The organism is Leucothrix pacifica, from assembly GCF_003172875.1.
Classification (GTDB): Bacteria; Pseudomonadota; Gammaproteobacteria; order Thiotrichales; family Thiotrichaceae; genus Leucothrix; species Leucothrix pacifica.
This window is the reverse complement of record NZ_QGKM01000017.1, coordinates 1-57,671: the sequence shown is the minus strand read 5'-3', so window position 1 is coordinate 57,671 and position 57,671 is coordinate 1. Positions and strand designations below refer to the sequence as shown.

Genomic DNA, 57,671 nt, shown 5'->3' with positions numbered 1-57,671 from the left:
CAGAAGTGTTCGGTAGCGTTCACCCATCGCCAGCTTCGTGTGGGAACGGGCAACCTCATTCGCTTCTGCAAGGTTAATTGTGATGTGGCCAAAACTATGGCCGGTCAGTACTGGCTCCTTATCTTCCAAACGGCTGGCAAAGTGATCAGTTACGTCGCGGTCAGTAGTAAACGAAAAGCTCAAACCATTCTTCGGGTCTTCACTTAAGTTGCGTACGGGTAAACTAAATGCCTTGAGTGTGTATATCGCCCGACGTTTTGCTGTTTCCATTTTCTTCCATAACGGAATGTGCTCAACCACAGTCAGATCAGGGATAGTTTCGTTAAACTGACATCCCGCGCATAAAACTTCATCTCCTTCATCACCATCGTAAGTGTTGAGATTAACCATGCCATTACAGACTTGGTATTTGGCATTGTTATCGCACTTTTGAAAATGTACTTCTGGTTTGTCAGCCTTATAGTAGTGACCGGTTGTTTCATCTAAATCATACGGTTCAACCTTATCGAACCAATCATCCAGCCCCACCGTTCTGTTACATGCTACACAATGGTTGCTTTCAAAAAATAAGATTTGCTGATCTTCACAAGTACATTTAAACGTTTTCATAGGTTTCGATTGATGATTTGGTAAGTCGATTTGGCGATGACAACATCTTTGCTGCTCCCGACGTATGATTTTATCATGTTGCTAATTCACATAGCAGCTGCATTGTGAGCCTTTGAATCGCCAGTTGCACCTTATTTCATGTGCTGTTTCTTATTGGCTTTTTCAAGCCGCTCGTGTCTTGGTTAAGCTCATTAAGTTTCTCCCGGTTGAACGCCTTATTGTTTGTAATGGAGAAAGGTATATTATTAAGTAATTGTAGGTACACAAAAGACCTGAGTTCAAATCATATGCCGGATCAACTCACCACGACTGAAATTGAACAACGCACACCTGTTTGGTTTGCGCTCTCGAGGTTATGGGTGGGCAATCAGCTCAACGATAACGACTTGGAAAAAATTGCACAGATAATGGTGGATAGCGGTTACTCGCTTAATGAACTAAGAGTGATCTGTGATAGTGAGATTGCCCCAACGCTGATGCAAAAAGGTTTTGCCAGGCAATGGTCTGGTTTTGATGAGAGTTGGTTAGCACAGCAGATTGTGAATCAATTAAACAAGCCAAAACGCTGGCAAGACGCGTTGTTAGACCCACTACGCAGACCGTTTGTGGGATTAGCTGTGGAGTCGGAATGGCCGGCATTGATTATGAAGTATCAGCGGATACAAAGGATGAAAACGCGGATTGAGTTATGACCCGTACAGCTCACCGATATGAATACGCTTAGTTTGCCACTTCAGTACAGATACTTTGCTATATAATCGTCATAATGATGCGACTAGATAAAAGCATAACAAGTGCAAAGTGGATGGGAATTCGGAGCCGTTCATTCCTCGCGTTTGCTGTACTCACGTTATTTACTCTATTGGCAAGTCTTGTTGGCTGGGTATCTTATAATCGGATAGGCGACGAGCTTGACCGCGTGGTACAAGTGAATATGAACTCCCTGCAGTTGATGGCTAACCTCAAAGAATATGGTACTAGCATTACTGTGAGAGCGCCGACATTGCTAACGGCGAAAGATGAGATAACTCATCAACAAATACAGCGTGAGGTCAATCTCGATGTAGAAGCCATGTTGAATTTACTGTCCGAAGACACGAAACAACATCGTCTCGTTACACCAGCAACGACCCTGATTGCACAAATTAATACATTAAATGATGTTCTGGAAAAACTGAATAAGAATGTGGCCAGACAACTTCAGACTGAAGCTGAGAAAATGGCTTTTAGCCAAAAACTACGATGGCTTGCATCAACCTTTTTAAATGATATAGACAGTGTTACTCAAAGTTCTGAAAGACTTAGTGACAACGAACAACAAGCTTTTAACGGTGACTTGCGCGCACTTTATCGCATTAAAGCTGACGTTAATTTATTGACCAACTTAGTTGACCGTGTGCAACATCTGCCAGATTTAAGTTCGCTCATTGCAATCAACATTCACTCCAATGAGGTGGTGGAAAGTCTTGGTAATGACCTAAGTTTGTTGAGTACTTCTCAAGATTATTTGGCAATCAAGCAAGCGGTGTTAGATCTCACGCTATTGGCAAAAGGCCACAACAATATATTCTCGATTCGCCGACAAGAACGTAATCTGGTAGAAAAGAGTCAGGTGTTGCTTGAAGCGGTTCGTCATGAATTATCTGGTCTTAATCAATTATTAAGTAAACAAGCCAATAATGCTGAGCTAGCGGCTCAAGAGGCTGCGCAAAATGTACAGGCGACGATTAAGCAGGGGCGTATTTGGGCGATCTTTTTAGTCGGTGGCAGTTTGCTGTTTTTGGTACTGATTGTTTGGTTGTATATCGGGCACAATATTGTAGCGCGTATCACTAGCTTAAATGCTTCTATGCGCTCGATTGCCAGTGGTGATCTGGACACTGAAATACAGATTAATGGTCACGATGAAATCGGTGCAATGGCTCTATCGCTTCGTAGCTTCCGTGACCAGCTTAGTACCTTACAAGAGGAGTTAGTCCAGTCAGGCAGACTTGCCGCAGTAGGGCAGTTGTCTGCAGGCATTGCTCATGAGATAAACCAGCCATTGTCAGCGATTCGACACTATACCCGTAACAGCACACGTCTGATTCAGTTGGGAAGGATTAAAGAAGCAGAAGAGAACCTAACCCATATTAACCTGCTGACAAAGCGAATTATTACCACGATTAGTCAGCTCAAATCGATGGCTAAGGGCCAGCCAAGTAACTTGCAAATGGTTGATGTAAAGAAGGCTATTGACAATGCTATGTTGATGCTCAGTGGTGATAAAGTACTGGCTGACACGCATTTAGTGATTGATCTACCGGAGGGGGAAACACAGGTTTATGCAGACCCTAATCAGTTAGAGCAGGTTATTCGAAACCTGATTACCAATGCGCTGGATGCAGTATCTGACAATGTCCATAAAACGATTCGAGTGAATTGTCAGGGCGATGATGACCACGTCGAAATCAAAGTGTCTGATAATGGCCTGGGTATTCCCAAGGCGTTAAGAAAACAAATCTTAGACCCTTTCTTTACCACCAAAAAACGGGGCTTAAATCTCGGGTTAGGCTTATCCATTGCCTATAACTTAGTCAAAGGATTTGGTGGAAAATTGACGATTGATGAAGGCGTGGAAATTGGTGCTTCATTCTGTATTCAACTTCCCCGATACAAACAAGGAAAGCATGAACGACCAGAATAATAACCAGATTATCATTATTGATGATGAAGCGATTGTCCGTGATGCCATGCTGCAAACACTGGAGCTGGAAGGCTTTCAGGCGAGGGCTTTTGAAGATCCGAGAGAGGCGTTTGCACATTGTTCAATGTCGTGGCCTGGAGTAGTAATTTGTGACGTTCGCATGGAAATCATGGGTGGTTTGGATGTGTTGAAACACATTTTGGATATTGACCATGAAATCCCTGTGATCATGTTTAGTGCACATGCAGATATTGCCGTTGCGATTCAGGCGATACGTTTAGGCGCGTATGATTTTTTGGAAAAGACCAACGACCCCGAACATCAAATTAATACGATCAACCGTGCCAGCAAAAAACGCCAGTTAGTGTTGGAAAACCGTAGGCTACGCCAAGCCATCGATGGCCAACATATCATTGAAACGCGTTTAATCGGTCAAAGTGTTCTAACGCAACGCTTACGTGAATCAGTACTTCAGCTGGCTGAGGTCGATGTTGACCTGATTATTAATGGTGCGACAGGTACGGGAAAAGAAGTGGTGGCTAAGTGTCTGCATGACTTTAGTAGTCGGGCTGATAAGCCTTTTGTTGCACTTAACTGTGGTGCCTTGTCAGAGTCGATTATTGAGAGTGAATTATTTGGTCATGAGGCTGGCGCATTTACCGGAGCGCTAAAACGTCGTATTGGTAAGATTGAATACGCTAATGGTGGAACCTTGTTTTTGGATGAAATCGAGAGCATGCCTGCCTCCCTGCAAGTACAAATGTTACGAGTGCTTCAGGAGCGTACCTTGCAACGCTTGGGTGGCAATAGCGAAATCAATGTAGACATCAGGGTGTTGGCAGCCAGTAAGGTGAGTTTGCGGGAGGCTGCGGATGAAGGCGAGTTTAGAGAGGATCTTTACTACCGGCTCAATGTGGCCAGCATTGATATTCCTACTCTGGATCAGCGAAAAGAAGATATTCCTTTATTATTTAAGCACTTCGTGGATCAAGCTAGTCAGCGTGCCGGGCGAAAAGCGGCACTGATTCCAGGTACCCTGTTGTTTCAGTTAAGTCAGACAGCTTGGTCAGGCAATATACGTGAATTACGGAATGCTGCGGAGCGTTGGTTTATAGGCTTGCCGCTGAATATTGATCAGGCGTTTGCATCCATTTCTGAAACAGACAGCCTGGATGATAACGTGGCGAACTATGAACGTGCTGTCATTAGCGCCGCACTGAGTAAACACAAAGGTCATATTGAGAACACCGCTCAGGCACTATGCATTCCCCGAAAGAAGCTTTACCTACGCATGAAAAAGTATGGTCTGGAACGAGACGACTTTCTGTGTGACTGAGTTAATATTGACTCATTGGTAGGGCTCTTAATGAGTCAATATTGACATGCTTTATTTTCCCCGCGGTCACTTTACAGGCCTGTCGCTCCCTCGCGACGTGTTATTTAAGTCTCTTCAAAGTTGGCATAACTGTTGCTATAGCATTTATTGAGTAATGTTTTTTTGCACTACTCCAAACTTTGGACTTTGAGGAATAACATGAAATCTTTGACTCGTAATATCACGACCTTATGTATCTCAGCGTTAGCGGCCGTAACATTCACAGCAACCGCAGCAGACCGTTGGGATATGCCAACGCCTTATGGTGATGGTACGCACCATACACAGGTTGCACGTGCCTTTGCTGAAGAGGTAACGGCAAACTCGAAAGGTGAACTGACTATCAAGGTTCACTCAGGTGGTTCTTTAATCAAGCACCCTGAAATTCACCGTGCGGTCAAATCACGTCAGGTACAGTTGGGTGAGGTGTTTATTGGCCGTTTGGGTAATACAGACCCTATTTTTAAGTTGGATAATATCCCATTCTTAGCGACTGACTTTGATAGTGCTGAGAAACTCTATAAAGCGTCAAAAGAAGAGCTGCAGAAAGCGCTGGCAAAAGACAATCTGATGTTGCTTTATGCTGCGCCATGGCCTGCACAAGATCTTTACTCGAATAAGTCGGTGACTAGTCTTGCTGACCTAAAGGGCTTAAAAATGCGCTCCTACAGCCCGTCAACATCTCGTTTGGCTGACCTGATGGGGACTACGCCGGTGAATATCCCATTTAGTGATGTGGCGCAGGCCTTCACAACCAATGCTGTTGACGCGATGGTGACGTCTCCAAGCACCGGTGTAAATGGCCAAAGCTGGGATTACATCTCACACTTCACCACGATTCATGCGTGGATTCCTAAGAACATGACGTTCGTGAATAAAAAAGTATTTGACCGTCTGGACGAAGAAACACAAAAGGTGATTCTGGCGGCTGCGGAAACTGCTGAGAAAAAAGGCTGGGAGCTAGGCCGTAAACTGGCGGTTGAAGATACTGAAACACTGAAGAAAAATGGCATGACAGTTATTGAGCCAAGCGACACGCTGCAATCTGAAATGCGTGCTATTGGTGAGGTGATGCTTGCTGACTGGCTGGAAGAGTCGGGTGAGACTGGTAAGGCAATTATTGATGCTTACAAAGCTCAGTAAAGCGAACAAGTCACCACTGTAGCGGTTCGGGGCAGGGTTAATCCCATTGCTTCGGGTCGCTTTTCATCAGTTACCGGATAATGGCTATGCAGACATTCAAACACTATTTCTATAAAACCTCCCTGATACTCTCGGGAGGTTGTCTTGTTGTGATGACGTTGTTGATCCTGTCACAAATTGTGGCGAGATCTCTAGGTATCGTCATACCATCATCAGAAGATTTTGCAGGCTGGCTATTGTCAGCCACTGTCTTTTTCGGGCTCGCCTATACGTTTAACAATGGTGGGCATATTCGCGTGTCAATCTTGCTAATTCGTTTACCTGCCTCAGTGCGACGCTATTTTGAGTTGTTTAATTTATTCGTGGGCTTGTTGATCTGCACATACTTGGCCTACTACACCCTTTTTACGGTTTACGACTCGTTTAGCTATGAGGAAGTCACCGATACTTATTTAGCCGTGCCGCTGGGATTAGTGCAGTTGCCTATGGCGCTGGGGTCGTTGTTTTTGATGATCGCCGTGTTGGATAATTTTGTTACGGCAATTAAGGGTGGTACTCCCGAGTATCTGGCTCATGAAGACGAACTGGGGAGTATGGAGTAAATCATGGACTCAACACTAATTGGATTTATTTTATTCGCCAGTTTGATACTGATGCTGACTTCCGGAATCTGGGTGGCTTTAACACTAACGGGCGTATCGATTATTGGGCTGCTGTTAATTGAAAATAACAGTATCGGTTTATTACTTGGCACATCCTCCTGGAGCGCAATGACTAGCTGGTCATTAACTGCTTTGCCATTATTTATCTGGATGGGGGAGATTTTATTTAGAACGCGTTTGTCGCAGGATTTGTTTGAGGGTTTAGCACCTTGGCTATCAAAACTGCCGGGCAAGCTACTGCATGTCAATATCCTGAGTTGCGGTATTTTTGCAGCGGTTTCAGGCTCATCAGCGGCGACTGCAGCAACGATTGGTCGTATGACACTGCCAGAACTTGCTAAGCGTGGTTACAGCGAAAAAATGGCCATTGGGACGCTGGCAGGCTCTGGTACTTTGGGTTTATTAATCCCACCATCAATCATTCTGATTGTTTATGGTGTGTCAGCGGAAGTATCGATTGCACGCTTGTTTCTTGCGGGCGCGTTGCCGGGTCTAGTGCTGATTGTCTTGTTTATGCTCTATACCGTTGTGTGGACGATGCTCAATAAAGATGCTGACACGGTATCTGATGACATCAGCTACAGCTTTAAACAAAAGATTCAGGCACTAAAGAAGTTGATTCCGATTGTGTTACTGATCGGTGGTGTATTGGGGTCTATTTACAAAGGATTTGCAACACCTACCGAGGCTGCGGCGCTTGGTGTGGCCGGTGCATTGCTCTTGTCAGCGGTACTGGGGAGTTTCAGCTGGGCCAGTTTGGGTGACAGTATTGTCGGGGCGGTTAAAAACTCCTGCATGCTGGGCTTGATTTTGGTTGGTGCGCACTTCCTGACCTTGGCCATGGGTTTTATTGGAATCCCCAATGCCCTGGCGGAATGGATTGCATCATTAGGACTTTCGCCACTGGGTCTGATCTTTTACCTGACCATCTTTTTTGTGATTATGGGCTGCTTCCTTGATGGTATCTCGGTCATCGTGTTAACCACTTCAGTGGTGTTACCAATGGTGACTCAGGCGAATATTGACCTTATCTGGTTTGGTATTTTTCTGGTACTGGTGGTTGAAATGTCGCAGATTACGCCGCCTGTGGGCTTTAACCTATTTGTTATTCAAGCCTTAACCGGGAAAAACATACTCTACGTGGCGAAAGCTGCTTTGCCGTTTTTCTTTATCATCGCCAGTGCCATTATCATAATCACCATCTTTCCATCGCTGGTTCTCTATCTGCCAACATTGATGTCCTCATAGGGGCTGGTCTGTTTGTGAAAATCAGGATACTCTGAGTGTCAGTTTACTCGGAGTATCTTGTTTTTTGTCAGCAGTGATCAATAAATACATATGTGTTGTATCGTCTACTGTAAGCCTCCTGTTCTGCCTGCATAATCCGTCATGGGCGAATGATACTGTCATTATAAAGGCGGTTGGCACATGGGGATATTTTACAAATTACCAAAAGCACGAAGGGCCGTTTTGGAATAAGCGAATCGCTCAAGTCACTGATAAGCAAATTATTGGTGAGATAAAGCCGCAAACCGAACTGGATTTGCCCGGCTCCGAGATTATGCGCCTCGTAAAACAGGGTGTGTTTGATTTTGCCTTTGGCTTGCCCGGTTATGTGAACCGTGAAAGCGCTATCTTTGAAGGGGCAGATCTGTCCTCACTGACACAAAATCTGGCAGTACAAAAGCAGGTGTCAGAAGCCTACTTCCCGACCTTAGCGCAAGCATTCAAAGAAAAGTACAACGCCAAGTTAATGACGCTATACCCCTTTCCTAGCCAGATGATTTGGTGCAGTAGCTTGATTCGCGGTATTGATGATCTGAAAGGAAAGCGGATTCGTGTTTATTTAAGTACCTTGGGGGACTTTGTTGATGGGGTGGGTGCGATACCTGTTAATGCACCGTTTAAGGATGTGATAAAAGCATTGTCTGATGGCTCTTTGGACTGCGCCATTACGGGGACGATGTCAGCATATACCAGTCAATTGCACAAAGTTGCTCCTTATGGGTTTACCTTGCGGGTCGGTTGGGGCCTGGCATTTGGTGCCATGAATATGGAGAAGTGGAAGCTGTTAAGTAGTCCGCTACAAAAGACACTGAATGACGAAATGGCAAAGCTGACTGAGCAAATGTGGCGTGAGACTGCGACTGAAGATGCGATTGCATTGGCCTGTTTATCGACAGGGCCGTGCAGTATTGGCGAGGTTGGCAATATAACTTTGGTGGAACCTTCTGAAGCGGACCTGGCTATTCGTGATACCGTGGCGCGTGAGGTGATTTTGCCTCGCTGGGTTGAGCGTTGTGGGCCTGAGTGTACCGCTAACTGGAATCGAACAGTGGGTCGGGTGCTAGACTTGCGTGCTGATACTAATCCTGATTAGTGCTGGTAAGTTTGCGGCCATGGGGTTGGGTTTTATTATTTAGTAGGCTTGATAGGTCTTTAATGAGTGTTCGTAAACTAACCACTGCAATTCTACTTGTCAGAGGTAGAAAACAATAGTTCGACCGTTTTCATAGGGAGAAATAGCCGAACGCGCCCGTTGTGTTCACACAAAACTTCAAAGCCATATTTTGTATAAAAACTTTGTGCTGATTCTGTAAGGCAATCAACCACAATAGCGTATGCCCGCATATGCGCATTAACTTCCCATAGATACTTTAGAGCTCTACTAAGACTAACTTTACCCAAGCCACTACCGTGAAATTCCTTATGGACAGCAAGTTGAGCTAATAGAAAAACCGGAACAGGATAGCGTGGTAATTTTTTTGCCAGTTTAGGCGGTAGGCTCTCACGATCAATCGAGCTTGGTGCGATGCTGTAAAATGAACAGATAGGATACTTTTGATTAGGCAAAGGCTCTGTGCCAGGCAGTACCATCGTGCGACTTATTCCTGCCTGCATGTGTTTCGCTGCCTGAGTTTTGATAAACGTATTTAACTCGGTTTCTCCGCAGTCAAAAGAATCGCGGTCATGAGTGATTTTGTTCAGTTCTTCAAACGATTTTGCCCAGCTCATTTAAAGCCCTGCTCATCGCTGAAGGCGACAGCATCAAGTAATGCCTGATTTGGTGCTTTTGCTTTTTCACAAGCAGCCATGAACTCATCAAAAACATCATCTTTTAAGGTGATGGTTTCATGCTCCGATATTACTTGTGTGGAGTCTTCGTCCATTAAACGCACAACATACTCAGTTAGGCTCTTTAGGCCTAACAATGCGGATGCCTTCTCTGCTTTGGACTTGATTTCTTCATCAAGCCGAATATCTAAACGTGCGGTTGCCATGGTGTACCTCTAATTGTACGGAAATATTCCGGATATAGTGAACTATAGTTCTTTGAACTTAGAGTGGCAAGTTGTACGGATAGTTTCCGGTAAAATGATTATAAAAGCGCCCCAGTATGTCTACTGAGGCGCATTTGCGTCCAGCTCTGTTAAGTTCTTCGAAATTTATTCTTTCTCAGTACTCTCCGTAAGCTTTTCTTCTGCTGAATCAACAGCTGCTTCATCTCTGGCTTCCGGTTCTTTCGCCTCCACAGGTTTTCTTGCGGTTGCGGTATTAGCCGGAGTGTTTATTGTACTATCAGGCTTGTCTTCAACCGTCACTTCAGGCTCAACTACAGCTTCTGATTTCATCTCAGAATCAGCAGATTCCTCTTGCTCCGGCTCACTCACCCAAGCCTCACGTGAAACCCGCTCAACCAACGTCTTCCCTGTAAAGCTGGACAGCTCAAAATACTCCTCGCGGTCCGTCGCTTTCACCACATACTCTTCAGAGTCTTTTATTTTAGCCAGCTGATAGCCACGCTCACCATCTTTAAATGTCAGGCTAACAGTGACTTCAGGTTTATCCAGCTGATACTCCGGCTTGGCCTCTTTACCCAATACTTTACTGATGCGCAAGCTATCAAACGAAGATAAGGCCTGATTTATCGCTGACTGATCTAATTGCTGACCTTCAGCTAGAGAGTCTGCTTTCCAGAGCTTTGGTTTTGGTGACGTCGAAGTTGCTGATTCCTTTGCCGCTGCCACTGGAGTATCCGGCTTCTCTTCCATTAAACTCAGATTTAAATCACCGAGCTTTATACCAATCACATCGTCTTTAGCAACTTGCAGCAAAGTCTTATTCTGCCACTCATCCACCGCAATCGGTACGTCATAGCTACCAATTTCTGCCACGTAGACTGCTTCCTGATCGGCATTTCTCAGGTGACTTTTACGCACACCAGAGCCGGTTCCCAGAAACAATTCAGCGACCGTATTACCCGATTTTTTTAGTAACACACGACGTTCAAACGCATCGTCAGCAACTTTAAATCGCTTCAATGCAGCCTCAGAGGTAGCCACTGGCAGACCAAATTTCAGCCCTGCCAATTTCTCCAGTAGTGCGTCCATTTTTCCGGCCTCTAGCGGAAAGGCCTCAGCAGTTTGCCATTTGCCATCCTGTTTGCTGAGTTCGAGGGTGGTGTCATTACCATTAATGCTGACCTGATCGATCTGCGCTTTGTCAAAGTTCAGCAAGGTGGATGAGGCGGCCTGACCACTGAGTTGCGTTTTTCCGGAAAACGCCCACACTGCCAAACCAACTTGTAAGACCGCGACCACGGCCAGTATTGAGATCATTGTTTTCATGATTTATACCTCCGCTAATAGCGATTCATAATGTTTTTGCTTACTGGCTTTACGCGCACGTCGCCATACCCAAACCAAGCCCAGACCACCTAAAGCCAGTGCATAGTTGAGGTATTCCCAGAAGAAGCGCGATGACTGCTGCATAGGTTCTAGTGTGCGGGCAAATTGCGCACGGCTACGAATACTGAGCAGAGCCTGATCATCCAGCGACCAGTCAATGGCATTTTGGATGAACTCCAGCGGCTGCGTGTAGAACGTGCCTTGTGCCTGTGACGCAAGGTTTAGCACCTGATCACTGGCAAAGGTGTTACTACCGATGAGAATGATGCGTGCTGAATCCGAGGAGCGTGAAATAACACTGCTTACCACAGTTTTCTTTTCTTCCGCATCCTGAGTGGTAGCGGCTTCCGCTGGTGCACCATTATTAATCTCATCCGCCAGTGCCAGAGGTGATTCGGGTTTTTCCGGCGCTTCGATCAGTGGTGAGTCTTTACCCTTAAACCAGGACTCAAACTGACCATCGACACTCACCGCCAGCACTTCGGCACCACGCTCAGCAGGCACGGTAAAACCGGTCGATGGATATTGCTGATAGTCCGGCATCACATTCAGCGAATCAGCGACCCAACTATCATCGGAGGAGCGCATTAACTCAGTGACGGTGCGCTGCTTGTTTTTATCCGCATCCACGTCAATAGGCGAGGCCCAGTTCAGTGTCATTTGGCCCAAACCAGAGGTGGTTGGATTGTCACCATTCAGCGTATCACCGCGTAAATCAGGGAAGTGCGGGTAGGGCATCATCTTAATTTCATTAAGCGATAAACTGCCTAAACGACGACGTACTGGCACAGCCAATGAGGCATTTTTAGGATCAAGCACCATGGTTTTTTCCAGCGTCAGACCGTGATGTTGTAGCCATTCATCCATGCCCGAGCTGTGATTCTTAGCTTCCAGTGTATTGGTGATTGCCACATCATAAGGGGAGGTTGCTAGCATCACAGTGCCGCCTTGCATTAGGAATTGATCCACCGCAAATAGCTGCTTTTCATCCAGATTATCCGGCCCCAGCAAAACCAGCATATCGGCATTGGTTGGCACCTGACCGTCCTTTAGGTCGGTATTAATCATACGCACGTTTTCACCCAAGACTTGCTGCAAACCGTCGTAGCTTTTACCAGCAGGCGGCTGTGGCATATACGGATTCGCAGGTGCAGCAGGCTCAGGCGTGACTAAAGCAACCGTCTTCAAATAACCCGGTGCCATACGCTGTACGGCTGCGGTAATGGACTGCTTGAGCGTGCTTTTATCTAGATCTGCAGGCAGCGGAACCTGTACCAGCTCGCCATCACCTTGCAGCAACATATAGAACCAGAATGGTTTGGGATCAAAGATGTTGGCGATTTGTGGGCCAAAGCCGTAATCCTGCTGTAAGCGGTTAGCCAATTCACGATTAGCATCCGGGTCTTCAAAACTCACAGTGAGTTTATCGCCGGCCTCGGTTTTCAGATCCGTAATGATTTCATCCAGTGATTTGCGCAGCTCTGCCAAGGATTCCGGCAGTTTATTATCTGCTGAAATATAGGCCTGAAATGCCACTGGCTTTTGCAGGGAGGCAAAGATATTGCCGCCAGCCTGATAGGTATTAGCGATCTTTTTCACCGCGCGGGTAATGGCGTATTCCGGATTTTTTAACAGTACTTCCGGCTCACCATCGCCGCCACCTTTGACTTCAATCAAATCATTAAAGGACAAAGTTTCGTACTGATCACCATAAGCCACCACCAGATCAAAATAGGAGTTCACCACGCCCGCCTCATAGCGGCTGGCCATGCGGAAAGGTACCGGACGAATGCCGTATTTATCCGCAGCTTCTTCCTCCAGCGACTGATCGGTGTGTGGGTCAACAAACTCCACGCGTACCCGTTCGCCCCCAACGACTTGATACTCTTCCAGCAGGTCTTTGATTTGTGGAGTGAGAGGCTCCAGCAGCGGATGACTTTTTGATGAGAAGTAACCGCGAATCAGTAGTGGTTCCTGCAATTGCTGCAAATAACCTCGGGTGGATTCTGACAGTGAATAGATTTTGCCTTCGGTTAAGTCCACACGCGCTTTACCAATCGGACTCAGCCAGACATTCATTAAAATAAAATTCAGAATAGCCAGAGCAACAATCATACCCCACTGCTTATGACGAGATGACACCGGATTACCGGCCCAGCGGAAGCGTTCCAATGAGAAGATATTCAGCGTCAGGAAAATACCGACAATGGAGAGGTAATAGTACAAATCACGTACATCCAACACGCCGCGAGTGATTGAATCAAACCGCGAACCCGTGCCCAGTAGCGACATAAATCCGGCGATTTCGTGACCGACTAACCCGGTGAGTGTATTGGAACCTAGCAGATAGAAAAAACCGGCAACGGCGGTGGTCAGAATGAGTGCGACAACCGGATTATCCGTGCGCGCGCTCATATATAAACCAATGGCAATATAGGCCGCAGCTAGGAATAAGCTCGCCAGATAACCACCAATCACCGGTCCCCAATCCAGCGGCCCCATCATGGACACCGTGACTGGTAAAGGAAGGGTTAGTACCAGTGCGAGTGCTACCAAGGCAAGGCTGGCGAAGAACTTGCCGAAAACCAGACGCGTCGGAGATACCGGACTGGTGAGCAAACTTTCCAGCGTGCCGGAGCGTCGTTCCTCCGACCAACTGCGCATAGTTAGCGCGGCAACGAGGAAAATCAGCAGGATTGGCATCCAGCGAAACAGTGGTTTTAAATCAGCAATGTTGCGGGCAAAAAACGCTTCTGCCCAGAAGAAAATAAATAATGTGACCAGCAAAAATGCACCCATAAACAACCAGGCGGCAGGTGATGCAAAGAAGCTGTTAAATTCTTTTTTAAATACCTGAAACATGACTTCTCCCTTAGCCTTGTGCCTGCGCATTCACCTCGGCGAATACACTGTCCAGATTGCGTTTTTCGGCTTGCAAGTAATACAGTTTGTCACCCGCGGCATGCACGGCGGCAGCCACATCCGGCGCGGTATTAGCATCGGCTTCTAAGATGTAATTGACCGGTGCATCAGCGGATTGCTTTCCAGACTCTTTAGCTTCACTAGTGGTTTGTGCACTGCCGGCACCTTCAGCAAGATCACTATCAGCACGTTTTACGCCTGCTACACCTGATACTTTTTTCAGGTAATCCGAGGCTTTATCGTTATCCACGGCCAGCAATAAATGATGTCCGGTTTGCAACTCATCCAACCGCGAATCTACTGCTAGCTTCCCCGAGCGCATAATCAACACCCGCTCACACACCGCCTGTACTTCCTGCAAAATATGCGTGGAAATAATGACGGTAGCGCTTTGTGACAGCTCCGCGATAAGTTCGCGCATCTGGTGAATTTGGGTCGGGTCTAAACCATTGGTTGGCTCATCAAGAATAATAATGTCGGGGTCATGCAGTATGGCTTGTGCCACGCCAACCCGCTGGCGTAAACCGCGTGACAGGGTTTGAATGCTGTCGGTAGCTTTGTGCTGAAGTGCGGTACGGCGAATGGCTTTGGCGACTGCGGCGGATTGATTCGCTTTACTGACACCGTGTAAACTGGCCTGATACTCCAGATAGTCGATAACCGTCATCTCGGGCCATACCGGGCAGTTTTCCGGTAAGTAGCCGATGCGTTTTTGAATCGCTTGGGTGTGTTTTCCGACTTCCAGATCATCGACACGAATGCTGCCGGATGTGGGCTCTAAAAAGCCGGTTATCATTTTCATAATGGTGGTTTTACCTGCGCCATTATGGCCGAGTAGTCCTACCACCTCGCCGGGTTGAATCTCAAATGAGACATCATCAACGGCTTTGAAGTCGCCGTAGTGGCGACACAGTTGACTGACCTGAATCATTGACGTTCCTCAGATTTCTAATTGTTTGTTTTATTAGCTGATTTGCGGGTATGTCTGCTATTATGCAGCGCAAACCGGAAATATTTTATGAATTAGAAATGGAATTTCAAGGGGCTGAATAAGTCAGAAAATTACCATTTTTTAAGGTTTTATGTGGCATCACCCGTCGCGAGTTTTGCAGCTTGACTGACCCAGTTCTCACGAGCCATGCGGCCTTGTAAATTGAGTTGTTCATCCAGCTTCTGCGCTTGATCCGGCGAGAGGGCTGCCAGCTGTGCAAAGCTGGTAATGCCTGCGGCAATGAGTTTCTTTTGAATAACCGGGCCTATACCTTTTACCTGACTCAAGTCATCCGGTTTTGCCTTTGCAGTGCTTTTCTTCGTGCTTGCTGGCTTTTTAGTGACAGGCTTTTTGGCGGTTGTCTTCGGCGTTGTCTTTGGGGTAGTTTTTGCTGCCTTTTTTGGTGGTGCTGTATCCGTGGTTGAGGAGGGCGCTTTAGTGGTTTTTGCTTTTGAAAGCGGTTTTGCTTTCGCTTTGGACTTTGGCATTTTTTTCACACTTGCGGGTGTCGATATTTTCTTGGTTTTCGAGCCAGTGCCTGTACTACTTTTTTTAGAAGCTGCTTTGTCTTGCTTTGCTAATTCCGCTTCCAGCTCTTTTATCCGTGTCTTAAGTGTTTCATTCTCAAGAGTCAAAGCTTCCACCTGATTTACCAACTCTTCCTGAGCCTTTTTGGTCGGAATCCCAAATGAGTGCAATTGTGACTCCACCAAAGAATCAACCACATCTTTCCATGCAGTGAAATTATCAGCGAACTGATCCCGACCTTTACCCATTCCGAAAACTTGCTTCATCATGTCATCGGCTTGCTTAGGCATTTGTGGGCTGATTAATGACCAGAGGCGCTCAAGTCCTTCCGTCATATTTGGTGTTTCCGGAGGCGCAGAGCCTGAAATTTTGGCGTGTAACTCTGCCATATTTTTCCAGTATTGCTCCTGAGCTTGTTTAAGATTTTTGCTTATTTCTTCAGACCAATCATTGAAATTCATAGCTTGCCTCGACAAAGTATTGTTTTAAAAACAATACCATGCAGCCTTGGGTGCCGCAAATGATGTATCGAAGCTGTTATTTCCCGGCATGAGGTGCAATTTGGAGTACATGGTGTTGTACCAGAAGAGGGCTGATTTTAGCGCCCGGTCATATAGTCCTCCAGATCTGCATAAACCCTACTTGGGCTGATCGGAAATCCTTTATAAACCTTCTCTTTATGGCCTGTTGGGTTTATTAAAAAGACCGTGTTTAGGTGAGCATTTGGGTCGCTTTCAATGGTTTTCCCAGCGTTAAACGTCTGGAGTAAGCGATCTAGCGATCTACGGTTGGTAATGCCAAGACGCCAGTTATCAGCATCTATGCCGTAGCGCGTAGCGAAGCTTTTCAAAAGCGCAGGGGTATCTGTTTCGGGGGCAACGGAGATTGATAAGAACACAATGCCTTTATCTTTGCTGTTTAATTCATGATCCAGAAACACGCGACGTAAACCAACGGTTTGCACCGGACTACAGCCGTTAAACATAAAGCTCAGCACCACCGTCTTACCCAGAAATGACTTCAGGTTTAGTGTTTGATTATCGTGATCGGTTAGCTTGATTTCACCAATTTCTGCTTCCTTAAATGATGGTTGAATGGGTGCATCAATGTCATCCGTTTGCAGATTAGCCACCCATGCAAACAAGGCTCCACATACAAAGGCAATCAGTACAACTGTGATCAAAGTCTTCATTAGCGCTGGTATTCTGTCATTAGGAAATCATACCTCCTAAAGTAGGGTGCCGAGGACGATCTGCCTATACTTAGTGGTATAAGCAACCACTAGTAGGTTACCAGTGGTCGCATTAGTGCTTAGCTGATGTGTACGCGAGTCTGTTAGACGGATGCTTAGTGGCTCTTTGTAGCCCAGTAGCAGGTGATTGCTATCAATACTTCATATCTTTCTTATCATAAACCAGACCTTTTTTAGCGGATTGCTCGCTAATGGCATCGAAGATCTGAGCATCCAATGAGTCCTTCTCCATGCCTGACTCTGCAACTTTTTGTTTGAGGAAAGCATCTCGTTTAGCTGCCAATTGTTTGATCGACACCTGAAGCTCCCGTCGCTTAGCCGCCTTCTGTTTGATATAACCCAGCTGCGCCGATGGCTTCATGGCTTTCATTTCTTCCGGTAATTGTTCGGTCGCAATCGCTGATAGCTCGACATCACCACGCACGACTTCCTCCACTAACTCCTTCTCACCCAGAAAATTGCTTTTACCACTGGCGGAGGTATTAAACGCGGCACGGCGTGCCTGAGATTGTTTGCTGGATTCACGGTGCAGTTTGCTACTGGCCGCGATCTTTGCTTCCTGCTTGCGTTTTTCTTGTACGGTGCCGTAATAAACGCGGGTTTTGTCGAGGTCTTTGGAGAGTTGGGCTAGCTCATCATCATACGGCGTCGCGATGGCAATGGCATTACCCGACTGGCCGACCTGAAAGTAATCTCCCTGGCCAAGCTTGGCGATTCGCTGCCAGTTGCGGGTGGTTTGGCGGTGATGACCACTTTGAATCGCATTAATAATGATGCCTTTGTCTTGCGCAATGCGAATGGTTTCGGGGTATTGAACCTCATCCTGATAATCCATATGCGCTGGTGCATCGCCGACTAAAAATACTACCTTATAAGTCGATTGATCCTGATTCCATGACATTTTGTGAACAGCATCATACAAGGCTTGATTGACACTTTCGGGGGTGTCACCACCACCTTGCGCCTGAAAATCCATCAATGTGGAATACATGGAATCCAGATCTTCCGATAAATCGATTGTCTTAGTGACATAAGCATCGCCACGGTCGCGATAGCCCACCAGACCCATCTTGATTTCCGGTGCAGTTTGCGCCTGAGCCATTGTACTAGCGATTGACCAGATTTTTTCTTTAGCCGCTTTAATCAAACCGCTCATGCTGCCGGTGGTGTCCAGTACAAACACGACTTCAATTTTTGGTTGTTGGTTAGCGATCCTGTTAATCCGGGACATATCTGTCGTATTGCTAAGCAGCGGATCAGTGCTGATTGTTGTCGTGGTTGTCGATTTAATCACAGTTTCTGCTAATGTAGTTTGCGTGAGCAAAGAACTCGTTGAACTAAGGATGGCGGCGATACTAAGGGCTAATAGTTGCTTGTTCATAATGGCTTCCTGTTTTGCATGATCTAAGTCATTTCGTTTTGAAGGCTTAGCGTTACAGCGTGTGGTTCAGTGCTGTGCAGTGTTGAGCTGCGCAAGGCTAAGCAGTGATAATGAAGCCAGTGTAGGCAGACACCGATTGTTGGAATAGACACATCTATGTAAAACATTGGGCAGCGTGTTTTACAAAAAAGTTACAATACTGATGAGCCGCCTTGTTAGGCTATGATAAGAAAATGAATAGGTGAATGACATGTCTCAAACCCACAAAATTCTGATTGTCGAAGATGAGCCAGCCATCCGTATGGGCTTGATTGATGTGTTTGTTTATCACGGTTATGAAGTTGATTTTGCTGACAATGGCAATGACGGTTTGGCGAAAGGCTTGAGTGGTGAGTTTGATTTAATTCTGCTGGATGTCATGTTGCCGGGGATGGATGGCTTTGAGATTTGTAACCGGATTCGTGAACAAAGTCGTGATCAGGCGATTATTATGCTGACCGCCAAAAGTAACGATGAGGATATCATTCAGGGCTTATCACTCGGTGCTGATGATTATGTGTCGAAGCCGTTTTCAGTGGCTCAGTTAGTGTTGCGGGTGCAGGCAGTATTGCGTCGGGTGGTTGGCAGTAACGAAGCCGTGACATGCATTGAGTTATCTGAGGATACTATGATTGATTGCCAGAACTTATCGGGAAAGGCGGGTGATAAAGTCTTGTCATTTACGCGACGTGAAATTGATTTACTACAGTATTTACAGGCGAATTCAGAGCGTCCGGTATCGCGTGATGAGCTGCTGCATAAGGTTTGGGGTTATGCGGATGACCTGGAGTTAGAAACCCGCACGGTCGATATTCATATCGCCAAATTACGCCGCAAAATAGAGGCTGATTCTGCTTCGCCAGTATTCCTGACCACGGTACGTGGCGCGGGTTATAAGCTTGAAATACAGCCGCCTTCACCCCTTAAATAATGATAAAAAATAGCTTAAAAACACTGGATAAACAAAAGCTGCGCCGTTGGTTGGGCGTATTCTTTATCACTTTGTTTATTCCTGGTGCTTTGCTGGTTCAGCAGTCTTACACACGCTTAAAGTGGGAGACGTTTCACCAGCATCAACGCATGGCTGAGGAGTTATCGGAGCGGATTGATTCCAGCTTGGGTGACTTATTAGAAAAGGAAAATCAGCGCCCTTTTACCGATTATGCCTTTTTAAACATTGCCGGTGATGCCAGCGCGGGCTTTTTACAGCGCTCACCCTTATCAAATTTTCCTCCGGAGTCAGAGATTCCCGGTTTGTTGGGTTACTTTCAGGTGGATGCCAGTGGTGTGTTAAATACGCCGCTGGTGCCGGATGACCAATCTTTATCACAGTCAGAAAGCTACGGCATTAATGCCAAAGAGCTGGATCAGCGCTTGAGCCTGCAAAATCAAATACAGGGTATTTTGGCTGCCCAAAATAATCGTATCCGAGCACCAGATGTAGCGTTAAATGATATGGAAGTGCTGGCGGAGGCTGTTGAAGAGCGCTTAGTGAGTGACGCTCTGGAATCAGCACCTGTGGCACAGTCGGCGGCTAGAAAAAAGGTGAGTCTGGGCAAGGTTGAAGATTTACAACTCCAGCAGACCTATCAAAAAAAAGAGTCTATTGTCGCCAAGCTCAAGTCCACAGAGCCTGAGCTTGTGAGTAGACAAAGTAAAGTTCAGATAAGTAAAAGTGCGCCTGCTCCGCGTTTTGAACAGAATGTCTTACCTGAGGCTAGTCGGGACTTTTATTCCTCATCACTGCAAAATGATTCTGCGGCGGATGCACCCGTTGAGCGTGACAAGCTGCGTGTGAAAACCTTTGAAAGTGAGATTGATCCGTTTGAGCTGCAGCTACTGGAAAGCGGGCACTTCATGTTGTTTCGCAAAGTCTGGCTCAACGAGCAGCGTTATATTCAGGGCATGTTGATCAAACAAAATGAATTTCTCGATGCCTCGGTGAAACAAGCTTTTAGTAGCACCGGCTTGTCTGATATGAGTAATTTGCTGGTTGCCTATAAGTCCGATGTATTAGCAGCATTCTCCGGTCGCTCCAACTCCGGCTATCTGACGGATCGCCGTGAGTTAATGGGTGAGCAGTTGTATCAGATGCGTTTGTCAGATCCTTTAAGCGACCTACAATTGATCTACAGTATTATCCAGCTTCCTATGGGGGCAGGTGGCCAAGTCATTGTGTGGTTGGGAATCGTGCTGGCGTCAGTCTTGCTCGGAGGCGTTTACCTAATGTATCGGCTGGGTGTACGGCAAATTGATCTGGTGAATCAGCAGCAGAACTTTGTATCGGCCGTCAGTCATGAATTGAAAACACCACTGACATCGATTCGTATGTATGGAGAAATGCTGCGCGAAGGCTGGGCGAGTGAGGATAAAAAGCGTAGCTATTACGACTTTATTTTTGATGAAAGTGAGCGCTTATCCCGCCTGATAAATAATGTGCTGCAATTGGCAAGAATGACGAGAAACGAGCAACAGGCTGAACTATCCGAGTGTGAAGTGGCCAGCTTGCTCCGCGACATTCAGTCCAAAATTACGGTGCAGCTGGAGCGGGCTGATTACACGCTGGATCTGTTTTGTGATGAGTCGACCAAAGCCGCGACAATTGAGGTAGATACTGACTGGCTAACTCAGATCATGATTAATTTGGTGGATAATGCCATCAAGTTTTCTGCTGACTCTGAGATGAAAAAAGTAGAGTTGAGCTGTCAGGGTATGGCGAATCATCAAGTGAGTTTCACGATTCGTGACTTTGGTCCGGGGATTGATAAGGCGCAGTTGAAACAGATCTTTAAGCTGTTTTACCGCACAGAGAATGAGCTGACCCGCGAAACTACCGGTACTGGTATCGGTCTGTCATTGGTGCAACAAATGGTGACTAGTATGGGGGGAACCGTAGCGGTAGAGAACCGTAAACCCGGTGCGGCATTCAGCGTGACTTTTCCAATAAAAACACTTTAGCAGTAACCTTTATTCAGACGGTTGCCCTCATCGCCAAAACTCCGTTATATTGATCCTTTTTCAGGAGCTTCTCCCTCATGCATACACGTAAAATTGGCTCGCTTGAAGTCTCGGCAATAGGCTTAGGCTGTATGAATATGTCGATGGGCTATGGACCTGCTGATGACGTGGTTTCAACTAAGTTACTCAACCAAGCGATTGATGCCGGATATCGTTTCTTAGACACTGCCACTATGTATGGCGGTGGGCACAATGAGGCTTTGATTGGTGAAGCACTTAAGCGTCGTCGGCACGAGTTTGTACTGGCTAGTAAATGTGCGTTGTATAAGGATGAAAACGGCGTTGGTAAAATCGACGGGCGTCCTGAAACGCTGAGAAAGCAATGTGAAGCTAGTCTTAAGCGTCTGCAAACGGATGTGATCGACTTGTATTACCTGCATCGTTTGGATAAAAATGTGCCGATTGAGGAAAGTGCAGGGACGTTGGGCGATTTGGTCAAAGAGGGTAAGTTAAGAGAAATCGGCCTTTCTGAAATCTCCAGTGATACCTTGCGCCGTGCTCATGCAGAATATCCGGTGGCTGCTGTTCAGTCAGAATATTCTTTATGGTCACGCACACCCGAGTTCGGCATGTTGGAAACCTGTGAAGAGCTTGGTGTGACCTTTGTACCCTTTTCACCACTGGCCAGACAGTTTTTGACGGGTAAGTCCCAGGATGTATCACAACTGAGCGATGCTGATTTGCGCTGTACTATTGCCAGACCGCGATTTGAGCCGGAGGCATTCGCCAAGAATAATCAATTACTCGTGCCTTACTGTGAAATTGCTGAGCGTGTGGGGTGTAGCATGGCGCAACTAGCGCTGGCTTGGCTGCTAAATCAAAAGAATAGTGCCGGACAGCAAACCATGGTGCCGATTCCCGGAACCAAGCATATTGAATACATGCAGGAAAATGCACAGGCTCATGAGATCACGCTTGATGATGAAACGATGGCCGAGCTTGATGAGTTGATTAATGAAAGTACTGTGACCGGGCGACGATATACTGACGAGTTAATGGCGGGCGCTGACTCTGAAAAAGACCGGGTTCAATGATTGGTTCTTCTGGATCAGTCGGATGAAGAGCGTTGAGCTTGGATAATTAGCCGTGCCTTGGTAATGCGGAGAAGCAATAATGAATAATCTGAGTGATGTGATAAATCTATCCTCAAACCCTATTTCTGATCGTGATTTTCAGGCTCGTTGCAAAGCGGAATTTGACCAGCATGGGGCTTTAGTACTTCACAATTTTTTCTCTGAAGCAGCAATCCAGCAGGTTAAAACAGAGGGTGAGGCTAAGCAGGATCAGGCTTGGTTTTGTCAGCAAAAACATAATGTATTTTTGACTCCGCCGGATTCGGATTATCCACTGACTCATCCCCGTAACCGCGAAGTAGATTCCAGCAAAGGCTGCATCACTGATGATCAGCTCTCAGCGGATTCACCACTTAGAACCTTATATGATTCTGAGGTGTTTAAAGCATTTCTGTGCTTTGTATTGGGTGAAGACGCGCTTTACCAATATGCCGATGATTTGTCATCGATTAACGTTCATTTTGCCGGGGAAGGGCAGGAGTTAGGTTGGCATTTTGATAACTCTTCATTCGCGATTACCTTGTTGATTCAGAAGCCTGAGGGCGGTGGTGCTTTTGAATATGTCAAAAACGTGCGGGATGCTGATCGTGGTGAGATGAATTTTGAAGCTGTCGATGCGGTATTGAAAGGTGAGACTGAGGTTTCCTCGCTTGAAATCAATGAAGGTTCTCTGGCGCTGTTTCGTGGACGAAATTCCATGCATCGGGTCACACCAACCGAGGGAGGTAAAACCCGTATGTTGGTGGTGTTGGCATACAATGGTCAGCCGGGCATCACGTTATCGGAGTCTGCCCGAATGACCTTTTATGGTCGCCTGGCGTAAATTTAGAGCGGTCATCCCTAACCACACAGGTTTGTATACAGTCAGTTATCTGCGCTTGTTACAGGCCTGTTTCAGCACGGTAACTGTCAGCTACTTTTTTGTATTGCTCATCGGTGAGTGTGTCATGTAACATTCTTGCACAGAGGCTACGCATTTCAATCAGTCGCGTATTCATTTCTTGCAGCTCTTTTTTCAGGCGGTCTCTGACCATACGCTCATCGCGATTTAATAAAGCATCCCTGAGCTTCGCACGGACTTCCAGTGTTTGTGCTTCCAGTTCTTTGCGTTTAATTGGGGCTTCGGCTAGCCAGTTATCGATCACCTGATTCTGTGCATCATCTAATTTTAGTTCGGTGCGTAATTTCTTGAGGTGTGGCATTAGTTCTATGACTGGCGCGGACAGTTCACGATTATCAGCAAAGCTTGCGACCGGGAATGCAAAGCTCGCAGCGAGTAATGATGTAGTGATTAATTGAGTCAATTTCATGGTGTATTCTCCGGGTGATTAATGCTGTAAGAATACTTTTAGTGCAGTTGATCTTGCATTGATAAAACGCAATTTTTTGGCTGAGTAAGTCCCTGAATATACGAATATATCTCTTAATTTCCAGAGTAATTCTGTAGGGCTATTTGAGACACTCAATCTGACTTGATAAATTTGAGTTCATTGCAGCCATATTATTTAATGAGAGAGAGGCTATTTTGCCGAGAGAAATTACGATTGAAGTTATCCAGTCATTCAACCAAACGCTGGACAACCACCCCATCTACCAAGCGGTTGCCACCATCGAAGACTTACAATGCTTCATGCAGCATCATGTCTATTCGGTATGGGACTTTATGTCACTGATTAAGTATCTGCAGTCAGTAGTCGCTCCGACTCAATACCCCTGGACTCCTCTGGGAGACGCTAGTGTCAGGCGTTTTATCAATGAGTTAGTACTTGAGGAAGAATCGGACGAAACCCATATTACGGGTGAGTTTTCCAGCCACTTCGAGCTATATCAACTCGCTATGAAAGAGGTCGGTGCGAATACCACAGGTATTGAAACGTTTATCCAAACATTGCTGGATGGTGGTATTCAGGGTGCTTTGGAGATGCCTGAGGTGCCGCTGCCATCGCGACGATTTACACAAACAACATTCGGATTTATCGAAAAAAACAGACCTCATGAGGTAGCGGCTGCTTTAGCGCTGGGGCGTGAACATATCATTCCCATGATGTTTCGTTCTATTTTGAGGCGTATCGGTGTGACTGATCAGCAAGCACCTATTTTTCATTTCTATCTCAATAGGCATATTCATTTAGATCAGGATTTTCATGCACCCTTATCGTTACGCCTGTTAAACGGTTTGTGTGCTGGTGACCCCGTTAAGATTGAAGAGGCCATCGAAGCCGCACGAGTTGCGGTCAATGCCAGAGTGGAATTCTGGGATGGTGTGCTGGGGGCGATTGAAACTAAACGCTAAGCGTAACTGGAGGAGTCAAAGATGCGTAAACAAATAGTAGGCTGTTTACTGAGTGTATCGATATTGATGGGTCATGAGGTGTTAGCCTCAGATTTGGAAAAAGAGAAGCGTTGGGCTGACCAAGTCGTCGATGCGTTAATGGATGGCGAAGAACATTACCTGAATGATGGTAAAAGTGATTTTTTATCGCTGGTGACTGAGAATGCTGAAGGTGATACGCCTTACGGTGCTGTTGTCATGCATGGCTCGGGTGTGCATCCTAATTGGTCGACAATTGTTCAGCCTCTAAGGGTGGGCCTGACTGAACAGGGATGGCATACTATTTCGATTCAGATGCCGGTGTTGGCAAACGATGCAACGCACGATGAATATACCGAGGTGTTTCCGGAAGTACCTGCGCGTATTGATGCCGCTATTAAATACCTCAAAGAAGAAATGGATGTTAAACGGGTTGTTTTAATTGCGCACAGTCTGGGTTCATCTATGACCGCTTATCATCTGAGTCTGAATAAACCTGAGGTTGACGGTTTTGTTGCTATTGGTATGGGGGGTGGCGGATCTGCGCCAGAGCGTAATACTCTGGAACACCTTAAGAAGATTGATATGCCTATGTTGGATCTGTTTGGTTCTGACGATCTGGAGAGCGTGACGAAATCTTCATTGGCACGCAAGGAATCTCAATCGCATAATGCAGCGTATGAACAAGTAGTAGAAGAGGGTGCGGATCACTTCTTTGATGGAGAAGAAGACGCACTGTTGAACCATGTTACAAACTGGTTGACCAAACAAAAGACATCTTGGCAATGATTAACGGGGCTTATCGCTAATAATCCAAAATCTTGCCTGACTAATGATTAAAACACCAAAGGGAGAGATTATGAGGTTGGTAGTAAGCTTGTTGGCAATGGGACTGCTGAGTAGTGGTGTGTATGCTGAGGATTCCAAGACTGATAAAGGTGCCTTAAAAGTCGATGATGCCGTCGCGCAGATTGAAGCTGCGATGAAGGCATCTAAGGCTGCTGCTGAGGACAAAGTTAAAGCAGCTGAGGAAAAAGTTAACGTCGCTGAAGCTGAGGAGAAGAAGCCAGTAGCAGACCAGCCTGAAGCCGATGATGATAAATCCACTGATTCTGCAGTCAAAAATGATGAACCAGAAACCGCTGGTAAAGATAAATCAGCAGAAAAGATGGACACATCAGATACAAGTCAGACTACTCAAGCCGACACCTCCAGCGACAAAATGACTAAACCAGAAGCGGCCGTTGAGGTGAAGAAAGAAGTCACTGAAGCCAGTTCAGCTGAGGAAAAAGTTGAGGACAGTGCAGAAAAAACCGCTGAGACCAGTTCTGTTAAGGCTAACGTTGAAGAGAGCACCGATAAAGCCGCTGAGGTTGCAACGGAAGAGAAAGTAGAACAAGCCGATAAAGCTGAAGCCAAAACTGAGGCTGCATCAGAAGACTCAGAATCAGCCAGTACCGAGACCACAGCCCAAAACAACACCGAGGCAGAAACGACCAGCGATGGCGTCACCATTATCGAAGCAACCACTATTGCGCTTCGTGGCAAACCTCACTATGCACCAGACTTCACCAACTTTGACTATGTGAATGCGGACGCACCTCTGGGTGGTACCATCAACGATTGGGCGATGGGAACCTTTGATAACTTCAATCCTTACTCGCAACGAGGCGATGCAGCAAAAGGCTCGGGCAATCTGAATGATGACATCATGGCAAGTTCCGATGATGACCTAAGTGCCTATTACCCACTAATCGCAGAGAAAATCAGTTACCACAGCGATTTCTCAGCTATCACTTTCCACATCGACAAGCGTGCTGTGTTCCATGATGGCGAGCGGATTAAACCCAGTGATATTAAGTTCTCCTTTGAAAAACTCACCGAAGAAGGCCTGCCCGGTCTAAAAGCGTATTATAGTTTTGTTGAAAAAATCGAATTACTTGATGATTATCGGGTCAAATTTCACCTCAAGACCAAAGACAAGTCGCGCATGATGGCCTTGTGTTCATTCACCGTTTTCCCTGAGCATTTTTGGAAAGATCATAAATTGAATGAACCACTAAAAGTGCCACCTGTTGGTAGTAGTGCCTATAAAATCTCAGATTATAAGTTCGGTAAATACGTCAAATATGAGCGCCTTGAAGATTACTGGGCAAAAGACCTGCCAGCGATGAAAGGTCTGCTCAACGAAGCCGAAATCAAGTACGACTATTACCGCGATGAAACGGTTGCCTTTGAAGCGTTCAAAGCAGGGCATATTGATAAATGGAATGAGAACACGGCAAAGCGTTGGGCGACGGGGTATGACTTCCCTGCGGTTAAAGATGGACGCGTGATCAAATCTGACATCAAGCACAACATACCACTGCGTGCACAAGGTTTTGTCTTTAACCTCAAAAAGCCACAGTTTACTGATTTGCGCGTACGAAAGGCGATGACTTACCTGATGGACTTTGAGTGGATGAATAAAAATCTGTTCTACAGTCAATATCAGCGTGTCACCAGTTTCTTTATGAACACGGAATACTATGCCGAGGGCTTACCATCTGAAGAAGAGCTGAAAATTTTAGAGCCAATCAAAGATCAGATTCCTGCCAGTGTGTTTACTGATGTGTTTGAGTTGCCTAAAACGAATGGTTCTGGAAATATTCGTAGTAACTTGCGGCAGGCACTTCGCTTGTTTAAGCAAGCAGGTTGGTCGGTCAAGAACCAGAAGCTAATCAATGACAACACTGGAAAACAGTTTGAGTTTGAATTGTTACTGGTCAGTCCAAGTATGGAAAAAGTGGCGTTGCCATTCCGTAGTAATCTGGAGCGAGCAGGAATCAAAATGAATATCCGCACGGTAGATAGCAGTCAGTATATGAATCGCCGTACTGAGCATGATTACGACATGATTATTGGTGGCTATGGGCCGTTTCCATACCCAAGCCCACGCATGGATCAGCAGTTCCATTCTGACAGTGTAAAATCTAGCTATAACCCCGCCAATTTAACGGACAAAGCCGTGGATTACCTGATGGAAGAGATGCTGAAGGTTCAAGAAGATGAAGACAAGCTGATTCCTTTAGGGCAGGCGATTGATCGTGTTCTGATGCACAGTTACATCATGATTCCACAGTGGAACATCAGTAAGTTCCGTGTCGCCAACTGGGATAAATTTGGCAAGCCTGAAACGACACCCCGTTATGCCTTGGGTGATGGCGCATGGTGGATTGATCAGGAAAAAGCGGCAGCACTTGAAGCGAAATAACGTTCATAAGGAGCGGGTATGACAGCTTATATTCTACGACGGTTGTTGCTGATGATCCCCACATTGTGGGCGATCATCACGCTTAACTTTTTCATTATCCAGATTGCACCGGGTGGCCCTGTTGAGCAGCAGATGGCGATTATGCAGGGCATTGATGATTCGGTGCTGGATCGTGTGAGTGGTGCTAATCAAAACGATTTGCAGGACAGTTCTGTCAAAAGTGATGACGCCACTACTGACTATCTGGGGGCGCGAGGTCTTGACCCTGCAATAGTCGCTGAGATAGAGAAACGCTTCGGCTTTGACAAGCCATTGATGGAGCGTTACTGGATGATGTTGAAGTCATACCTGACCTTTGACTTTGGTGATAGCTTCTTCAAGGGCGCCTCAGTCATGGAGTTGGTGGTGGAACGAATGCCGGTGTCTATTTCGCTGGGATTGTGGAGTACGCTGATTATTTACATGATCAGCATTCCACTTGGTATTTACAAGGCACGTCATCACGGCGCACGCTTTGATACCGGAACCACCACATTATTGATTACGCTAAGTGCTATTCCCGGATTTCTGTTTGCCGTTTTATTGGTGATTATTTTTGCCGGTGGCAACTATCTGGATTGGTTCCCGTTGAGAGGGCTGGTGTCTGATAATTGGGATGAGCTGGATTGGTTCCACAAGATTACTGACTACCTCTGGCACATGGTTTTACCAACAATTGCGCTCACTATCGGTGGCTTCCTAGGGCTTACCCTGCTGACTAAAAACTCCTTTCTGGATGAAATTAGTAAGCAATATGTGATGACGGCACGTGCGAAAGGAAATACCGAGCGTCAGGTGATGTATCGCCATGTGTTCCGCAATGCCATGCTGATCATAATTGCCGGATTCCCCGCGGCCTTTATCGGTATTTTATTTGCAGGGTCTTTATTAATTGAAGTGATTTTCTCACTGGAAGGTCTGGGTTTATTAGGTTTTGAAGCGGTCATTCAGCGGGATTACCCGATTATGTTTGCGACGCTTTACGTGTTCACTTTTATCGGGTTAATCATGGGGCTGATTGGTGATTTGATGTATACCGTGGTTGATCCACGAATAGACTTTGAGGCACGTGGATGACGTTATCGACTATCAACCAGCGTCGTTTTGAGCGCTTCAAATCGAACCGGAAAGCCGTTTGGTCATTTTGGATATTTACGTTCCTATTCATTATCAGCTTGTTTGCTGAGTTCGTGGCAAACGACAAGCCACTGGTGGTCTCATACGACAGCGAATTGTATTTCCCTGTTTTCAAATCTTACCCGGAAACCACATTTGGTGGTGAGTTTGAAACGGAAACAGAATACACCGACCCCTTTGTGCAAGATTTGATTAATGAGAAAGGCTGGATTCTGTTTCCATTAGTTGGTTATGACCACCAGACTGTGATTAACGATTTACCAGGACCGGCTCCTTCTGGCCCTACAAAGGAAAATTGGTTTGGTACGGATGAGCAGGGGCGTGACCTGTTTGCGCGGATTTTATATGGCTTCCGGTTGTCCGTGTTATTTGGTTTCAGTCTGACCATTGCATCAGCCATTATTGGTGTCGCTGCCGGTGCAGTACAAGGTTATTATGGCGGTTGGTTAGACCTCACCTTTCAGCGCTTTATGGAGGTGTGGGGGAGTATGCCGCAGCTGTATATTCTGATCATTCTCTCCAGTGTGGTGCAGCCCAGTTTTTGGATATTGCTGGTGTTTATGTTGCTGTTTAGTTGGATGGGTTTTGTGGGGGTGGTGCGAGCAGAGTTTTTTCGTGCGCGTAATTTTGATTATGTGAAAGCAGCCAAAGTAATGGGCATGAGTGACCGGCGCATTATGTTTAAGCACATACTACCTAATGCGATGGTGGCGACGATGACTTTTATGCCACTGGTGTTAAGTGGATCTATTACGGCATTGACCGGACTAGATTTCCTTGGGTTTGGTTTGCCACCAGGTTCTGCGAGCTTAGGTGAGGTGTTAGCGCAAGGTAAAAATAACCTGCAAGCCCCTTGGTTAGGTCTGTCGGCCTTTGCCGCTGTCGGTATCATGACGGTGCTACTGGTGTTTATCGGGGAAGGTATTCGTGATGCATTTGATCCAAGGAAGACGTATTGATGACGGTAAATGAGATGACATCTGCACCGCAAGCACAATCAAAAGCGCCTCTTGACTCAGGCACCAGCAACAACGAACAAGGCGTGTCGGCTGAGCAAACGACACAAATCGAGAAGTTGGTTGAGATCGACAAGCTCACCGTACAATTCAAAATGGGCGATGAGGTTAATGAGGTCGTCAAAGGCGTTAGTCTGGACGTGCATCGCGGTGAAACGCTTGCGATTGTAGGTGAGAGTGGCTCTGGTAAAACCGTCACAGCCATGTCGATTTTAAAGCTATTGCCATCACCGCCGGCACAATGGCCGTCTGGTGAAATCCGCTATCAGGGAGAAAATGTTTTAGCGCTGAGTGAGAGCAAATTACGAGCGATGCGCGGCTATAAAGTGGGTGTGATATTTCAGGAACCCATGATGTCACTCAACCCGCTGCATACCGTGGGCAAGCAAATCGCTGAAGTATTGAAAATCCACAAAGGCTTGTCGATGATCAAAGCCGAGCCATTGATTTTGAAGTGGCTTGAGCGTGTTGGTATTGAGAGTCCGAAGGAGAAAATAAACAGTTATCCGCATCAGCTTTCAGGTGGTCAGCAACAACGTGTCATGATTGCCATGGCGCTGGTGAATGAGCCGGAGCTATTGATTGCGGACGAGCCCACCACCGCTTTGGATGTGACGATACAAGCGCAGATTCTTGATCTGATTAATGATCTTAAGCAAGAACTGGGTATGTCGGTGCTGTTCATAACGCATGATCTGGCCATCGTTAAACGATTTTCAGATCGTGTGGTTGTAATGAAAAGCGGTGAGGTGATGGAGCAAGGGGATACTGAAGCAATTTTTGCAGCCCCGAAACATCCTTACACTCAGGAGTTGCTGCAGACTTTACATGTGCGACGTGAAGATACGATTCCTGATAATGCGCCAGAGTTAATGCAGGTTAATGACCTCAAGGTGTGGTTCCCTATTCAGAAAGGGCTGTTTAGAAGAACGGTGGGACATGTCAAAGCGGTTGATGGGATCTCATTTAGCTTAAAGCAGGGCGAGTCTCTGGGCATTGTTGGCGAAAGTGGTTCCGGAAAGACAACTCTAGCGCATGCCTTACTCAAGTTAGTCAAAAGTGAAGGCGACTATCGTTTTGAAGGCAACGCTATGGCCGGGCTTGATAATAATGCGATGCGCCCTTATCGACAGTCTATGCAGTTGATCTTTCAAGATCCATACGGAAGTCTGAGTCCACGGATGTCAATTGAGGAAATCATTGGTGAAGGACTCGATATTCATAATATCGGAACGGCTGAGTCACGTGCGGCTAAAGTCATTGAAACCATGGAGCTGGTAGAGCTTGATCCGGCTTGGAAGAATCGCTATCCCAATGAATTTTCTGGTGGCCAACGGCAGCGTATAGCGATTGCTCGCGCCTTGATTATGGAGCCTAAGCTGGTGATTTTGGATGAGCCGACCTCTGCACTGGATCGCACCATACAATTACAGGTTGTGGATTTATTATTGAAGCTGCAGCGGCAAAAGGGGCTGACTTATATTTTCATTACTCATGATCTGATGATTGTGCAAGCGATGTGCCACAATATTTTGGTGATGCGCAAAGGGAAGGTTGTCGAGCAGGGGAGTACGCAGGTGATTTTTGATACTCCGAAAGAAGACTATACCAAAGAGTTGTTGAGTGCTGCGAAGTTATAAAAAATCCACCCTGATTAAACTGGGGTGGATTTCGTATGGCAAACGCTGGGCTACAGTTTCTGAATGTAGGCAAATGAAATCTCATCAACCAATATTGAGCTAACTAGCGACTATCAGCCATTATCCTATCAAGTGCTTCCTGAGCGATCCCAGGATTATCAATATCATGCTGTTGCAGCATCTCACACTCATCCTTGATCATTTCTGCGATGGTGACGGGGTAATAGCGACAATCATCCGGACGGTCAAAGTAGATATCGCAGGTATAAACATGACTATCCGGCTGTTTAGTAAGCCATGGACATAATTCGATAGGTTCACGGGTTTTTGGGTCTGTCCAGATTTTGCCATTGTTGACATACTCGGCAATTTCGGGCCTGAAAACTTCCCAGTATTCAATCTCGTCTTGTGACGCTGAGAGCTGGCCGTTGCTGTATTTGATACAACACTTTCCACATGAATTACATTCTTTGATGTGACACTCCGAGCGACAAGTTTAGATCGTTAACTGACGTCAAATTATAACGCTTTGCGTGGGTTAGACAAAGTCACTATCGGTGGTGAAGCGTACTACACAGTCAATGCGCTATTCGGGAGTATCAGGCGGGTGTGGCATCCTTAGCTTTGGACTTACAGGGTAGTGTCTCTCTGACAGAGGAGCCATCATCGGCAGATACAACGCGATTGCGCCCAAACTGTTTTCCTTCGTATAACGCCTTATCAGCGAGTTGAATGGTTTGTTGAAAGTCAGACTCACAGGTATATGAGGCAACACCCAGAGTTAGTGTGATCTTATGATCAATCCCATCATGAGAAAATACGCCATTAGCTACTTTCTCTCTCAGTCCCTCAGCAACCATCATTCCTTGTTTGTGATTAGTCTTGGGAAGCAGGACCAAAAACTCTTCACCACCCCAACGGGCAACCAGATCGGTATCACGAAGGCTGTTTTTCAATAGTCGGCTGACTTGTACCAACACGGCATCGCCATGGTCATGACCATGAGTGTCATTGACTTGTTTGAAGTAATCTAAATCTACCATGATGATGGTAGTGGTATCAGGTGTTTCAGCGTCTGTCTGCGTATCGTTTTGCCGAATTTGTTGAAACAGTGAGCGGCGGTTGATCAGTCCAGTTAAAAAGTCAAGATGAGCCATCTTCTCAGCCTCTTCCTTACGCTTTAGCAACGAAATACCACGGGTATAGGCTAAGTGCCCCATGTAATGAGTGACAATGATCAGATAAAAGAATGGTCCCAATAATTCAACTGGCTGTGTTTCATGAACGATAGTTTGATTTAAGAATAGTCCTACCAATAGTGCAGATACAAAGGCCAGTGCCAAACCTTTGACCACTTGTTGCATGCCGCGCAGCGCGTAATTCGCAGCGGAGTTTGCAATCAGATAAGGTAACACGATGGCCGGAGTAAAGTGGATCAATGCTGAGATAGCACCAATGAGCGCCATGTCGACCTGCATGTGTCTGATTTCTGTCTCGCGTAGTTCATTGCGGAGGTAACTTAAGTACGCAAGGTGCGGATAAACGACGCAAGTAATCAGCCCAAGAATACTCCAGGTATCCATGGGAGATTCCGTTTTAGAGTGTGACAATAGAATACTGATGCCAAACAGAATAAAGCCAAATACTCTAAGGGGGTATATTGATCGACCAATTCGTTCAATACTGTGGGTGGGAGTATTGCTCATAGATAGTTTATTTTAATGTATTAAATTTAATCAATTGTAGCATATGCTGAGTTCTTTTTAAGATCTATATCAACAGTTCAATGATAAATCATACCTATAAATGTCGCCTGAAAATACGATGGACGATACTCCGACATAAGGCGATATTTGTTATGTATCAGACAAATTTTTGTTGTTAAGATCAGTGGCTAAATAACCAATCCGGAAATGTTATGAAATTCCAAGGCACGAATGAATATATTGCCACCGATGATTTACAAATTGCGGTTAACGCAGCGATTTCTCTACAGCGCCCACTACTTATCAAAGGTGAGCCTGGCACCGGAAAAACAATGTTGGCTGAGCAGGTAGCTGGCTCTCTGGGAAAGCGTCTCGTGCAATGGCACATTAAATCCACAACAAAGGCGCAGCAAGGCTTGTATGAGTACGATGCAGTGTCTCGCTTACGTGATTCACAGTTGAATACCGGTGATGTGGATGTCAGTAATATCAGTAACTACATTCGACAGGGAAAGCTATGGGAAGCCTTCGCCTCTGACGAGCAAGTGGTGTTATTAATTGATGAAATTGACAAAGCGGATATTGAATTCCCCAATGACCTACTACAAGAGTTGGATAAGATGGAGTTCTTTGTTTATGAAACTGGTGAGACCATAAAGGCCAAACATCGTCCGATTATTATCATCACCAGTAATAATGAAAAAGAGCTGCCGGATGCCTTTTTGCGTCGTTGTTTCTTCCATTTCATTAACTTCCCGGATCGTGACACGATGCGCGATATTATTTCGGTGCATTACCCGGAGATTCAGAAAAAACTGGTTAACCAAGCACTGGAGATATTCTTCGAGTTACGCACGGTGCCGGGGCTAAAAAAGCGCCCCTCAACCAGTGAGTTAATCGACTGGTTAAAGCTGTTAATGTCAGATGATATTCCGGAAGATGTACTGAGCAACCGCGATCAAAGCAAAGCGATTCCTCCGCTATATGGCGCGCTGTTAAAGAATGAGCAAGATGTGTCGCTGTTGGAGCGTTTGGCCTTTATGCATCGACGTGAAACACGTTAAGTCATGCTGACGAATCTGTTTTATACACTTAAAGCTCATGGTGTGCCGGTCTCGATACGTGAACATCTGGATTTACTGGCAGCACTGGATGCGAATTTAGTGCTGGCTGATACAGAGGAATTTTATTACCTCGCCCGAATCCTGCTGGTCAAAGATGAAAAGCATTTTGATAAGTATGATAAAGGCTTTCAGGCGTTTATGAGCGGCTTGGAATCACTGGAAGGTCTGGTTGAGGCTTTGATTCCGGATGATTGGTTGCGCAATGAATTCATTAAACAACTGAGCGACGAAGATAAGGCAAAAGTCAAAAGTCTGGGTGGTTTGGATGAGCTGATAAAGCAATTTAAAGAACGTCTGGAAGAACAAAAAGAACGTCATGAAGGCGGTAATAAATGGATTGGAACCGGGGGGACTTCCCCATTTGGGCATGGTGGTTACAATCCGGCGGGGATTCGTATCGGTGGTCCGGGTGGCAACCGAAGTGCCGTGAAGGTCTGGGAGAAACGTGAGTTTAAAAACCTGGACGATTCCAGTGATTTGAGCCCACGCAATATGAAAGTGTCGTTACGACGCTTGCGCAAATTTGCCCGTGAAGGGGCAGCGGATAAGCTAGATCTCGATGACACCATTCGCAGCACTGCTAATAATGCAGGGTTGCTGGATATTAAAATGGTACCGGAAAGGCATAATGCCGTTAAAGTTCTACTGTTTTTTGATGTCGGTGGTTCGATGGATGAATACGTACAGCTTTGTGAAACCTTATTCTCTGCAGCACGAACTGAATTCAAGCACATGGAGTATTATTACTTCCACAATTTCATCTATGAGTCCGTGTGGAAAGACAACCGGCGTCGGCATAATGAGCGCATTCCTGTATTGGATATTCTCAACCGTTACAGCAAAGACTACAAAGTGATTTTCATTGGTGATGCATCGATGTCGCCTTGGGAAATTAGTTATGCCGGCGGCAGTATCGAGCATAATAATTCAGAGTCCGGCCAAGCGTGGATGCAGCGCTTAATGGGTAGCTTTGATAAAACGGTCTGGATTAATCCGACCCGGTTTGAATATTGGGACTTCACACAATCGATTGGCATTATTCGTCGTATGATGGAAGACCGGATGTACCCCTTAACCGCCAAGGGGCTAGAAGAGGCGATGACGGAGTTGAGTCGTTAGTATGGTTTGAGTTCAGAGCACATTACGAGCGAACCAATTCCCGACTTTATGACTGCATACACAAGAATTTCCCCGTTTACATTGTGAGCATATCTGCTAGTTACAACCGAACAACCGGAGAACACCGCTCAATCGTGAACTATCGTTAATGAGTATGATATTCATAGCGCATGGATGGGTTAAGCCTAGCTTGACCTGATGATCTGACTGATCAATTGCAAAGGGATTGCTATGCACATGAAGCGACTGTTTACTGTGGTTTTGACGCTATTGGCGTTGTTTTATTCATCAATCGCTTCCGCTCAGGTTTACCGGTGGGTAGATGCTAAAGGCGAAACGCATTTTAGTGATCAGCCACCCAAGTCTGCACGTCATAAAGCTAAGCCTGCTGCGAAAAAAGCGAAGACCACTAAACGCAAGGTGCTTAAAAAGCAAAGACCAGTTAGTAGGCCTGTTAAACGCAAGGTGTCGTCCACTAAAAGAAAACTACGAAAATCAAAGAGCGCAGTACAAAAGACCAAGCCACGCAAAAAACGTGTGACACGCCCCAAGCAACAATTACGTATGGCGAAGATCGTTCGGGGAAGCAAGACCCGACAAATTACCCGGTCAGCACCTAAGAGAAAAGTAACGCCTAAGCGTAGGACTGAGAGAGCTGCGCCTAAAACTAAGTCAGTCGCTGCAACTGCGGTCACCGCGCAATCCGCACATCTGCTTCTCAGCAGTTTGGATGCTACGTTTTATGATCTGGAAAGGATTCAGGAGCAAACACACGCGACTAAACCACCCAAAAGCAAAGCGATTACCAATTTCAAAAAATCTTTGTGTCGGGATAATCGCAGACACCTGGCCGTGTTGCAGGAAAAAGGTTTTCAGTATTATTACGATGAAAAAGGCGAGCTTCGCGTTGCCTGGGGTGTTGAGGGTTTCTATCGGCAGAAAAAACGTTATTTAAGTGCGTCCGAAGTGGCAAGAAAGACAAAAGAAGTTGCCTTTGAAGTGGAACGTTATTGTGACGATTCACTGGATGGCGATGCTCAAGTTAAGGCGCGCCAGAACTGGATTCGTTCGGAATATTGCGATGTGAGTAAGGTTATCTTAGCTGATTTGGAGCATCCATTTATGAGAACGTCTGAGGCCGATATTAAAAAGCAGGAAGAGGAGGTTGAGCGCTATTGTTTTGACTACCCTAACAATAAATATCGTGATGACGAGCGTTATTATCCCCTTTCATTAAATGTTGAACGGTTACAGCAAGAGCACTTTCTGTATCGCTGAGTTAGCTGGTTTTACTTAGTAACTATTAAATCGTGCAATGCGTGTTTGAAATAGTCGTGGGTTTGTCAGATTTTTTATATACTAGGTATTCTTAATGTTGAGTCGCAGTGATGCGATCTTTAAAAAACCAAGGAAACCATGAATAACGCAAACATTGCCGAATACATGCAACAAGTCGGACGACATGCTCGTAGTGCCTCTACCGTTCTGGCCGCTGCTGAAGCGGCTACCAAGAACAAAGCACTGCTGGTAATCGCCGATTTGTTAGAAGCAAAAGGCGATTACTTAAAAACAGAGAATGCTAAAGACCTTGAATCCGGTGTGGCGAAAGGCTTGGATGCAGCCCTGTTAGATCGTCTGGCACTCACCGATGCAAATATCGCAACCATGGCGGAAGGTATACGCCAGATTGCTGCATTGGCTGATCCTGTGGGGGAAATTTCCGATATGGCGTATCGCCCCAGTGGAATTCAGATCGGTAAAATGCGTGTTCCCTTGGGTGTTATCGGTATTATTTATGAGTCTCGCCCAAATGTAACGGCAGATGCTGCGGCGCTTTGTTTGAAGTCCGGTAATGCGACTATTTTGCGTGGTGGCTCCGAGGCGATTCATTCCAACAAAGCAATTGCCGAGTGTATTCAGCAAGGCTTACAGGAAGCTAACTTACCCGGCGAGTGTGTGCAGGTGGTTGAGACAACTGACCGTGAAGCGGTGGGTGAATTGCTGCGCTTAAAAGACAGTGTAGATGTCATTATTCCTCGTGGCGGTAAAGGTCTGATTGAGCGAGTCAGTGCGGATTCTCTGATTCCTGTCATCAAACACTTGGATGGTATTTGCCACGTGTTTATTGATGAGCAGGCAGACGAAGAAAAAGCTATCAGCGTCGCATTGAATTCAAAGACCCAACGCTACGGTACCTGCAATACGATGGAAACCTTGTTAGTGGCTGCGCCTATAGCGGAATCAATTTTACCGAAGTTGGCAGAAGCGTATGCATCTCATGAGGTAGAGTTACGAGGTTGTGATCGTACCCGTGATATTTTACCGGGTTGTGTCGCCGCTACCGAAGAAGACTGGAACACGGAATATCTGGCACCGATACTCGCGATTCGCGTGGTAGACGACATGGATGCTGCAATTGTCCATATCAATACCTACAGCTCTCAGCATACTGACAGTATTGTGACCGAGAATTACACCAAAGCACGTCGTTTCCTTCGTGAAGTGGACTCTTCCTCTGTGATGGTGAATGCCTCAACACGCTTTGCAGATGGCTTTGAATATGGCTTGGGTGCAGAAATTGGTATTAGTACGGATAAGTTACATGCCCGCGGACCGGTCGGCTTGGAAGGACTGACTTCCCTCAAGTATGTTGTGTTAGGTGATGGTCACATCCGCCAATGATCGGTGTTCGTGGCGGCACGTTTGACCCGATTCACATCGGCCATCTTCGGGCTACTCAGGAAGTTGCTGAAGCATTATCAGCGAATGGAACTGCTGACTCATCGCTTCAGCGGATTCATTTGATTCCTGGCAATATACCGCCACATCGTCCCCAAACGCTGGCTTCGGCTGAGCAACGTTTAGAAATGGTTCGGCTGGCAACACAAAATAACGATTTGTTTGTGCCGGATGACCGTGAGTTGCAGCGAGATGGGGCTTCTTATACCGTGGATACCTTGCGATCCTTGCGTAAGGATGTCGGAAATGAGTGTTCGATTTGCCTGATAATTGGCATGGACGCCTTCCTAAGTTTTACCACTTGGCACAAATGGAAAACTATCATTACACTCGCGCATCTGGTAGTTACGTCCAGACCGGACTATACTGCGCAACCTTTGCAAGCGTGGGCACAAGCCCTGCAAACAGAAAATACGCTGGATCTTCATGCGCAACCGGCTGGCAAACTCTTTTTTGTAGAGACCACCGCGCTGTCTATTTCAGCGACCGATATTAGACATCAGCAAGCCGAAGGACGAAGTATTCGTTATCTCGTCCCCGATGCTGTGTATGATTATATTCAGCAAAAACACTTATATAGAACACCATAATGGAATTAGCACAACTAGTAGAACTCGTCCGTACCTCATTGGATGATATGAAGGCAGAAGATATTCAGGTTATTGATATTCAGGGTAAATCATCAATGACTGATACCATCGTTTTGGCCAGTGGAACCTCCACTCGCCATGTAAAATCGTTAGCCAATGCGGTTCAGGTCAGCGCTAAAGATGCCGGCATTGAGCCGTTGGGCTCTGAAGGTGAGCTGGAAGGTGAGTGGGTCTTGGTTGATCTGAATGATGTGGTTGTACACGTTATGCTACCGGCTGTTCGTGACTTCTATAAGCTTGAGAAAATCTGGGAACGCCCGGAAGTCATCGAGAAAGTAGCAACTGCTGAAGACGAGTAATTCTTCGAGGTGCAGATTCATCTACTGGCCGTTGGCAATAAAATGCCGGCATGGGTAAAGCAGGGCTATGAGGAGTATGCGAATCGCATGCCACCGCATTGCAGGCTGATACTCAAAGAAATACCCCCTGAAAAGCGCGGAAAAAATGTCAATGCCAGTGATATTCAGCAAAAAGAAGCAGAGAAAATTCGACAGGCGCTACCGCCCAATTGTCGTATTGTGGCGCTAGACGGATTAGGTAAAATCTGGAGTACTGAGAAGCTGGCTGAACGTCTGGAAGACTGGATGATGCAAGGGCCGGATATCGCATTGATTATCGGTGGGCCAGATGGCTTGACTCGTGATTTTATTAAGCAGGTTGATGAGCATTGGTCACTGTCAAACCTGACCTTTCCGCACCCAATGGTTCGCGTGATTGTGGCCGAGCAGCTTTATCGGGCCTGGACCATCACGGAAAACCATCCTTACCACAGGGCGGGCTAGCATGTCAGCACTTCAGCTAGTATTAGCGTCAGCATCACCACGACGTCAGGAACTCTTGACACAGATTGGTATCACACCGTTAGTTCATCCGGTAGATATTGACGAAACGCCTCAACAAGGTGAGTCTGTGACAGACTTAGTGTTACGCTTAGCCGAACAAAAAGCTCAACAGGGCGCACTGGATACGAACGGTCAATATCCGGTGTTAGGCTCAGACACCGTTGGTTTGTTAAATGGACAGGTGCTACTCAAACCGCGTGACTTTGCAGATGCGGAGCGTATGCTCCTCGAAATGTCCAATCAGTGGCATGAAATACATACATCCGTTGCGTTGGTATATAAAGGTGTATCACACATCACCACCTCGGTGAGCCGGGTAAAATTCAGAGCAATCAGCCGGGATGAGATTGCCGATTACTGGCAAACCGGAGAACCACACGATAAAGCCGGGGCTTATGCCGTTCAAGGTATCGCTGCGATCTTTATCGAAAGAATTGAAGGCTCATATTCCGGTATTATGGGTCTGCCCATATTTGAAACATCACAGCTATTACAGCAAGCAGGAATAACTGGTTTACTGAAACAATCCTGATTTGCGCATAGCCCATTAATACTAGAATAATAGGCGGTCTTTGTGAGTGCAGAAATCCTGATTAATATCACTCCTCAGGAGTGCCGCGTAGCCTTAGCGAACAATGGTGCGCTTGAAGAAATATTGGTGGAACGTAACGCCCATCAAGGTATTGTTGGCAATATTTACCACGGCAAAGTTAGCCGTGTGCTTCCGGGCATGGAAGCTGCCTTCATTGATATCGGTCAGGATAAAGCAGCCTTCCTGCATGCTTCTGACTTATCTATGCAGAAAAAAGGCGTGTTAATGGGCGATTCCATTCCTGCCGAAGACATTCCTCCACCCAAAATTAATCAGGTCCTTCACGAGGGTAGCCAAGTCATGGTACAGGTGGTGAAAGACCCACTCGGTACTAAGGGCGCACGGCTGACCACTTATGTGACGATTCCATCTCGCTATCTTGTGCTAATGCCTGATACGCCGACCATAGGTGTGTCCAGTAAGATTGAATCTGAAGAAGAGCGTCTGCGTCTGAAAAATCTGGTGAATCAGATTCGTGAAGAGGAAAACTATAGTTACGGCTTTATTGTTCGTACTGTGACGGAAGGCATTAGCGAAACTGCATTACGGGCAGATATGCGATTTTTGAATCGCGTCTGGACCAAGGTCATGCAGCGTGCCAAACAATCAAAGAAAGTAGCACTGCTTTACACCGAGCTACCATTATCCAAGCGTATTCTTCGTGATGTCGTCAGTGAAGATATTAAAAAAATTCTGGTCGATTCCAGAGAAACGGCCTCTGGCCTGAAAGAGTTTTGCCAGACCTACATTCCGGAGCTTAAAGATAAAGTTGAGCACTATCCCGGGGAGCGTCCGATCTTCGATCTCTATGGTGTCGAGGATGATATTCAAAAAGCGCTGAAACGAAAAGTGCAGCTCAAATCGGGTGGTTATCTGATTATTGATCAGACCGAGGCCATGACTACCATTGATGTGAATACCGGTGGTTATGTCGGTCATCGTAATCTGGAAGAAACCATTTTTAAGACGAATCTGGAGGCCGCTCAAGGAATTGCTAAGCAAGTTCGACTTCGAAATTTAGGCGGTATTATCATCCTCGACTTTATTGATATGAAGACAGAGGATCACAAGAAGCAGGTCATATCTTCACTAGAGCGAGCTCTGGAGCGTGATACTGCAAAGACTGCGGTCAGTGGTGTGTCATCATTAGGTCTGGTTGAAATGACGCGTAAGCGTACCCGTGAGAGCTTATTGCAGACTTTGTGTGAGCCTTGCACCGTGTGTAGTGGCAGGGGCTTTGTCAAAACGGCCGTCACTGTGTGTTATGAGCTATTTCGTGAAATCTCGCGAGAGTCGAGACAGTTCGATGCCCGTGAGTTGCTGGTACTGGCTTCGCAGGATGTGGTTGATTTATTGTTAGATGAGGAGTCTGATAGTCTGGCGGAGCTGCAGGAGTTTGTTGCTAAACCAATCCGTTTTCAGGTGGAAGCCATGTACACGCAAGAGCAGTTTGATGTCGTGCTACTTTAGCCCCATAGTCAATAATACGAACAAAGCAATGTGCTGCGGCACGACAGGTCACTTATATGAATCTAATAGACGTTGCTGAAGCAACTTTGCTGACACCTTATGACTTAGATACCGCCCGCTTAGATAAGGTATTTGATGAACTAGTCGGGCCACAGACCGATATGGCTGATCTGTATTTTCAGTCGAAACGAGCAGAGGGCTGGTCTCTGGAAGATAGCATGATCAAGTCTGGCTCTTACAGTATCAGTCAAGGTGTTGGTGTGCGTTCGGTCAGCGGTGAAAAAACAGGCTTTGCTTACTCCGATGAAATTAGTCTGGATGCTTTGTTAGTGTCTGCCAGGTCAGCCTCGGCAATCAGTCGGGCAGGGCAGAATGGCAGAGTGAGTGCCTGGCAACGTCAGCCCTCTGTTCCTCTGCTATATACTCATGAAAATCCGCTGGATACTCTGACAGAAGCAGAGAAGATTGAATTATTGCGCCTGGCAGACACAACTGCCAGAGCAGCCAGTCCTTACGTTGAGCAAGTGATTGCTAATATCGGCGCGACCCATGAAGTGATTTTAGTGGCGGATCAAGAAGGTCACTTAAGTGCGGATGTACGACCCATGGTGCGAATGAATGTCAGCGTCATTATCGAAAAAGATGGTAAACGTGAAAGTGCTGGCAGCGGTGGTGGTGGCCGTTTTGGTATGGATTTTTTTGCACAGGCTGATCGCGTGAAGGGCTATGTTGACGAAGCGGTTCGCCAGGCTTTGGTTAAAATAGAAGCCGTTGATGCACCCATGGGTGAGCAAGTGGTGGTACTGGGTAACGGCTGGCCGGGTGTATTGCTACATGAAGCGGTTGGACATGGTTTGGAAGGTGATTTTAATCGTAAGGGCACATCCGCATTTAGTGGACGCATTGGTGAGCAAGTCGCCGCGAAGGGTGTCACCGTGGTTGATAATGGCACGATGCAAGATCGTCGGGGCTCACTAACCATTGATGATGAAGGTGTGCCGACGCAATGCACGACCTTGATCGAAGATGGAGTGCTCAAAGGGTATATGCAGGATAAAATGAATGCGCGTCTGATGGGTGTGCAATCAACGGGTAATGGTCGTCGTGAGTCTTACGATAGTTTGCCAATGCCTCGTATGACAAATACCTATATGCTGGCGGGTGAGCGCGAGCCGGAAGAGATTTTGGCTTCTGTGAAGAACGGGCTTTACGCGGTCAATTTTGGCGGTGGGCAAGTTGATATTACCTCTGGAAAATTTGTGTTCTCTGCATCTGAAGCCTATTTAATTGAAGACGGCAAAGTGACGAGTCCGGTGAAGGGCGCGACACTGATTGGTAATGGCCCTGAGGTAATGACTCGAATCAGCATGATAGGAAACGACCTTGAACTGGATAAAGGCGTTGGTGTATGCGGTAAAGCAGGACAGAGTGTGCCGGTTGGTGTTGGCCAGCCAACACTGAAAATTGATGGCTTAACAGTAGGTGGAACAGCGGGTTAATCATGACAATTCAAGCAAAAAAAGAAGCCCTGTTAACCTTATCTCAAAAGGTATTGGACGAAGCTAAAAAACAAGGTGCGACCAGTGCCGCAGCCGGTATTAGTACAGGCGATGGTTTGTCTGTTGATGTGCGTATGGCAGAGATTGATAAGTTGGAGTACCACCGTGATCAGGGGCTGGGCGTAACCGTCTATTTTGGACAGCGTCAGGGCACAGCCAGTACTGGTGATCTGTCAGATGCGGCAATCAGTGATACCGTGCGTGCAGCCTGTAACATCGCTAAGTATACCTCTGAGGATGAATGTCGTGGTCTGGCAGATGCTGAGTTGATGGCCACTGAATTTCCTGATCTGGACTTGTATCATCCGTGGGATATCACTGCAGAGCAGGCTATTGAGAAAGCGATTGCTTGTGAAAATGCTGCCCGAGAATTCGACCCGCGAATCACTAACTCCGATGGTGCGAGTGTCAGTACTTATAGTGGTCTTAGTGCCTATGCTAATTCTCATGGTTTTGCAGCTGTCAGAGCCAGCAGTTCACATTCCCTGAGTTGCTCAGTCATTGCCAATGAAGCAGATGGTGATGGTATGCAGCGTGATTACTGGTACGACAGTTCCCGTATTGGTAGCCAGTTAGACAGTCCGGAAATCGTCGGACAAAAAGCCGCTGAAGAAACTCTGTCACGTTTGGATGCCCGTAAGTTGACGAGTCGCCAGTGCCCGGTACTTTACATTCCCCGCCTGGCGAGTGGCCTACTGGGTCACTTCACATCAGCCATTGGCGGTAGCGCTCAATATCGCAAAGCGAGTTATTTACTTGATAGTGTGGGCAGTAAAGTCTTTCCTGATTTTGTGAATCTATATGAACGCCCGTTTATTCCGCAGGGCATGCGCAGTGCGAGTTATGACTCTGAAGGCGTGGCAACCCGGGAGCAGGATATTGTGCGTGACGGCATTGTTCAGACCTATATCATGGGTAGCTACTCAGCCAGAAAGCTTGGCTTGCAGTCCACCGGAAACTCAGGCGGCTTACACAATCTGACGGTTGATTCTACCGGACAAGGCTTTGCTGAAATGCTTAGACTGATGGATACCGGCCTGCTGCTGACCGGATTGATTGGTAGCGGCATTAATGGTATTACCGGTGATTATTCTCGAGGTGCGACGGGGTTCTGGGTAGAAAAGGGTGTGATTCAATATCCTGTTGAAGAAATCACGATCGCGGGTAACTTAAAAGATATGCTGGGAGGGATTGTGGCTATTGGAAATGATACGGATCGACGTATTGGTACTCGCACAGGTTCCATCTTAGTTGAGCAAATGATGATCTCTGGTGAGTAGTGATATTCCTGAGACAATAGCGTAGTATGCTGAGGGTCTTAATCGCGATTTATCAGGGACATAGGGAATAGATTGGAAAGGATCTGGTTAAAGCAATACCCGGAAGGTATCGCTGCAGAAATTGATCTGAGGGAATATACTTCCCTTGCGGATCTGTTCCGGCGTAGTGCTGAACGATATGCTGATCATGTTGCGTTTGTTAGTCTTGGCCAAGAATTAAGCTATCGCAATCTGGATGTGCTCAGCAAGCGCATGGCCGCCTATCTGGTCAAAGAGTTAGGACTGTATCAGGGTGACCGTATTGCGCTGATGATTCCCAATCTATTGCAATATCCTGTCGCTGTATTTGCAGCTCTGCGTGCTGGCCTTACGGTCGTTAATATTGATCCGCTTTGTACGCAACGCGAACTTCGTTATCAACTCAAAGATTCAGGCTGCCGTTGTGTTGTTGCTTTAGAAGACTGCGCCCGTAAGCTATCAAATGTTGTGGGTGATACCGATGTTGAGACGGTTATCTTAACTCAGCTTGCAGACTTATTAGGGATCAAACGCAAGACCGCCGTCAACTTTAAGCATAAGTGGATTTCCAGTCGCGTACCAACCTACCAACTAAAAAAATCAGTCTGCTTTAGCAAAACACTGCGCAAATCTAAGTCGCTATATGCGGATCCAATTATCCAGCCGGAAGATCTGGCGCTCATCCAATACACGAGTGGCACTGAGGGTGTCCCCAAAGGTGTCATGTTGTCGCATCGCAATCTGATTGCCAATACGATGCAGTCGGCTAGCTGGGCATCTATTGATTTGAGACTGGGTGAAGAAACCGTCGTATCAGCACTGCCGTTGTGCCATATCTTTGGTTTTGCCGCGACCTTGTTATTCCCGATTAAAATTGGCGCACGCAACTTATTAATCGCAGATGGCCGGGATTGTGAAATAATCGTCAAGCTGCTGGAGAAATATGAATTTTCCATGTTGGTTGGCGTGAGTACCTATTTTCGTGAATTGGTACGGACCGAGGGCTTTGAAGCGCTGGATTTCGGTGAGTTAAAACTGTCCTTATCCGGCGGTATGCCTGTTCACCCATCCGTCGTAAAGGACTGGTCACAAGTTACCGGAACGCCAATTATCGAATGCTACGGCATGACAGAAACGTCCCCGGCAGTCACGATTAATCCGCTGCATATACTCAAATATAATGGAACTGTCGGCTTACCACTGCCATCAACAGAGGTCTCCATTCGCGATCTTAGTGGTAATGAATTGGGTATTGATACTCCCGGCGAGCTATGGGTAAAAGGCCCGCAGGTCATGGAAGGCTATTGGCGACAAGCTGATGCCACCAGGCAAGTCATGGATAAGGAAGGTTGGTTCCGCACGGGCGATGTTGCGGTGATCTCCGAGCTGGGCTATCTTAAAGTGATTGACCGTATCCGCGATATAGTGAATGTATCAGGCTTTGTTGTCTATCCAAGTGAAGTAGAGCGTTTGGTTCTGTCGCTGGATAGTGTCAAAGATGCTGCAGTCGTAGCCGCTCCGGATGATCGCTCCGGAGAGGCTGTTAAGTTATTTGTCGTGCCTGCTAATCCACTGGAGCATGATGAGGAAGGAATACTGGGTTTTTGCAGATCCAAGCTTAGTGGTTACAAGTGCCCCAAGCATATTGAATTTGTTGAGCGCATTCCTCGTTTGAAGTCTGGTCGCTTATTACGCCGTGAGCTGCGAAAAACTACCTACTTCGGAACTTAAGTTATTGGCTCGGTCTGAGCGTGACACGTTTGCCGGATAATACGCATCTCTGAACGACATCATATCCTGATCTTTTATCAGACGACTTAATTTATCCTGAATCCCTTTACGTCCCACAAACTGGGTTAGCCTCCATTTGAAGGGTATCTTTCCGTATTGCTCTTTAACAAAGCTCAGTTCTTCGTGATCAACTTCATAAGGATGCATATAAAAAACAGCTGATTCCGGTAATGGTTTGATCAGGGCATTTGTCATGGCATAGGGTGATAAGCGAAAGTAGCCACCACCAAAGTAGGGCAGCTTATATTTGCCTAGTTTGATGTAACTTAGATAGAACTCGTCAATGCCGTACTCCTGAAACACGCTGAGATCATACTTTTTCTCGATCCCGTACTTCAGCACCTTCATTGGAAAGAGTGATGAGTCATAGCGAATGCCACTCGCCTGTAGTGCTTCACAAAATGGATGGAATAGGTGTTCACGAATCGAGAAGTTAGGCGCACGGAATCCAATCACTTTTTCGCCGCCGGCATCTTCCAGAATCTTTACCGACTTTGAAATATCTTCCTGCATTTGCACCGGGCTCATGCTGTAGATATTTTGATGAGAATAACCGTGTGATGCCACTTCATGACCTTCTTTGACCATGCGTTGGATAAGTTCGGGAAATTTCTCAGCCACATTGCCAAGCGTAAAGAAGGTTGCTGTGGTGCCATTTTCGGATAATACATCCATCACGGTGTGAGTACTGCGTAGTACCCGCTCGGTGACGGAGTTATTGCGGTCGAGTACAGACTGAGACCAGTCCTCTACGTCTACGGTGAAAATCACGTTCTCGCCTCATTTTTTTGTTAGTTATAGTTTTGATAATCATGCTACGAATGACAACATTTAGCCCGTGATACAGGGATTAGCGGGATAGAATCAGATAGGCGGCCTGATAGTGAGGTTGCTGATGATTATTACTTTAGTTTTTTGATAAGTTCGGGTATTCTACGCGGCTTCTGAATCGGGATATAGCGCAGTCTGGTAGCGCACCACACTGGGGGTGTGGGGGTCGTAGGTTCGAATCCTGCTATCCCGACCATTTCAGAAGCCTATATAGTCTCATCTAGTCCACCGTCCACATCATGGACGAACCTCTCTCAACATTAATACTCCTCCTGATAAAACAGCAAATCCTTCACTGACATCTGGCTAGGTTCTCCATAATGGCTGATATTCAAGCCCGGCATAAGAAACGCAAGTTGTTTGCTACTTGGCCATATGAATCCTTGTTTGGCAGTGACGGCACGATATTTTTCAGTACCGTCATGGTTAAAAGCGACCTCTTCATAAGTACAAATCTTGAAGCCAACCCGTAGTTTTTTAGCCTATTTAACAACTAGTGGTATAAAATAAGCCAACCTGAAAAGAACGGAGTCTTACCCGCATGGAACAAACCCCAAACAACCTGGCAGCTTACTGCTGGTCTATCGCTGATCTGTTACGCGGTGACTTCAAACAAAGCCAATACGGTCGCATCATCCTGCCGTTTACGCTGCTGCGTCGTTTAGAGTGCGTGCTGCAAGACAGCAAAGATAAAGTGCTTGAGGAATCCAAGCGCCTTCAAGGCACGGGGTTGCCCGAAGAAGCTCACGAAAAGTTTTTACTCAGAGCCAGCGGCCTCAGCTTTTACAACACCTCAGCCATGGACTTGTCAAAGCTCGGGCAAAACGGTATTAAAGAGAACCTGGAAAACTACATCCAAAACTTCTCCCCAGACGCACGCCAGATCTTTGAGTACTTCAACTTTGCCGAATTCATTGGTCAGTTAAACGACGCTGACTTGCTGTACAAGGTGGTTGAGAGAGTTAAAGCCACGGATCTGAGTCCCGATGTCATCTCCAACCACGATATGGGCTTAGTGTTTGAAGAGCTGATCCGTCGCTTTGCTGAAAGCTCCAACGAAACCGCCGGAGAGCACTTTACCCCGCGTGACATCGTGCGCCTGACCACGGCGTTGGTGTTTATTGAAGACGATGACCTCCTCACTAAAGAAGGCATTGTCCGTACTATCTTTGACCTTACAGCGGGAACCGGCGGCTTCCTTTCCTCGGGGATGGAATACGTTCACGAGCTCAACCCGCAAGCGGTGATCCGTGCTTATGGCCAAGAGCTGAATCCTGAAAGTTACGCGATTTGTAAAGCGGATATGCTCATCAAAGGGCAGGATGTGAATAACATCAAGTTGGGCAACACCTTATCCAACGATCAATTCTTTGGGGTGCGGTTTGATTACATGCTGTCTAACCCACCATTTGGTGTGGACTGGAAAAAGATCGTCGATATCATCAAAACAGAGCATTTGCAAAAAGGCTTTGACGGACGTTTTGGCCCCGGCTTACCGCGAGTCTCAGACGGCTCCTTGCTGTTCCTGATGCACCTGATTAGCAAGATGCGGGATGCCAGCGAAGGCGGCAGCCGTATCGGCATTATCCTCAATGGCTCCCCGCTGTTTACCGGCGGCGCGGGGTCGGGTGAATCGGAAATCCGTCGTTATATTTTAGAAGCTGACTTACTGGAAGCCATCGTCGCGTTGCCAACGGATATGTTCTACAACACCGGTATCGCAACTTATGTGTGGGTGTTGTCGAATAAAAAAGCGGCCGAGCGCAAAGGCAAAGTGCAGCTGATCAATGGCGTGAACCTTTGCGGCAAAATGCGCAAGTCACTGGGCAGTAAGCGCAATGAAATGAGCGCGGATGATATTGCCACCATCACGCGTACTTTTGGTGAGTTTGAAGTGGTGGAGGCGCGTGAGCTGGATAAGCCTGCCGAGCAAAAAAGCAACCGTGGTCGCCAGTCAGAGAACCCTAAAAACGACGCACCTAAAACCTTCGCCAGCAAGATCTTTGATACGCATGAGTTTGGGTATCGTCGCATTACTATCGAACGTCCGTTACGTGAGAGTTATCAGTTTAGTGATGAACGAATCGCAGAACTACGCTTTGCCCCGAAGCCACTGAATGCGGTGATGAAATGGGTGTATGAGACCTATGGTGGAAACTGGACTGACAGCAGTGAAACGCCAGAGGTTGAAATGGTCGGTGAGGCTTCTGCTAAGTATGGCCTTGAGCTGGAAGCGTATGGTGTATTAACTCAACACGAAACCGCGATTCGTAAGTATGTTAAAGCTAACTTTAGCGAGCTAAAAGAAGCCAAAATAAAAGAACTGCTCAATGTCGAGACATGGGAAAAACAGAAGCGAGCCTTACTCAAAGCGAAGCAGCTACAAACCGCGATTGGCACTTACCAGCACGATGATATGAATGACTACGATGCTGATGTGAAAGCGGCCTGTAAGTCACAGAACATCAACTTAGATGCGTATGAGAAAAAGCAGATCACGGCAGCGGTGAGTTGGATAAACCCAGACGCAGAAAAGGTGATTAAGAAAGTCCATAAAAACACCGAGGCGAATCCGCAATATGGCTTGTTTGAGGTGGACGGTAAGACGATAGAATACAAACCTGACGGCAATCTACGCGACCACGAAAACGTAAACCTTGACCCCTCGCAGCCCGTGAATGAGGTGAACGAAGCTTACTTTGCCAAAGAGGTACAACCGCATGTACCCGATGCGTGGATTGATGCTAGCAAGACTGATGCTCTGGATGAGGAAATTGGGATTGTGGGCTATGAGATTCCGTTTAATCGACACTTTTACCAGTACCAGCCACCGCGGGATTTAGCGGAGATTGATGCGGATTTGGATAAGGTGAGTGCGGAGATTATGGCGCTTCTGAAGGAGGTACACACCTGATGCCTAACAATAAAGACTTAGCCTTACAAAATGATGAAACATACAAAAAGTGGTTAACCTCATTAAAACAAGAGTTCAGACAGACACAGATACAAGCGTCTATTCAGGTCAATCAGACATTGCTTCAATACTACTGGCAGCTTGGCGAACAGATTGTGGAGCGCCAGAAAAATACTGAATGGGGAAGTGGTTTTCTAAAGCGCCTTAGCCAAGACCTAATGACTGAGTTCCCTGAAATCAAAGGGTTTTCACAGCGTAACCTTGAAGTTATTAGGCAATGGTATTTGTATTGGCATGAAGAGGCTGCAATTGCGCAACAGCTTGTTGCGCAATTGACAAGTATTCCTTGGGGGCATAATGCTCAGCTCATTAGTAAGTGCAAAAGTCAGCAAGAGGCCCACTATTATGTGACACAAATCATCTCGCATGGGTGGAGTCGCAGCGTACTGGTTCATCAAATTGAAAGCGGTTTGTACAAACGCGAAGGTGGCGCACTAACGAACTTTGACGCAACACTACCCGCGATACAGTCCGACCTTGCCCAGCAAACCTTAAAAGACCCGTATATTTTTGATTTTCTGACACTGCGCAACGACTACAACGAACGTGAGCTAGAACAAGGCTTAATCGAACACATCACACAGTTTTTATTAGAACTTGGCTCTGGCTTCGCTTACATGGGGCGGCAAGTAGCGATACAAGTTGGTGAGCGCGACTTTTATTTAGACTTACTGTTTTATCATACTCGCCTCCATTGCCACGTGGTGATTGAGCTTAAAGTGGTTGATTTTGAACCTGAGCATGTTGGCAAACTTAACTTTTATATTAAAGCAGTGGATGAGCAAATTCGTCAGGAAGGCGATCAACCAACGATTGGGATTCTCTTGTGTAAAAGCAAAGATAAGACGGTTGTGGAATATGCGTTGAGTGATGTGCAAAAGCCGTTGGGTGTGACGGAGTATCAGCTGACACAGTCTTTACCCGATAATTTGAAATCTAGCTTGCCGAGTATTGAGGAGATTGAGCGTGAGCTGGAGGGCGAGCTGTGAGTATCATAGGCCCTAGTAAGAAATATCAGGCTTACCACTTATATAAGGAATCTGGAGTTGAGCGGTTAAAAACGATTCCGTCTCATTGGTATTTGACCAGAGTGAAGTACATTGCAGAAATAACGCCCCGAAAGCCTTCTGTTGACCGAAGTCTTAATTGTAGTTTTGTTGCAATGGAAAAGTTAAAAACCGACTCTCTTGTTTTAGATGAAGTTAGACAAATTGATGCCGTTTACGATGGATATACATACTTCGCTGAAAACGACATTTTGATGGCAAAAGTTACGCCATGCTTTGAAAATAAAAATATTGCTATTGCGAAAGGTTTAACCAACGAAATTGGCTTCGGCTCCTCCGAAATTTATACCATAAGAGCCACTAAAACAGTCCATAACAGATTCTTGTTCTACAGACTGCAAGAAGATGGATTTATGGACTTGGCGATAGGTGCGATGACTGGAGCGGGTGGCTTAAAGCGTGTTCCATCAGAAATACTCGCTAACTACCCATATGCATCGCCAGATTATGTAGAACAAGAAACAATTGCCAACTTCCTCGACCACGAAACCGCCAAAATCGATACGCTGATCGAAAAGCAACAGCAGCTCATTAAGCTGCTAAAAGAAAAGCGCCAAGCGGTGATTAGTCACGCGGTGACGAAAGGACTTAATCCTGATGTGACTATGCGGGATTCTGGGGTAGAGTGGTTGGGGGAAGTGCCGGAGCATTGGGTGGTTACAAAAGTAAAATATAAGGCTGAATTAACACCAAAAAAAACGGAAGTAGAACTTCATAAACGCAAACAATGTAGTTTTATTCCGATGGAAAAATTGAAAAAAGACCTATTGCTACTTGATGAGGTTAAAAATATTTCTGATGTCTTTGATGGGTATACATATTTTAGAGATGAGGACCTTTTGCTAGCTAAGGTGACTCCCTGCTTTGAAAATAAAAATATGGTTGTTGCCAGAGGTTTAGTAAATGGGATTGGCTTTGGGTCATCGGAAATATATGTTTTGCGTGTACCAGAATCTGGCTTGAACGATTTCCTCTATTATCGGTTACAAGAGGATGTTTTTATGGAAATGGCGACTGGCGCAATGACTGGAGCTGGTGGACTTAAACGTGTGCCTGCGGATTTTTTAGTTAATTTTCAATTAGCACTACCACCAGAAGAAGAAAGGTCAGAAATAATAAAACATATTAAAAAACTTACAGCCCGTATTGATGAGTTGGAGTGCCAATCAAATAAGGCTATAGAGCTATTGCAAGAACGCCGCACCGCCCTAATCTCCGCCGCAGTCACAGGCAAAATCGACGTCCGAAATTGGCAGCCTACAAAGCCCGCTAGTAACGAAGCCGAAGAGGTTGTTGCATGAGTGACCTGAAACTTTTCAGCCTTCACGGCAACAGGGTCAATGAACTCAAAGGTCAGGCGGCTAACCTTGAAAAAGACCTGCAAAACCTTATCGAAGCGAATATGGAAACCTTTCTAGGGGTGCGCTTTCTTGCCAGAGAATACACCACAGGAAAAACCCACAAAGGCCGCATTGATAGCTTAGGTCTCGATGAAAATAACGCCCCTGTAATTATTGAATACAAGCGCCATCAAAATGAAAACGTGATCAATCAGGGCTTGTTTTACCTCGATTGGCTCATGGATCATCAGGCAGAGATACAACTACTCACCCAGCAAAAACTCGGCGCTGAAGTCGCGGAGCAAATTGAATGGGCTGGCACACGCTTGGTGTGTATTGCGAGCGGTTTCAACCGTTATGATGAATACGCCGTCCAACAAATAGAGCGCAATATTGATCTCATGCGCTACCGTTATTTTGGTGAAGACTTAATCGCCTTAGAACTGGTTCATGCGCATGATGCCGATGTCACGAGCACCCCCGTTAAAATCAGCAAACCAAACACAGCCGAAGCGCCTATCAAAGCCAAACGCAATGTAGATAAAACGCAGGCAGAACGCATTGCAGTGGCGAGTCCTGAGCTAACGGCTTTGTATGACTCACTCTGTACCTATGCAGAGCAATTGGGTGATGAAGTACAGCGCAAAGAACTCAAGCTCTATACGGCCTTCAAGCTTATTAAGAACTTTGTGTGTGTCATTGTATTACCACAGAAAAAAGACCCACGGGTTCAACTAACGCTTAAGCTGCCTGGGGAAGATTCAAGCGATGGTTTTACGCAAGACGGAAGTAACAAGGGGCATTGGGGAACGGGTGATTTGTTGGTGGATGTGCGTAGCGCTGATGAGCTAGAGCGTGCTAAGGCGTTGATTTTGAAGAGCTACGAGAATGCTTAATGCCATTATCCACAGTAAAGCTGGCCGCATTGAAGTGGACAAAGATATAGATAAAACGTCACTTAGCTGGCGTCAGCTTTACCAACAGCGCGAAGACCTTTTAACGTCAGCCTTTTTCTCACGCTTCACCTATTTATCAGGTTTGTTGCAACATCGCTTATTAAAAAAATGGCTGGGTGGCGGAGATTTTACAGAGTTCAAAGGGATTGATTATTGGCCGCGTTATGAACTGCCAAATCATAAAAGCCGTAACTTTGTTGAGCCTGATTTGTTACTACGCTTTGCTGATTGTGATCTCTTAGTTGAGGTTAAACCACCTGAAGGTGGCGACCAATATCATGAGCAATGGCGCTTAGAAATAGAAGGCTACTATGACCAAGAATCTCAAACAAAGCCTCTTTATTAGTCCTCTTCAAGGTTAAAACCACCGTCTTTAGACGGTCAGATTTATCTGCGATACTTTTCCTTTCAGCTAAGTTTACAGCGGAGAGGCTAAGATGGAGTATCGGTATGGCAGCCACACAGTTTTCAAAATACAGTATCATTTTGTTTTTGTAACAAAATATCGTTACCAAGTACTTACAGGTGATGTGGGAATCAGAGTTCGTGAATTAGTGCGTCAGACATGCGAGGTCTTTGAGATAGAAATTCTGAAAGGGGTTGTGAGTAAGGATCATGTTCACTTACTCGTTTCAGCACCACCCACAATGGCTCCCAGTGAAATCATGCGGCGAATTAAAGGACGGAGCTCAGCCAAACTATTTGAGTCCTTCCCCGACTTAAAAAGGCGCTTTTGGGGACGGCACTTTTGGGCTCGAGGCTATTTTTGTGTAACCTCTGGTGATTTAACGGAAGAAATGATTAAGGAGTATCTTGAGCATCACTTCGAGCCTAAAGGAGACGATAATTTTAAAACGGAAGATTAGACGGGTCTACTTGACCCGTATCCGGACTTTCAGTCCTTTATGCTAACCCACCTGCTTTAGCTGGTGGTTGTTGAGTTCTTGGCAATAGGTCGTGTTGGAAAAATATTGGCCGAATTCGATACTGACGCAATACGCGACAAGCATGATCAATTTCAGTTAGCCAATGCGCGTGAGTGGCAACCCATAGCTTATGAACTTCGAAAACTACTTCTCTCTCATGACTTAGATGCTCAGGATAAGCGGATAGTAGAAGACATGCTCGAATCTTTGGAGTTATACGGTATTCGCTCACAGGAATTACGGTGGGATGTATTACCGAAACTTTATGCCAAACAGCCACTGAGTTTGAGTGTAATGGATGCGTGGCCAAGTTAGTTTCACGAAAACACTACGTACTCTCCAGCATTAACAAATAAATACTGAAACAATCACTATGGATATTGCAGCAAAGAAAGCACTTTTAAGTCAGGTCAGAGTGGGGCACCGATTACTCGCATCATATTACCAACGTATCCACCTACTACTGAGCGATATGAGTCATGATGAACGCCTTGAACTGGAGTATTTTTCTTGGGAGCCTAAGGTCTATCATAGGCCTGCCCCTCGACTTTCTAATGTGCTTGATTGTTGGGCATGGGATTTGTTGCCGGGTGTCGCTACCTCTTACTTTTTCTTACATGGATCAGAAAAGAAAGCCCAGCGGCCTGGTGACTGGCTACTTGTCATTGATGTTGTTACCGATACAGCAGTAGAAGATGAAGAGTCGGAAAGTGCGCTCGATTTTGCAGTGTCAGCAGAGGAAGCCCAGAGTGTTGTACGATGTCACTTAGTCGCGCCACATAAAAAGTCCAAGGTTGACTGGTTTCATAGTGTTTGGGGTGAGGTTGATTGGCCTGAATGTACGGACACTCCAGTACTGAAAAGTATAGATGATAATAAGCAGTTCTATGGTGTTGGGTTTGAAATACCTATGGAGGAATTAATGGGTGAGGATAGTGTAGAAATCTTGGTTGATAAGATTATTACTTTCCGTGATGCAGTTTTGCCGAAGTCCAAGTAATATGAGTGCTAGCTATAAAATAGGCATCGGATTAGATGGCAGTTAAGGTCTCACATATTACACACATTGATAACTTGACGAGCATTCTCAGTCATGGCTGCCTATGGTCAGACGCAAAGCGTCTTGAGCTTGGCTTGGTAAACCAAAACATTGGCTATAGCCATATCAAGCAACGTAGGTTAGTTCGTCCTGTGACGGTAGCTGCTGGAGGAACTATTGGGCAATATGTACCTTTTAACTTTTGTCCTCGCTCAGTGATGTTGTTTGTTATTCATAAAGGCCATGATGACTTTCAAGGCGGACAAGATCGCGTGTTACACTTGATCAGTGACATTGACACTATCCAGTTGACTAACGACTACTGTTTCTTTACTGATATTCATGCAGACTTGGATTTTGCAGAACAAATTGACGACTTTGATAGGCTCTCTGAGTTAGATTTTAATAAAATCATAAAAGAGAGATACTGGCAAAGCTTTAGTGAAGAGAAACAAGCTGAATTTCTCGCTTTTGAATCAGTCGCGTGGCAGTCTATCAAAACGATAGGCGTGAAAACCCAAGAAGTTGCTGACGAGGTTAATACATTACTCCAAAGTGCGACACATAAACCAAGGGTTATTGTGAAGCCGGAGTGGTATTACTAGGACTTATTATGATTACTTATAAAACAGGAAATATATTGCATGATCAGGCAGATGCCATCATCAACACAGTCAATACTGTAGGAGTGATGGGTAAAGGCTTGGCCTTGCAATTTAAAAAGGCATTTCCTGACAATTTTAAGGTCTATAAAAAAGCATGTGATAATAAGTCTGTCGTGACGGGTAAAGTGTTACCTGTCTCTCTTAATTCAATTAGTGCGCCTTTTTACATTATTAATTTTCCTACCAAAGCACACTGGAAGGCTAACTCGAAGCTTGAGTATGTTGAGCAAGGCTTAGAAAGCCTCAAAAAGGAAGTTAAACGATTAGAGCTTAAATCTATTGCTATACCCGCACTGGGCAGCGGTTTGGGCGGTTTGCCATGGCAAAGTGTTGAGCAAATACTCCAAGAATCCCTAGCTGAATTGCCTGAGGTCGAGTGGCGAATTTACCCACCACAAACTTCACCCAATGCACCAGTAATGCCAAACAAAACGACGCGACCAGCCATGACTAAAGGTAGAGCGGCGGTACTTGGCTTAATTGACCGCTATGTGTCTACAGGATTTGGGTATCGCTTATCACTCCTTGAAGTACAGAAGTTGGTATATTTTTTGGTGGTTGCGGGTGAGCCTATGGAAAAAGTTGTTTTCCAGAAGCATCACTATGGTCCTTATGCGGATGTTTTGAGGCATGTGTTAAACCGAATGGAAGGGCATTTTATTACTGGCTATGCTGACGGGCAAAATAAACCTGACACACCCATTGAGTTGAAAGATGATGCGTCTAAAGAGGCACTTGCCTACTTGGAGCAACATCCTGAGACTAAGCAGCACTTTGAGAAGGTTGCTAGTTTGATTGAGGGCTTTGAGTCTCAAAATGGTATGGAGCTTTTATCGACGGTACACTGGGTTGTGACGAAAGAGCTAGTAGGTAAAGAATTTTCTAAAGATGAGCTAGTTACACAAGTTCACCGCTGGAACAAAAGAAAAGCTCAGATGAAACCCGCGCATATTTTGGCAGCTTGGCGTCGCTTGAATGAGCACGATTGGTTAGTTGCTTAGATTGATTTAATAAAGCGTTATCGTGATGTTGCAATATCTGACGCTATAGATTAGGTACTCATTGATGCTTACGATGGGTCAAATTCCTATTTATTTCAAAGTGATCAGCTAGCTTACAGTCGTCCTGATAGAATCGAAGGTGGTGAGCAGCGCTGGCAAACTCTGGGTAAAGTTGAAGGGCGTCTTTTGCTTTTAGTCGGTAAGCGTCAGGTGAACTAC

The 57,671-nt window shown here is 46.1% G+C and carries 52 protein-coding genes and 1 tRNA gene (1 of these 53 running past the window's edge); 40 read left to right on the top strand and 13 right to left on the bottom strand.

Features of this window, described 5'->3' with window-relative positions; genetic code table 11:
• Window positions 1–609 carry the 5' portion of a zinc-binding metallopeptidase family protein gene (locus DKW60_RS08430; RefSeq protein ID WP_109837212.1) on the bottom strand. It extends 558 nt beyond the left edge of the window, so the window shows 609 of its 1,167 coding nt (coding positions 1–609); its start codon is at window positions 607–609; its stop codon lies beyond the left edge, outside the window.
• 287 nt (window positions 610–896) lie between these two features.
• On the opposite strand from DKW60_RS08430, the gene DKW60_RS08425 reads away from it, so the two are divergent.
• The 7 genes from DKW60_RS08425 to DKW60_RS08395 all read left to right on the top strand — a co-directional run bounded on the left by DKW60_RS08425 (window position 897) and on the right by DKW60_RS08395 (window position 8,855).
• The gene (locus tag DKW60_RS08425; RefSeq protein WP_109837211.1) at window positions 897–1,301 is read left to right on the top strand and encodes a DUF7079 family protein; all 405 of its coding nucleotides are present in this window, start codon (window positions 897–899) and stop codon (window positions 1,299–1,301) included.
• 113 nt (window positions 1,302–1,414) lie between these two features.
• Window positions 1,415–3,295, top strand: a complete 1,881-nt coding sequence (locus DKW60_RS08420) for an ATP-binding protein (RefSeq protein ID WP_219988678.1) — start codon at window positions 1,415–1,417, stop codon at window positions 3,293–3,295.
• Window positions 3,279–4,631 (top strand): sigma-54-dependent transcriptional regulator, encoded by a 1,353-nt coding sequence (locus DKW60_RS08415; protein WP_109837210.1) that lies wholly within the window; start codon window positions 3,279–3,281, stop codon window positions 4,629–4,631. The genes DKW60_RS08420 and DKW60_RS08415 overlap by 17 nt, the downstream gene beginning before the upstream one ends.
• Window positions 4,632–4,829: 198 nt before the next feature.
• Window positions 4,830–5,813: a TRAP transporter substrate-binding protein gene (locus DKW60_RS08410; RefSeq protein ID WP_109837209.1), complete on the top strand. Its 984-nt coding sequence runs from the start codon at window positions 4,830–4,832 to the stop codon at window positions 5,811–5,813.
• Between the two features lie 86 nt (window positions 5,814–5,899).
• Window positions 5,900–6,415 carry a TRAP transporter small permease gene (locus tag DKW60_RS08405; protein WP_181389627.1) on the top strand — a complete coding sequence of 172 codons (516 nt, stop codon included), beginning with the start codon at window positions 5,900–5,902 and terminating at the stop codon, window positions 6,413–6,415.
• Window positions 6,416–6,418: 3 nt separating this feature from the next.
• The gene (locus tag DKW60_RS08400; RefSeq protein WP_181389626.1) at window positions 6,419–7,723 is read left to right on the top strand and encodes a TRAP transporter large permease; all 1,305 of its coding nucleotides are present in this window, start codon (window positions 6,419–6,421) and stop codon (window positions 7,721–7,723) included.
• Window positions 7,724–7,796: 73 nt separating this feature from the next.
• On the top strand, window positions 7,797–8,855 hold the full coding sequence (locus tag DKW60_RS08395) for a TRAP transporter substrate-binding protein (RefSeq protein WP_245929640.1): 1,059 nt from the start codon (window positions 7,797–7,799) through the stop codon (window positions 8,853–8,855).
• Between the two features lie 92 nt (window positions 8,856–8,947).
• Here DKW60_RS08395 and DKW60_RS08390 read toward each other — a convergent pair whose 3' ends face one another.
• The 8 genes from DKW60_RS08390 to DKW60_RS08355 form a co-directional block, all read right to left on the bottom strand.
• Window positions 8,948–9,490: a GNAT family N-acetyltransferase gene (locus tag DKW60_RS08390; protein WP_109837206.1), complete on the bottom strand. Its 543-nt coding sequence runs from the start codon at window positions 9,488–9,490 to the stop codon at window positions 8,948–8,950.
• Window positions 9,487–9,756: a type II toxin-antitoxin system TacA family antitoxin gene (locus tag DKW60_RS08385; RefSeq protein ID WP_109837205.1), complete on the bottom strand. Its 270-nt coding sequence runs from the start codon at window positions 9,754–9,756 to the stop codon at window positions 9,487–9,489. The genes DKW60_RS08390 and DKW60_RS08385 overlap by 4 nt, the downstream gene beginning before the upstream one ends.
• A 165-nt stretch (window positions 9,757–9,921) precedes the next feature.
• Window positions 9,922–11,103 carry a DUF4340 domain-containing protein gene (locus DKW60_RS08380; RefSeq protein ID WP_109837204.1) on the bottom strand — a complete coding sequence of 394 codons (1,182 nt, stop codon included), beginning with the start codon at window positions 11,101–11,103 and terminating at the stop codon, window positions 9,922–9,924.
• A gap of 3 nt (window positions 11,104–11,106) precedes the next feature.
• Entirely contained in the window at window positions 11,107–14,025 is a 2,919-nt protein-coding gene (locus DKW60_RS08375; RefSeq protein ID WP_219988676.1) for a Gldg family protein, read from the bottom strand.
• Window positions 14,026–14,035: 10 nt separating this feature from the next.
• Window positions 14,036–15,016 carry an ABC transporter ATP-binding protein gene (locus tag DKW60_RS08370; protein ID WP_109837202.1) on the bottom strand — a complete coding sequence of 327 codons (981 nt, stop codon included), beginning with the start codon at window positions 15,014–15,016 and terminating at the stop codon, window positions 14,036–14,038.
• Between the two features lie 149 nt (window positions 15,017–15,165).
• A complete protein-coding gene (locus DKW60_RS08365; protein ID WP_109837201.1) occupies window positions 15,166–16,065 on the bottom strand; it encodes a helix-hairpin-helix domain-containing protein in 900 nt (299 codons plus the stop codon).
• A gap of 137 nt (window positions 16,066–16,202) precedes the next feature.
• Complete coding sequence (locus tag DKW60_RS08360; protein ID WP_109837200.1) at window positions 16,203–16,796, bottom strand: SCO family protein; 594 nt, start codon at window positions 16,794–16,796, stop codon at window positions 16,203–16,205.
• Between the two features lie 193 nt (window positions 16,797–16,989).
• Window positions 16,990–18,237: a vWA domain-containing protein gene (locus tag DKW60_RS08355; RefSeq protein WP_109837199.1), complete on the bottom strand. Its 1,248-nt coding sequence runs from the start codon at window positions 18,235–18,237 to the stop codon at window positions 16,990–16,992.
• Window positions 18,238–18,487: 250 nt separating this feature from the next.
• Here DKW60_RS08355 and DKW60_RS08350 point away from each other — a divergent pair, with 250 nt between their 5' ends.
• The 4 genes from DKW60_RS08350 (at window position 18,488) to DKW60_RS08335 (ending at window position 23,190) form a co-directional block, all read left to right on the top strand.
• Window positions 18,488–19,207 (top strand): response regulator transcription factor, encoded by a 720-nt coding sequence (locus DKW60_RS08350; protein ID WP_109837198.1) that lies wholly within the window; start codon window positions 18,488–18,490, stop codon window positions 19,205–19,207.
• Complete coding sequence (locus tag DKW60_RS08345) at window positions 19,207–21,234, top strand: sensor histidine kinase (RefSeq protein ID WP_109837197.1); 2,028 nt, start codon at window positions 19,207–19,209, stop codon at window positions 21,232–21,234. Before DKW60_RS08350 ends, DKW60_RS08345 begins: the two co-directional genes overlap by 1 nt.
• 77 nt (window positions 21,235–21,311) lie before the next feature.
• Window positions 21,312–22,328 (top strand): aldo/keto reductase, encoded by a 1,017-nt coding sequence (locus DKW60_RS08340; protein ID WP_109837196.1) that lies wholly within the window; start codon window positions 21,312–21,314, stop codon window positions 22,326–22,328.
• Window positions 22,329–22,407: 79 nt separating this feature from the next.
• A complete protein-coding gene (locus tag DKW60_RS08335; protein WP_109837195.1) occupies window positions 22,408–23,190 on the top strand; it encodes a 2OG-Fe(II) oxygenase family protein in 783 nt (260 codons plus the stop codon).
• Between the two features lie 58 nt (window positions 23,191–23,248).
• On the opposite strand, the gene DKW60_RS08330 is transcribed toward DKW60_RS08335, so the two are convergent.
• Window positions 23,249–23,677 carry a hypothetical protein gene (locus DKW60_RS08330; protein WP_109837194.1) on the bottom strand — a complete coding sequence of 143 codons (429 nt, stop codon included), beginning with the start codon at window positions 23,675–23,677 and terminating at the stop codon, window positions 23,249–23,251.
• A gap of 215 nt (window positions 23,678–23,892) precedes the next feature.
• Here DKW60_RS08330 and DKW60_RS08325 point away from each other — a divergent pair, with 215 nt between their 5' ends.
• The 6 genes from DKW60_RS08325 (at window position 23,893) to DKW60_RS08300 (ending at window position 31,763) form a co-directional block, all read left to right on the top strand.
• Window positions 23,893–24,660 (top strand): DUF3050 domain-containing protein, encoded by a 768-nt coding sequence (locus DKW60_RS08325; protein WP_109837193.1) that lies wholly within the window; start codon window positions 23,893–23,895, stop codon window positions 24,658–24,660.
• Window positions 24,661–24,681: 21 nt separating this feature from the next.
• The gene (locus DKW60_RS08320; RefSeq protein WP_109837192.1) at window positions 24,682–25,467 is read left to right on the top strand and encodes a DUF3530 family protein; all 786 of its coding nucleotides are present in this window, start codon (window positions 24,682–24,684) and stop codon (window positions 25,465–25,467) included.
• 70 nt (window positions 25,468–25,537) lie between these two features.
• On the top strand, window positions 25,538–27,931 hold the full coding sequence (locus DKW60_RS08315) for an extracellular solute-binding protein (protein WP_219988675.1): 2,394 nt from the start codon (window positions 25,538–25,540) through the stop codon (window positions 27,929–27,931).
• An 18-nt stretch (window positions 27,932–27,949) separates the two neighbouring features.
• Complete coding sequence (locus DKW60_RS08310) at window positions 27,950–29,047, top strand: microcin C ABC transporter permease YejB (protein ID WP_109837191.1); 1,098 nt, start codon at window positions 27,950–27,952, stop codon at window positions 29,045–29,047.
• Window positions 29,044–30,066 carry an ABC transporter permease gene (locus tag DKW60_RS08305; protein ID WP_109837190.1) on the top strand — a complete coding sequence of 341 codons (1,023 nt, stop codon included), beginning with the start codon at window positions 29,044–29,046 and terminating at the stop codon, window positions 30,064–30,066. The genes DKW60_RS08310 and DKW60_RS08305 overlap by 4 nt, the downstream gene beginning before the upstream one ends.
• The gene (locus tag DKW60_RS08300; RefSeq protein WP_245929638.1) at window positions 30,066–31,763 is read left to right on the top strand and encodes an ABC transporter ATP-binding protein; all 1,698 of its coding nucleotides are present in this window, start codon (window positions 30,066–30,068) and stop codon (window positions 31,761–31,763) included. Before DKW60_RS08305 ends, DKW60_RS08300 begins: the two co-directional genes overlap by 1 nt.
• A gap of 103 nt (window positions 31,764–31,866) precedes the next feature.
• Here DKW60_RS08300 and DKW60_RS24650 read toward each other — a convergent pair whose 3' ends face one another.
• Together DKW60_RS24650 and DKW60_RS08290 are read right to left on the bottom strand one after the other, a co-directional pair.
• Window positions 31,867–32,238, bottom strand: a complete 372-nt coding sequence (locus tag DKW60_RS24650; protein WP_109837189.1) for a YkgJ family cysteine cluster protein — start codon at window positions 32,236–32,238, stop codon at window positions 31,867–31,869.
• Between the two features lie 124 nt (window positions 32,239–32,362).
• Window positions 32,363–33,469, bottom strand: coding sequence for a sensor domain-containing diguanylate cyclase (locus tag DKW60_RS08290; RefSeq protein ID WP_109837188.1), 1,107 nt, complete (start codon window positions 33,467–33,469; stop codon window positions 32,363–32,365).
• 212 nt (window positions 33,470–33,681) lie between these two features.
• Here DKW60_RS08290 and DKW60_RS08285 point away from each other — a divergent pair, with 212 nt between their 5' ends.
• The 12 genes from DKW60_RS08285 (at window position 33,682) to DKW60_RS08230 (ending at window position 46,593) form a co-directional block, all read left to right on the top strand.
• On the top strand, window positions 33,682–34,533 hold the full coding sequence (locus tag DKW60_RS08285) for an AAA family ATPase (protein WP_109837187.1): 852 nt from the start codon (window positions 33,682–33,684) through the stop codon (window positions 34,531–34,533).
• 3 nt (window positions 34,534–34,536) lie between these two features.
• Window positions 34,537–35,712, top strand: a complete 1,176-nt coding sequence (locus DKW60_RS08280) for a vWA domain-containing protein (RefSeq protein WP_109837186.1) — start codon at window positions 34,537–34,539, stop codon at window positions 35,710–35,712.
• Between the two features lie 237 nt (window positions 35,713–35,949).
• On the top strand, window positions 35,950–36,990 hold the full coding sequence (locus DKW60_RS08275; protein ID WP_109837223.1) for a DUF4124 domain-containing protein: 1,041 nt from the start codon (window positions 35,950–35,952) through the stop codon (window positions 36,988–36,990).
• A gap of 138 nt (window positions 36,991–37,128) precedes the next feature.
• Complete coding sequence (locus DKW60_RS08270) at window positions 37,129–38,394, top strand: glutamate-5-semialdehyde dehydrogenase (RefSeq protein WP_109837185.1); 1,266 nt, start codon at window positions 37,129–37,131, stop codon at window positions 38,392–38,394.
• Window positions 38,391–39,041 (top strand): nicotinate-nucleotide adenylyltransferase, encoded by a 651-nt coding sequence (gene nadD, locus DKW60_RS08265; protein WP_109837184.1) that lies wholly within the window; start codon window positions 38,391–38,393, stop codon window positions 39,039–39,041. Before DKW60_RS08270 ends, nadD begins: the two co-directional genes overlap by 4 nt.
• Complete coding sequence (gene rsfS / locus DKW60_RS08260; protein WP_109837183.1) at window positions 39,041–39,400, top strand: ribosome silencing factor; 360 nt, start codon at window positions 39,041–39,043, stop codon at window positions 39,398–39,400. Before nadD ends, rsfS begins: the two co-directional genes overlap by 1 nt.
• Before the next feature lie 9 nt (window positions 39,401–39,409).
• On the top strand, window positions 39,410–39,883 hold the full coding sequence (rlmH, locus tag DKW60_RS08255; protein WP_109837182.1) for a 23S rRNA (pseudouridine(1915)-N(3))-methyltransferase RlmH: 474 nt from the start codon (window positions 39,410–39,412) through the stop codon (window positions 39,881–39,883).
• A gap of 1 nt (window position 39,884) precedes the next feature.
• Entirely contained in the window at window positions 39,885–40,475 is a 591-nt protein-coding gene (locus DKW60_RS08250; RefSeq protein WP_109837181.1) for a Maf family protein, read from the top strand.
• 42 nt (window positions 40,476–40,517) lie between these two features.
• Window positions 40,518–42,005 carry a ribonuclease G gene (gene rng / locus DKW60_RS08245; protein ID WP_109837180.1) on the top strand — a complete coding sequence of 496 codons (1,488 nt, stop codon included), beginning with the start codon at window positions 40,518–40,520 and terminating at the stop codon, window positions 42,003–42,005.
• A gap of 56 nt (window positions 42,006–42,061) precedes the next feature.
• Window positions 42,062–43,504, top strand: coding sequence for a metalloprotease TldD (tldD, locus tag DKW60_RS08240; RefSeq protein ID WP_109837179.1), 1,443 nt, complete (start codon window positions 42,062–42,064; stop codon window positions 43,502–43,504).
• Window positions 43,505–43,506: 2 nt separating this feature from the next.
• Window positions 43,507–44,844, top strand: a complete 1,338-nt coding sequence (pmbA, locus tag DKW60_RS08235) for a metalloprotease PmbA (protein ID WP_109837178.1) — start codon at window positions 43,507–43,509, stop codon at window positions 44,842–44,844.
• 72 nt (window positions 44,845–44,916) lie between these two features.
• Window positions 44,917–46,593, top strand: a complete 1,677-nt coding sequence (locus DKW60_RS08230; RefSeq protein WP_109837177.1) for an AMP-binding protein — start codon at window positions 44,917–44,919, stop codon at window positions 46,591–46,593.
• On the opposite strand, the gene DKW60_RS08225 is transcribed toward DKW60_RS08230, so the two are convergent.
• Window positions 46,552–47,424, bottom strand: coding sequence for a polysaccharide deacetylase family protein (locus DKW60_RS08225; protein WP_109837176.1), 873 nt, complete (start codon window positions 47,422–47,424; stop codon window positions 46,552–46,554). The genes DKW60_RS08230 and DKW60_RS08225 overlap by 42 nt on opposite strands.
• A 179-nt stretch (window positions 47,425–47,603) precedes the next feature.
• Between DKW60_RS08225 and DKW60_RS08220 the strand changes: the two genes are divergently transcribed.
• From DKW60_RS08220 to darG, 11 genes are all read left to right on the top strand, one after another.
• Window positions 47,604–47,680: transfer RNA gene (locus DKW60_RS08220), tRNA-Pro, on the top strand.
• Between the two features lie 345 nt (window positions 47,681–48,025).
• A complete protein-coding gene (locus tag DKW60_RS08215; protein WP_109837175.1) occupies window positions 48,026–50,398 on the top strand; it encodes a type I restriction-modification system subunit M in 2,373 nt (790 codons plus the stop codon).
• Entirely contained in the window at window positions 50,398–51,447 is a 1,050-nt protein-coding gene (locus DKW60_RS08210; protein ID WP_109837174.1) for a PDDEXK nuclease domain-containing protein, read from the top strand. Before DKW60_RS08215 ends, DKW60_RS08210 begins: the two co-directional genes overlap by 1 nt.
• Complete coding sequence (locus tag DKW60_RS08205) at window positions 51,444–52,826, top strand: restriction endonuclease subunit S (RefSeq protein WP_109837173.1); 1,383 nt, start codon at window positions 51,444–51,446, stop codon at window positions 52,824–52,826. Before DKW60_RS08210 ends, DKW60_RS08205 begins: the two co-directional genes overlap by 4 nt.
• Window positions 52,823–53,761, top strand: coding sequence for an endonuclease NucS domain-containing protein (locus DKW60_RS08200; RefSeq protein WP_109837172.1), 939 nt, complete (start codon window positions 52,823–52,825; stop codon window positions 53,759–53,761). The genes DKW60_RS08205 and DKW60_RS08200 overlap by 4 nt, the downstream gene beginning before the upstream one ends.
• Window positions 53,754–54,167 (top strand): hypothetical protein, encoded by a 414-nt coding sequence (locus tag DKW60_RS08195; protein WP_109837171.1) that lies wholly within the window; start codon window positions 53,754–53,756, stop codon window positions 54,165–54,167. Before DKW60_RS08200 ends, DKW60_RS08195 begins: the two co-directional genes overlap by 8 nt.
• 91 nt (window positions 54,168–54,258) lie before the next feature.
• Window positions 54,259–54,687: an IS200/IS605 family transposase gene (tnpA, locus tag DKW60_RS08190; protein WP_109837170.1), complete on the top strand. Its 429-nt coding sequence runs from the start codon at window positions 54,259–54,261 to the stop codon at window positions 54,685–54,687.
• 105 nt (window positions 54,688–54,792) lie between these two features.
• Window positions 54,793–55,062, top strand: coding sequence for a hypothetical protein (locus DKW60_RS08185; protein WP_146203453.1), 270 nt, complete (start codon window positions 54,793–54,795; stop codon window positions 55,060–55,062).
• Between the two features lie 58 nt (window positions 55,063–55,120).
• Window positions 55,121–55,747: a hypothetical protein gene (locus DKW60_RS08180; protein WP_109837168.1), complete on the top strand. Its 627-nt coding sequence runs from the start codon at window positions 55,121–55,123 to the stop codon at window positions 55,745–55,747.
• Between the two features lie 35 nt (window positions 55,748–55,782).
• Window positions 55,783–56,391 (top strand): type II toxin-antitoxin system toxin DNA ADP-ribosyl transferase DarT, encoded by a 609-nt coding sequence (darT, locus tag DKW60_RS08175; RefSeq protein ID WP_109837167.1) that lies wholly within the window; start codon window positions 55,783–55,785, stop codon window positions 56,389–56,391.
• 8 nt (window positions 56,392–56,399) lie between these two features.
• Window positions 56,400–57,452, top strand: a complete 1,053-nt coding sequence (gene darG / locus DKW60_RS08170; protein WP_109837166.1) for a type II toxin-antitoxin system antitoxin DNA ADP-ribosyl glycohydrolase DarG — start codon at window positions 56,400–56,402, stop codon at window positions 57,450–57,452.
• Window positions 57,453–57,671: the final 219 nt, after the last annotated feature.

Bases quoted from the DNA above. Each gene is read 5' to 3' on its own strand.
- DKW60_RS08370 (WP_109837202.1), bottom strand. From the start codon at position 15,016: ATGATTCAGGTCAGTCAACTGTGTCGCCACTACGGCGACTTCAAAGCC.
- darG (WP_109837166.1), top strand. From the start codon at position 56,400: ATGATTACTTATAAAACAGGAAATATATTGCATGATCAGGCAGATGCC.
- DKW60_RS08385 (WP_109837205.1), bottom strand. From the start codon at position 9,756: ATGGCAACCGCACGTTTAGATATTCGGCTTGATGAAGAAATCAAGTCC.
- DKW60_RS08250 (WP_109837181.1), top strand. From the start codon at position 39,885: ATGTCAGCACTTCAGCTAGTATTAGCGTCAGCATCACCACGACGTCAG.
- DKW60_RS08210 (WP_109837174.1), top strand. From the start codon at position 50,398: ATGCCTAACAATAAAGACTTAGCCTTACAAAATGATGAAACATACAAA.
- DKW60_RS08400 (WP_181389626.1), top strand. From the start codon at position 6,419: ATGGACTCAACACTAATTGGATTTATTTTATTCGCCAGTTTGATACTG.
- DKW60_RS08335 (WP_109837195.1), top strand. From the start codon at position 22,408: ATGAATAATCTGAGTGATGTGATAAATCTATCCTCAAACCCTATTTCT.
- DKW60_RS08315 (WP_219988675.1), top strand. From the start codon at position 25,538: ATGAGGTTGGTAGTAAGCTTGTTGGCAATGGGACTGCTGAGTAGTGGT.
- DKW60_RS08390 (WP_109837206.1), bottom strand. From the start codon at position 9,490: ATGAGCTGGGCAAAATCGTTTGAAGAACTGAACAAAATCACTCATGAC.
- DKW60_RS08340 (WP_109837196.1), top strand. From the start codon at position 21,312: ATGCATACACGTAAAATTGGCTCGCTTGAAGTCTCGGCAATAGGCTTA.
- nadD (WP_109837184.1), top strand. From the start codon at position 38,391: ATGATCGGTGTTCGTGGCGGCACGTTTGACCCGATTCACATCGGCCAT.
- DKW60_RS08280 (WP_109837186.1), top strand. From the start codon at position 34,537: ATGCTGACGAATCTGTTTTATACACTTAAAGCTCATGGTGTGCCGGTC.
- DKW60_RS08405 (WP_181389627.1), top strand. From the start codon at position 5,900: ATGCAGACATTCAAACACTATTTCTATAAAACCTCCCTGATACTCTCG.
- tldD (WP_109837179.1), top strand. From the start codon at position 42,062: ATGAATCTAATAGACGTTGCTGAAGCAACTTTGCTGACACCTTATGAC.
- DKW60_RS08270 (WP_109837185.1), top strand. From the start codon at position 37,129: ATGAATAACGCAAACATTGCCGAATACATGCAACAAGTCGGACGACAT.
- darT (WP_109837167.1), top strand. From the start codon at position 55,783: ATGGCAGTTAAGGTCTCACATATTACACACATTGATAACTTGACGAGC.
- tnpA (WP_109837170.1), top strand. From the start codon at position 54,259: ATGGAGTATCGGTATGGCAGCCACACAGTTTTCAAAATACAGTATCAT.
- DKW60_RS08305 (WP_109837190.1), top strand. From the start codon at position 29,044: ATGACGTTATCGACTATCAACCAGCGTCGTTTTGAGCGCTTCAAATCG.
- DKW60_RS08320 (WP_109837192.1), top strand. From the start codon at position 24,682: ATGCGTAAACAAATAGTAGGCTGTTTACTGAGTGTATCGATATTGATG.
- DKW60_RS08375 (WP_219988676.1), bottom strand. From the start codon at position 14,025: ATGTTTCAGGTATTTAAAAAAGAATTTAACAGCTTCTTTGCATCACCT.
- DKW60_RS08360 (WP_109837200.1), bottom strand. From the start codon at position 16,796: ATGAAGACTTTGATCACAGTTGTACTGATTGCCTTTGTATGTGGAGCC.
- DKW60_RS08310 (WP_109837191.1), top strand. From the start codon at position 27,950: ATGACAGCTTATATTCTACGACGGTTGTTGCTGATGATCCCCACATTG.
- DKW60_RS08285 (WP_109837187.1), top strand. From the start codon at position 33,682: ATGAAATTCCAAGGCACGAATGAATATATTGCCACCGATGATTTACAA.
- pmbA (WP_109837178.1), top strand. From the start codon at position 43,507: ATGACAATTCAAGCAAAAAAAGAAGCCCTGTTAACCTTATCTCAAAAG.
- rsfS (WP_109837183.1), top strand. From the start codon at position 39,041: ATGGAATTAGCACAACTAGTAGAACTCGTCCGTACCTCATTGGATGAT.
- DKW60_RS08425 (WP_109837211.1), top strand. From the start codon at position 897: ATGCCGGATCAACTCACCACGACTGAAATTGAACAACGCACACCTGTT.
- DKW60_RS08275 (WP_109837223.1), top strand. From the start codon at position 35,950: ATGAAGCGACTGTTTACTGTGGTTTTGACGCTATTGGCGTTGTTTTAT.
- DKW60_RS08195 (WP_109837171.1), top strand. From the start codon at position 53,754: ATGCTTAATGCCATTATCCACAGTAAAGCTGGCCGCATTGAAGTGGAC.
- DKW60_RS08380 (WP_109837204.1), bottom strand. From the start codon at position 11,103: ATGAAAACAATGATCTCAATACTGGCCGTGGTCGCGGTCTTACAAGTT.
- DKW60_RS08410 (WP_109837209.1), top strand. From the start codon at position 4,830: ATGAAATCTTTGACTCGTAATATCACGACCTTATGTATCTCAGCGTTA.
- DKW60_RS08355 (WP_109837199.1), bottom strand. From the start codon at position 18,237: ATGAACAAGCAACTATTAGCCCTTAGTATCGCCGCCATCCTTAGTTCA.
- DKW60_RS08200 (WP_109837172.1), top strand. From the start codon at position 52,823: ATGAGTGACCTGAAACTTTTCAGCCTTCACGGCAACAGGGTCAATGAA.
- DKW60_RS08345 (WP_109837197.1), top strand. From the start codon at position 19,207: ATGATAAAAAATAGCTTAAAAACACTGGATAAACAAAAGCTGCGCCGT.
- DKW60_RS08215 (WP_109837175.1), top strand. From the start codon at position 48,026: ATGGAACAAACCCCAAACAACCTGGCAGCTTACTGCTGGTCTATCGCT.
- DKW60_RS08330 (WP_109837194.1), bottom strand. From the start codon at position 23,677: ATGAAATTGACTCAATTAATCACTACATCATTACTCGCTGCGAGCTTT.
- DKW60_RS08350 (WP_109837198.1), top strand. From the start codon at position 18,488: ATGTCTCAAACCCACAAAATTCTGATTGTCGAAGATGAGCCAGCCATC.
- DKW60_RS08365 (WP_109837201.1), bottom strand. From the start codon at position 16,065: ATGAATTTCAATGATTGGTCTGAAGAAATAAGCAAAAATCTTAAACAA.
- DKW60_RS08290 (WP_109837188.1), bottom strand. From the start codon at position 33,469: ATGAGCAATACTCCCACCCACAGTATTGAACGAATTGGTCGATCAATA.
- DKW60_RS08415 (WP_109837210.1), top strand. From the start codon at position 3,279: ATGAACGACCAGAATAATAACCAGATTATCATTATTGATGATGAAGCG.
- DKW60_RS08420 (WP_219988678.1), top strand. From the start codon at position 1,415: ATGGGAATTCGGAGCCGTTCATTCCTCGCGTTTGCTGTACTCACGTTA.
- DKW60_RS08180 (WP_109837168.1), top strand. From the start codon at position 55,121: ATGGATATTGCAGCAAAGAAAGCACTTTTAAGTCAGGTCAGAGTGGGG.
- DKW60_RS08300 (WP_245929638.1), top strand. From the start codon at position 30,066: ATGACGGTAAATGAGATGACATCTGCACCGCAAGCACAATCAAAAGCG.